Below are 53,590 nucleotides of genomic sequence, written 5' to 3'. Positions count from 1 at the left end.
AGAATACCATCTGGCAATAAAAAACTGATAAGGGTTTGTTCGGCTTGGTTCAAGGGAATCGTAACTGTTGTAAACTACAAAAGAAACAAATTATTTCATTCCCCCCAACTTTTCCGCTTGATCCATTTTAGCATGAAATTTGGAATAAAAGAAGAGGATGGTGAAATGGCTAAACAAAAAAGAGGATAGTTTCCCATCCTCTTTTTTCTGTGCACTTGTAGGGATTCGAACCCCAAACCTTCTCATCCGTAGTGAGATGCTCTATCCAGTTGAGCTACAAATGCAATTCCGTAATTGTTAACGGACTGCAAAGGTAATGCTTGAAAATTAAATTTGCAATTTTTTCTTTTAATTATTTATGCAGATAATTTAAACAAATTTTAATTATTTGAAAAACAATTCATTTACTGCTATTTAATTCACTTCCGCTACAGGCTTATACCACACAGATCTTAGCCACAAGGCTGGTTTCGCCCATATCGGGTTTAATTGGCAGGTACTATGCGCACACTAAAGTTCCCTAAACCGGATTGAAGTGGTAATACTTTTTATTAAGTTTTTACCAAACTTCGTAAGTTTTAAAGAACTTACGAAGTTTAAGCATTCTGCACAGGCCTTGAATTTTGGCTACTCTCTCTAGGGAGAGTAGCCAAAGACAAAGAGGATCTATCCTGCAACTACTTTATTAATCGCTGCAAAATCTGGCAAATTACCGGCATCTTCCAGTACCTCGGCATAAACGATCTTGCCTCGTTCGTCAATTACAAAAGCCGATCTTTTGGCCACACCTTTTAGCCCAAGTACAAAATCTGCATACAAAGCACCATAGGCTGCCGCTGTTTCTTTATTGAAATCAGACAACAATGGAAACTGATAAGCCTGTTCCTCTTTAAACTTTGCTAAAGCAAACGGAGAATCGACCGAAATTCCTAAAATTTGCGCATTCAAACCATCGTAATAACCGAAATTATCTCTCATGGTGCAAAGCTGCGTAGTACAAACACCAGTAAACGCCAAGGGAAAAAAGTGAAGCACCACTTTCTTTCCTGCAAAATCGCTCAAAGAAACTTCCTTAAGCTCTGAATTATTTAATTTAAAATCTGGAGCTTGATCTCCTACTTGTAATGACATATTATAATTGTTAAATGTTTAACTGTTTAATTTGGTTAATCGGTTAATTGCAGGCAAGTTCGCAAGACCGATCCATATACGCTTTATCTTTGTTCTTTATTCTTTGCTCCTTTATCCTTACCCTAGTTGCCGCCTAACCACTTCCAATCCCTCTTCAAAACTATGTGGTTCGTAATTTAACTCGGTCATCGCTTTGTCTAAAATAAATCCTGTTTTTTTGGGACGCTTGGCCTCTTGGCCTAAACTGTCCGAGCTGACCTCCTTAATAAGGTTTTTATCTAGATTCCAAAAATCGGCTACCCGTTTTACCAATCCTACAACATTCATCATATCTCGACCAGATATATGATAAATCCCCTCTGCTTCTTGTTCAACGGCCAATAAGCAAGCCTCGGCCAAATCTTCTGCAAGCGTGGGCATTCGCCATTGATCATTTACCACATGAATTGGTTTCCCATTTTCCAAGGCATTTTTTGCCCAAAGCACAATATTGCTTCGGCCCATATCTTTCAAAATGCCATACACCAATATCGTTCTCAATATAGACCACTTACCTTTCATCTGTTGCGTTAACCATTCTCCCTGTAGCTTGCTTTCTCCATAAAAACTTACAGGGCTGGGCACATCTTCTTCCCTGTATGGACCGTTCAAGCCATCAAACACAAAATCAGTAGATATATATATAAAATGTATCTGCATTTTTTCGCAGAGCGATACCAGCTGCGCAGTAGCCTCTACATTTAGTTTCAAACAGGCTTCGCGCTCCTGATGACAGATATCTACATTGGTCATGGCAGCGGTATGAATAATAGCATTAGGTTTATATTTTAGCAACAATGCTTCTACCCTATGCCCATCAGTAATATCCATCTCTTCGTAAACATAGCCTGTATGCTCTGGGAACCTATTCACGCCCCTATTTGTAGCTATCAAATGAATGCTTTTTCCTGCTATAATTTTCTCGGTAATTTTTTGACCTAAAAGACCGTTGCTGCCTGTAACCAAAACTGTTTTCATCGAGACTAAATTAGCATTTAATAAACTGTTGAAAAACATTTTATTTATATGTAAAAATTACATGAAAATATTATAACTTTGCAAACCGAAAAGCAGGCGTACAAAACCGCCTTTAACATTTTGATTTTTATAATTTTACCAAATACAAAATATGCCTAATATTGGAAAAATAGCGCAAATTATAGGACCGGTAGTCGATGTAAGCTTTGTTAACGATGCCACTTTACCTAAAATTTTCTCTGCTCTGGAGATTACCAAAGAAAATGGTCAAAAAATCGTTCTTGAGGTTCAACAACACCTAGGCGAAGATCGTGTACGTGCAATTTCAATGGACTCTACTGATGGTTTAGTTCGCGGAATGGATGTGGTGGATACTGGCGCAGCGATTAAAATGCCTGTTGGCGACCAAATTAAAGGTCGTTTATTTAACGTAGTTGGCGAAGCGATTGACGGGATCAATACTGTTGACAAAACTGATGGTCGCCCGATCCATGCTAATCCTCCTAAATTTGAAGATTTATCTACAGAAACCGAAGTACTTTTTACAGGTATTAAAGTGATCGACTTATTAGAGCCTTATGCAAAAGGTGGTAAAATTGGATTATTTGGTGGTGCTGGTGTAGGTAAAACTGTATTAATTATGGAGCTGGTAAACAACATCGCTAAAGCATATGCTGGTTTATCAGTATTTGCCGGTGTTGGAGAGCGTACTCGTGAGGGTAATGATTTACTTCGTGAGTTTATCGAATCTGGTGTAATCAACTATGGTGATGAATTCTTGCACTCTATGGAAAAAGGTGGATGGGATTTGAACGCGGTTGATACAGAAAAATTAAAAGAATCAAAAGCAACATTGGTTTTCGGTCAAATGAACGAGCCTCCAGGTGCACGTGCTCGTGTAGCCCTGTCTGGATTAACCGTTGCAGAATATTTCCGTGATGGTGATGGTGAAGGCGCTGGAAAAGACATCCTTTTCTTCGTAGATAACATCTTCCGTTTTACTCAGGCAGGTTCCGAGGTATCGGCTTTATTAGGTCGTATGCCATCTGCAGTAGGTTACCAACCAACATTGGCAACTGAGATGGGTTTAATGCAAGAGCGTATTACTTCAACCAAACGTGGTTCAATTACTTCAGTACAGGCCGTTTACGTACCTGCGGATGATTTAACTGACCCGGCTCCGGCAACAACTTTTGCCCACTTGGATGCTACTACTGTACTTTCCCGTAAAATTGCTGAGTTAGGGATCTATCCTGCGGTGGACCCATTGGATTCTACTTCACGCATCCTTTCTCCTGCTGTTTTAGGCGATGAGCACTATAACACCGCTCAACGTGTGAAAGAAACTTTACAACGTTATAAAGAATTACAAGATATCATCGCGATCTTAGGAATGGACGAATTATCTGAGGAAGATAAATTGGTCGTATCTAGAGCTCGTCGTGTTCAACGTTTCTTATCTCAACCTTTCCACGTAGCCGAGCAGTTTACAGGCTTAAAAGGTGTACTAGTTGACATTAAAGATACCATCAAAGGATTTAACATGATCATGGATGGTGAAGTTGACGAATATCCTGAAGCTGCATTTAACTTGGTTGGTAGCATTGAAGATGCCATTGAAAAAGGTAAAAAATTATTAGCAGAGGCTAATAATTAGGATATAGTAGTTAGTGCTTAGTTTATAGATTACCGTCTTTAGCCTAAGTACTACCTCATTAATTTATTTAGTGAATTGGTTCTAACTACTAATTACTAAATACTAACTACTAGAGAGAAATGAAATTAGAAATATTAACTCCAGACAAGAAAGTTTTTGAAGGCGAAGTAACTGCAGTTACAGTTCCTGGCACTTCAGGCTCTTTTCAAATTTTGAAAGATCATGCGCCTATCATCTCTACCTTAGAAGATGGGCCTGTTGTGGTAAAAGAAGTTACAAACACCGAGAACATATTCAATATCAAAGGTGGCGTTGTTGAAGTACTGGATAATAAAATTATTGTTTTGGCAGAGGCCGTTGTAGCTTAAGTCAAAATTACAGTTTACTCAAAGCCCTGAACTTTCGTTCAGGGCTTTTTTTGTTTTGCAATATCTTACCTACATTTTGAGCAAAATGTCGATCGCCCAAGAAGTTGATTATGATTATAGCAGCCACGTTATATTATCAGATTAACTTACCATAAGTCAACAATAAGTTAAAGCTTTCTATCTAACTTTATTTATGATCATTTAAAAGTTGAACGAAATGAAAGAAGAATACCTTAACCTACCACTTGTCAAAAACCAAGAAAAACAACGTTTCCAATTAGAAATAGATGGCCATATTGCCTTTATTGATTATGAAGAAGAAGACAAGATCACCAAACTCATTCATACAGAAAGTCCAGCAGCTTTAGCAGGAAAAGGTGCAGCAACAGCACTTATTGAAAAAACATTGAATTACCTGGAAGAAAATTCCTATTCCCTTGTACCATTATGCCCATTGGTATTTGCCTACATTAAAAGGCATACTGAATGGAAAAGATTAGTTCCATCTAAATACCTAAAATTTTTTAATAGGCAAGACTAACCAAATCATTATAACCGTATGTGTCTATCTAAATTCACTTAAATTTCTGGTATTTTTTTGATCCTCCATCTTTCATCTTTTTATGACATTTCTCACTTTCACGCCGAAATTCTCCTAAATACAATGCAAGCATAATATCTGTACCGAATACCGTTTTCATATTCGGTATACAATTATCACATATTTACACCTTAATAACCCAAATTAACAATATTTTATTCTTTAAAAAAAGAACAAAACAAAATATTATACTTAATTGAATAATTTCATTTTACCTATTGCTATTTTTTGAACCAAATACTAAATTGGTATTTATAAAAACCATCGAAATAATCATACCTAAAGTAACATGAAAGTGAACACACTAAATAGCAATGTCAACCTCTTTGGTTTTACCGAAGTACTGCTGCTTAATGTGCTATTTCTAAAGCAATGCAAGGGTTCGTTATAACGATATTGATGTAAAATCAAAAAAAGCGTCCCTTTCTTCAAAAAATGGGACGCTTTTTTTAAAACAAAACAAACCATTATGATTATAGAGATCATAATAGCTTCATCACAATTGAAGAAAAAGTAAATACAGATGAAAATGAATTATTACAATTCGAACACGGTAATTTATCTAAATGGCCAATTTGTAAAAGCCAGTGAAGCAAAGACCGATTTATATGGTCAATCTTTACACTATGGCTTTGCTGCATTTGAAGGCATTAGGGCTTACAAAACCCACAATGCTACCCGAATTTTCAAGGCCAGAGAACACTATGAAAGGTTAAAACGTTCATGCGAATTAACTGGCATTCCATTTAATTGGAATATCGAGGACCTAATTAGACAAACTTACAAGCTGCTCGAACTGAATAATTTTAAAGATGCCTATATAAGACCATTGGTATTTAGCGAACCGCAAATGACACTGGTAGCACCTGAAAAAGTATCCATTATGCTCTGCGCCTGGGAATGGGCAGCTTATTTAGGAGACCGCCAATTAAAAGTAAGCATTTCCCCCTTTGAACGCCCAAATCCAAAGTCGACTTTCATCGAGGCAAAAATTAGTGGAAATTATGTCAACTCTATATTGGCGACTACCGATGCCAAAAACAGGGGATTTGATGAGGCTTTATTGTTAGATATGCAAGGTAACGTAGCAGAAGCACCTGGGGCCAACTTTTTCATTGAAAAAAATGGCAAGTTATATACGCCGGCAAAAGGTAATATTCTTTCGGGCATTACCAGGGCCACCCTTATCGAACTTTGTAATGTACTTGACATTGAGGTCATTGAAAAAAAAATAAGTGTATCCTTTTTGAAAGAAGCCGATAGTGCATTTTTTTGTGGAACAGCAGTAGAAGTTGCTGGTATACACACCATTGATGACGTGGTATTTAGGCAGAGATGGAGAGATAGCATTGGCGCTACCCTACAAAGAGCATATAAAAACCTGGTATTAGAAAAAGTAAACTATGAAGTGATCATTTAATTTTTCTTCTTGATAATTTGTTAGTATGTTTGGCTGGAAAGAACAAAACATGCGTTTGAACACAGTCATTATTAACAACATTATCCTAATTCCTCATCAGGGGGATGGCAATCGTTGTATATAGTGAAAAGATACTATAGCGAAACCGCCTCCCAAAAAGAGGCGGTTTTTTTTTGATTTGAACAGAACAAACAACAATAATAAATGGAATTAAACAAATACAGTAAGACTTTTACGCAAGACCCAACCCAACCAGCAGCACAAGCCATGCTTTATGGAATTGGCCTAACCGATGCCGATATGGAGAAAGCCCAGGTAGGTATTGCCAGCATGGGCTATGATGGTAATACCTGCAACATGCACTTGAACGATTTAGCCCAAGTCGTAAAAAAAGGCGTCTGGAATAATGGTTTAGTCGGTCTTACTTTTAATACCATTGGTGTAAGTGATGGTATGAGCAATGGAACGGAAGGGATGCGCTACTCTTTGGTTAGCCGTGATGTGATTGCAGACAGTATTGAAACCATTTGTGGTGGACAATATTATGATGGTGTAATTTCCATCCCTGGCTGTGATAAAAATATGCCGGGTGCTATTATGGCAATGGCCCGTTTAGACCGCCCATCTATTATGGTTTACGGTGGCACTATTGCACCTGGTCATTATAAAGGCGAAGAATTGAACATCGTTTCTGCTTTTGAGGCCCTAGGTCAAAAAATATCTGGTAATTTATCTGATGAAGATTATCAGGGGATCATCAAACATACTTGCCCAGGTGCTGGAGCTTGTGGTGGTATGTATACCGCAAACACCATGGCTTCGGCAATTGAAGCTTTGGGAATGAGCCTACCTTACTCGTCATCAAATCCTGCTATCAGCGAAGAAAAGAAAAATGAATGCTTAGACGCTGGTAAGTATATCCGTATCCTTTTAGAAAAAGACATTAAGCCTTCAGATATTATGACCCGTAAGGCTTTTGAAAATGCTATTCGTACCATCATTGTTTTAGGCGGAAGTACAAATGCAGTACTGCATTTCATCGCCATTGGAAAGGCTGTAGGTGTAGAAATTACGCAAGACGACTTCCAACGCATGAGTGATATTACACCTGTATTGGCAGACTTTAAGCCAAGCGGTAAATTCTTAATGCAAGACCTACATCAATTTGGCGGTACACCTGCAGTGATGAAATACTTATTAAATGAAGGTATTTTACATGGAGATTGTTTAACGGTAACCGGACAAACTGTTGCTGAAAACTTAAAGGACGTAAAATCTATCATTGATTATAACCAACCCATCATACAAAAGCTAGACAACCCAATTAAAGCTACCGGGCACTTACAGATTTTGTACGGAAACTTAGCAGAAAAAGGTTCGGTGGCGAAAATCTCTGGTAAAGAAGGCGAAAAGTTCGAAGGACCAGCAAGAGTTTTTGATGGTGAACAAGATTTAGTGGCTGGAATTGCTTCTGGAAGAATCAAGAAAGGAGATGTGGTGGTCATTAAAAACGAAGGTCCAGTTGGAGCGCCAGGCATGCCCGAAATGCTGAAACCAACATCCCTAATTGTTGGTGCTGGCTTAGGCAAGAGTGTTGCTTTAATTACTGATGGTCGTTTTTCTGGAGGCACCCATGGTTTCGTAGTAGGACACATTACTCCAGAAGCTTATAAAGGAGGAACCATTGGTTTAGTGGAAGATGACGATCTTATCGTAATCGATGCTGCAAACAATACCATCAACCTTATGGTCAGTAACGAGGTCATCACAGAACGTAGAGCGAAATGGCAACAGCCTAAACTGAAAGTCAGCAAGGGCGTATTGTATAAATATGCAAAAACCGTATCCGATGCTTCTGAAGGTTGTGTAACCGACGAAATGTAACAATTAACCTAAACTGAAAACTTCCATTCATAAATATTAAGAAACTATGGAAACCTTACAAGATATAGAGACCAAAAAGGCAACGACAACCTCCCCTACTTTTAAAGGTTCGGGCTCACAAATGTTGTTGAATGCACTTATTGAAGAAGGTGTAAGCACTATTTTTGGCTACCCAGGTGGTGCAATTATGCCCATCTATGATGCCCTTTATGATTATGCTGACAAACTAGAGCACATTTTGGTACGCCACGAACAAGGTGGGATCCATGCTGCTCAAGGTTATGCGAGAACCAGCGGAAAAGTAGGTGTGGCATTTGCCACCAGCGGCCCGGGGGCAACCAACTTGGTAACCGGTCTGGCTGATGCTCAAATAGACAGTACGCCTTTAGTTTGTATCACCGGACAAGTATTTGCACACCTTTTAGGTACAGATGCTTTCCAAGAAACTGATGTGATTAATATTACTACCCCAGTTACCAAATGGAATTACCAGATTACCGATGCAAAAGAAATTCCTGAGGTATTGGCAAAAGCTTTTTATATAGCTAAAAGTGGCAGACCAGGTCCTGTATTGATCGACATTACCAAAAATGCGCAGTTGCAAATCGAAGAATTTGAAGCTTATGTAAAATGTAATCATATCCGCAGCTATAGACCTAAACCAAAAGTAAGGATTGAGTTTATCGAAGAAGCGGCTAAACTGATTAACAGCGCCCAAAAACCATTTGTATTATTTGGTCAAGGCGTGATTTTAGGCAATGCGGAAAAAGAATTTAAAGCATTTATCGAAAAAACAGGTATCCCTGCCGCCTGGACCATCATGGGCGAAGGCGCTATTCCAACCGACCACCCTTTAAATGTTGGAATGTTGGGCATGCATGGCAATTATGGTCCAAACGTATTAACTAACGAAGCAGATGTGATTATTGCTATTGGTATGCGTTTCGATGACCGTGTAACCGGGCGTTTAGACAAGTATGCCAAACAGGCTAAGATTGTTCATTTAGATATAGACCCCGCCGAGATTGATAAAAATGTTAAAGCTGAAGTTGGTGTTTGGGGCGACTGCAAAGAGACCTTGCCCATCTTAACCAACTTGGCAAAAGAAAATAAACACGAAACATGGTTAGCTCAATTTAGAGATTACAACCAACAAGAGATAGACCAAGTCATTACACCAGAATTATACCCTTCTGGTGAAGAAATGACCATGGGAGAAGTACTAAGAAACATCAACGAAATTTGTGGCGGAGAAGCGATTATTGTAACCGATGTTGGTCAGCACCAAATGGTAGCTTGCCGCTATGCCAAGTTTAATAATACCCGCAGCAATATCACTTCAGGTGGCTTAGGCACCATGGGCTTTGGTTTGCCTGCAGCTATTGGTGCTAAATATGGTGCACCAAATAAAACGGTAATTGCCATTATTGGCGACGGCGGTTTCCAAATGACTCCACAAGAGTTGGGTACCATTATGCAATTTGGTGCTGCAGTTAAGATCCTAATTTTGAACAATCGTTTCCTAGGCATGGTTCGTCAGTGGCAACAGTTGTTCCATGACAAACGCTACTCTTTTGTGAACATCACCAGCCCTGATTTTGTGGCCTTAGCTAAAGCATATTACATAGCTGCTGATAAAGTTGACGAACGTGCAAACTTGAGAAAAGCCTTAGAAACCATGATTAACCACGAAGGCTCTTACCTATTGGAAGTAATGGTGGGCAGAGAGAACAATGTTTTTCCAATGGTTCCGCAAGGAATGAGCGTAAGTGAAATTAGATTGAAATAATTAGAGCAAAGAATAAGGACAAAAGAACAAAGACGAAAGTCTTTCATCTTTATTCCTTGTTCCTTAATCCACAAAGACAATGAGTAACGACACCATAAAATATATCCCTGGGGATGCAAACTACGAAGGCAAGCAGGACTTCACCATCACTGTTTACGCCGAAGACAGAGTTGGTTTGTTGAACCGTATTTCGATTATATTTTCAAAAAGGAAAATCAATATCGACAGTTTAAATACCTCTCCGTCAGAGATTGCAGGCATACATCGCTTTACCATTTTAATTAACGAAAGTTATGAAGTGGTAAGGAAATTAGCTCGTCAGATAGAAAAACAAGTTGAGGTGCTAAAAGTGTACTTCAATACAGACAGCGAAGTAATTTGGCAAGAGCTGGCCCTTTACAAGGTTTCTACCGAAGAGATTACAGAAAAAGTAACGGTAGAGCGTTTGTTGAGACAGTACGGAGCTACTGCTGTAGTGATTAGAAAAGATTATACGGTTTTCTCGGTAACTGGTCATAAAGAAGAAACCGATGCTTTAGTAAAAGCACTTGAGCCTTACGAATTGATCGAGTTTGTTAGAAGCGCTAGAGTGGCCATTATTAAAGATAGCGCTGGTTTCCACGAAAAACTGAAAGAGTTTGAAGCTGAAGAACCAGGAGAAGAACGTGTAGAAAACGAGTTCTTAGATAAGGGCGATAAGATTTTTACGATGTAAAGTCGGAGGTCAGAAGACGGAAGTCCGAAGATAAACAGTCTTAAACTTCGGTCATCAGACATCGGTCTTCTGACTTTTGTTGGCTAAACCCGATTGAAACGAATGCCAATTTTTCATCGGCAGAAGCGAAAAGCGGGACAAGAATAACCTTGCCTGCGGCAGGCAGGCGAAGAGCATAGGAAATTGCTTTTCAAGAAAAAAATAAAAAATTAGAAATATCAATCATGTGGCTGCTAAAGAAGTAAACCACATAAAAATTAACCAATAAAAACAATGGCAAATTATTTTAACACATTACCACTTAGAGAAAAACTGAACCAATTAGGCGTATGCGATTTCATGGAAAACGATGAGTTTTTAGATGGTGTAAATGCACTTAAGGGCAAAAAACTGGTAATTGTAGGTTGTGGTGCTCAAGGCTTAAACCAGGGTTTAAATCTTAGAGACAGTGGTTTGGATGTATCTTACACTTTACGTAAGGAAGCTATCGAGCAAAAAAGAGACAGTTGGAAAAATGCTACCGACAACAATTTTAAAGTGGGTACTTACGAAGAGTTAATTCCTACTGCTGATGTAGTCATTAACCTTACACCTGATAAGCAACATACTTCGGTGGTTAATGCGGTAATGCCTTTAATGAAACAAGGTGCTACTTTGCTTTATTCGCACGGTTTTAATATTGTGGAAGAAGGCATGCAGATCCGTAAGGACATTACTGTAATTATGGTGGCCCCTAAATGTCCAGGTTCTGAAGTTAGGGCTGAATATTTAAGAGGTTTTGGTGTACCTACTTTAATTGTGGTTCACCCAGAAAATGACCCTGAAGGTAAAGGTTTGGCACAAGCTAAGGCTTACTGCGTGGGTACTGGCGGCCATAGGGCTGGTGTGTTGAAATCATCTTTCGTGGCTGAGGTTAAGTCTGACTTAATGGGCGAGCAAACGATTTTATGTGGTTTATTACAAACTGGTTCTATCCTATCTTTCGATAAAATGATTGAAAAAGGAATTGAAGCTGGTTATGCTTCTAAATTGGTACAATATGGCGTTGAGGTAATTACAGAAGCTTTGAAACACGGTGGTGTAAGTGGTATGATGGACCGTTTAAGCAATGTGGCCAAAGTAAAAGCCTTCAAAATTTCTGAGGAGCTGAAAGACATTATGCGTCCATTGTTCCAAAAACACCAAGACGATATCATGAGTGGTGAATTTAGCAGTACCATGATGGCTGACTGGGCTAACGGCGATGCGAACTTATTGAAATGGAGAGCTGAAACTGGTGAAACGGCTTTCGAGAAAACGCCTGCCGGCGAGGTGAAAATTGGTGAGCAAGAATATTTCGACAACTATACTTTAATGGTGGCTTTCGTTAGGGCTGGCGTTGAATTGGCTTTCGAAACCATGGTAGAAGCGGGTATTAAACCAGAATCGGCATACTACGAATCGTTGCACGAAACGCCACTAATTGCCAATACCATTGCTCGTAAGAAATTATTTGAAATGAACCGTGTAATTTCTGATACTGCGGAATATGGCTGTTACCTATTTGATCAAGCTTGTAAGCCTTTATTAACTGATTTCATGAAAACGGTGGATACTGATTTAGTAGGTAAAAATTTTAATGAAGGTAAAGATGGTTCGGTAGATAATGCCGAATTGGTAGCCATTAACGAGATTTTACGTGATCATCAAGTTGAGGTAGTAGGCAGAAGACTGCGCAAAGCAATGACTGCTATGAAGTCAATTAAAACCGCATAATCCCTAAAGCCTCCCGAATAATTGGGATAGGCACTAAAGGAAAATTTAAGGAACAACATCAAACCTTGTAGGCTTTAAAAACCTGCAAGGTTTACAAAAAAGAATGTCATTCCGAGCCTGTCGAAGGAATTCTTTTCTAATTTTATAGGAAAGTCTTCGACTATTTGTTCCAATTTATCGGAAAGCTCAGACTGACAAACTAACTAAAAATAACTTATAAAAAGATGGCGAAAACATTAGTAGAAAAAATATGGGATGCACATGTGGTAAAGCGTGAAGAAGGCTTCCCTGATATTTTGTACATTGATACGCATTTAATTCATGAGGTGACCTCTCCTCAGGCATTTGATGGTTTAAGGAAACGTGGCTTGAAACTTTTCCGTCCGCAGCAAACTGTGGCTACGGCAGATCATAACGTACCTACGCTTAATCAGCATTTGCCGATTAAGGAAGAACTTTCAAGATATCAGGTGGATATGTTAACCAAGAACTGTGCAGAATTTGGTGTTGAATTATATGGTTTAGGGCATCGTTACCAAGGTATTGTGCACGTTATTGGCCCAGAGTTGGGTATCACCCTACCAGGAAAGACAATGGTTTGTGGCGATAGTCACACTTCAACGCATGGCGCTTTCGGTGCTATTGCTTTTGGTATCGGTACTTCTCAGGTGGAACAGGTTTTTGCAACGCAATGTTTACAACAATCGAAACCTAAAACCATGAAAATTGAGGTAAATGGCGAGCTAGGTAAGGGCATTAGCGCAAAAGATATCATTCTTTACATCATCGCTAAAATTTCTGCGGCTGGTGGTACTGGTTATTTTGTAGAATTTGCGGGTTCTGCTATCCGTTCTTTAAGTATGGAAGCTCGTATGACCGTTTGCAATATGAGTATAGAAATGGGTGCTCGTGGTGGCTTAATCGCACCTGACGAAACTACTTTCGAATATATTAAAGGTCGTGAATTTGCGCCAAAAGGTGAGAAATGGGAGGAGGCGTTAACTTACTGGAAAACTTTATACAGCGATGCTGATGCTACTTTTGATAGTATTTTAACTTTCAATGCGGCAGATATTGCACCGATGATTACTTACGGAACTAATCCAGGTATGGGGATTGGTATTGATGATAAAATTCCTTCTACTTCAGCGCAACCTACAAGCGAGCAACTATCTTATCAAAAAGCATTGGACTATATGGGCTTTGATGATGATGCTTCGCTAATTGGCAAACCCATAGATTATGTATTTATTGGCAGCTGTACCAATTCTCGTATCGAGGATTTACGTGAAGTGGCTTCTTTTGTAAAAGGAAAGCAGAAAGCTGCTGATGTGGAAGTTTGGATTGTTCCAGGCTCAAAACAGGTAGAAGCGCAAGCCGTGGCAGAAGGTTTGGATAAAATTTTCGAAAGTGCGGGTTTCCAATTACGTGAACCAGGCTGCTCGGCCTGTTTGGGCATGAACGAAGATAAAATTCCGGCAGGTAAATATTGTGTGTCTACTTCTAATAGAAATTTTGAAGGACGCCAAGGACCAAATGCCAGAACCTTATTAGTAAGTCCATTAACCGCAGCAGCAGCAGCAGTTACAGGTAAAATTACCGATGTAAGGGAATTGTTGGAAGCTTAGGATTTTTTGGAACAAAGAACAAGGAGTAAAGAATAAAGACATTTACACTGGTTTCTAAAAAACCAACGAACGAAATAACTAACCAACAAAAAAATGATTTTAGAAGTTGCCATATTAAATGTAATTCCAAATCTGACAGCAGAGTTTGAAACTGCCTTTGCTAAGGCTGAACAAATTATTGCCAGTATGGATGGTTACGTTTCTCATCAACTTCAGAAGTGTATGGAAGAGCCTGCCAAATACATCTTATTGGTTAATTGGACAGATTTAGAAGCACACACCATAGGTTTTAGAAGTTCTGCAGCATATCAGGAATGGAAAGCTTTACTGCATCATTTTTATGAACCATTTCCTACGGTAGAACATTTTATAGAGGTAAAAAGATAATTGGTTTAAAGAGTAAGGAAAAAAGAGCAAGGAACAAGGACTTTCTATTTCCAAAAAACAAAAAAACGAAACAACTAAAAACCTAGCCATATGCCAGAAATATATTGGGACAGTAAGCTTTATAATGAACAACATCGCTTCGTATCAGATTATGGTGCCGATGTTTTGCAATGGTTGGCGCCACAAGCAGGTGAATCTATTTTAGATGTAGGTTGCGGCACTGGTGATTTAGCAGCTAAAATACAAGAAACTGGAGCAATCGTTTTAGGGGTAGATGCCTCGGCAGATATGGTGGAATTGGCCAAGCAAAATTATCCGAACATCCAATTTGAACAAAAAGATGCAACCCTATTGGATTATAACCGTGAGTTTGATGCTGTTTTTAGTAATGCCACCTTTCACTGGATAGAAAACCAAAGAGGATTGTTAAAAGGCATTTACAAAAGCTTGAAACACGGTGGTCGCTTAGTTGCTGAATTTGGAGGCAAAGGAAACATCAAGTCTATTGTTGATGCGATAGAAAATGCTGCTAAACAGCTGTATCTGGAGCATAGGGTAATTTCCAATTTTTGGTTTTTCCCATCTATTGGTCATTATGCCGCTTTGCTAGAATCTACAGGTTTCGAAACGGAGCAAATATGGCTGTTTGAAAGACCTACTAAATTGATTGGCGAAGATGGCATGCTAAACTGGATTAATCAATTTGCACAACATGCCTTTATAGGCCTAAATGAAGAAGAAGCCAACGCAGTAACCAATTTGGCTATCGAAATTTTAAAACCAAACTATTTTAAAGATAGTGAGTGGACTGCAGATTATAAAAGATTAAGGATAAAAGCGATTAAAAAGTAATAAGTTTTGGGTTATAAGTTGTGAGACCAAACAACAAACAAACCAAAAAACTAATCAACTAAGTAACTAGTAAATGAAAAAATTCGAAACATTAAGCTCATCGGTAGTGCCTTTGCCAATTGAGAATATAGATACTGACCAGATAATTCCAGCTAGGTTTTTAAAAGCCACTACTCGTGAGGGCTTTGGCGAAAACCTTTTCCGTGACTGGCGTTATGATAGCAATAACCAACCGAAACAAGATTTCGTATTGAACAATCCTACTTACAGCGGCAAGGTTTTGGTTGCTGGTAAAAACTTTGGTTGTGGCAGTAGTCGTGAGCACGCCGCTTGGGCAATACAAGATGCAGGTTTTGACGTGGTCATTAGCAGCTTCTTTGCCGATATTTTTAAAGGTAATGCCTTAAACAATGGCTTATTACCTATTCAAGTTAGCGATGCTTTTTTAGCCGAAATCTTTAAAGAAGTGGAAAAAAATACGGACACTAAGCTAACTGTAGACTTAGAAGCGCAAACTGTTACTATAGATGCTACGGACAGTCAAGAAAGTTTTGAGATTAATCCCTACAAAAAATCTTGCTTAATTAATGGTTATGACGATATCGATTTCGTTCGCAGTCAAATTGAATTAATTGAGGCATTTGAAGAGAACAAAGTTTTTAAATTTTATTAATACGCATTTCGTCATTGCGATAGTTTACTCCGATTTTTTATCGGAGAAGAATGACGAAGCAATCTTACAACGATTAACAAAAGCCTTAAGATTGCGTTTCTCGCAATGACGGTAAAAAATAAAACAATGAGTAATCCAATAGTTCAAATATCTAACTTCAGTCTAAAATACGGTAATAAAACTGTGTTAACAGACTTGGATTGGACTATCTCTGAAGGAGAAAACTGGTTGTTAACTGGTGCTAGTGGTAGTGGAAAAACAGCTTTACTTAAAGCCATTGCTGGCTTAGAAAAAAGTACAGATGACATTGTCGTCGTCTTTAATAAGGCAGGCGTGGCTAAACCCGTCTGCCAATATATTGCCCAATGGTATCAATTTAAAAATGTAGAAGGAATTGCCAATTTCTATTACCAGCAACGCTACAATGTACAACAAGTAAAAGATACCTTTACCGTCAATGCCGAATTGGTGCATTATGGTAAAGAACATAACCTCTCCATAACAAAAGTAGAACCCATCTTAAATGCATTGGGTTTTGCTGCCCTCCGAAATGCCCAATTGATAGAATTATCAAGCGGCGAACACAAAAAGCTACAATTGGTAAAGGCCTTATGGCTAAAACCGCAATTACTACTGCTAGACCAACCTTATACGGGTTTAGATAGCCAATCTCGTCAAAACCTTAATAACTTATTAGATGAACTAACCAACGATGGCATACAAATCATCTTGGTGAGTAATGAAGCAGAAATTCCAGCTTGTATCAATAGGTTTGGAGAAATAGTTAATGGTCAATTGATAGAACATTTTACGTTTTGTACCAGAAGTACTATCGTTATTGAAGAGCGCGCTATTCCCGAGTTTCTGCATGAAGCGCCGCCTTCAAGTAGTGCAACTTTAATCAAAATGGTTGATATCAATATCAACTATGGCGAAAAGCAAGTGCTTAAAAATGTAAGCTGGGAAATTAAAGCAGGCGAAAAATGGTTATTGCAGGGGCATAATGGCTCTGGCAAATCAACTTTGCTGAGCTTAATTAATGGCGACCACCCACAGGCTTACGCCAACGAGATTTACCTTTTTGGTAATAAACGTGGTTCAGGAGAAAGCATTTGGGATATCAAACAGCACATTGGTTTAATCTCACCAGAGTTGCATTGGTATTTCGATTTCAACGCAACGGTTTGGCAAAGCATCGCCTCTGGCTTTTTCGATAGCATTGGCCTATACAAAGAAATTGGATGGCACAAACGCAGTCAGGTGGATGAGCTAATCGAATATTTCGGATTAATGGCCAACAAAAACGATTTGCTTAGCCAACTACCCTTAGGAAAACAACGTTTGGTTTTGTTGGCTAGAACCGTAATTAAAAACCCAGAGTTGTTGGTATTGGACGAACCCTGTCAAGGTTTGGACGCCCACCAGACCTTACAATTTAACACCTTAATTGATGGCTTGTGTAACACCAACAGAACGCTGATTTACGTGTCGCACAATGACGATCAATTACCTAAAAACTTAAGCCACCAGTTGTTACTGAGCAAGGGAGAAGTGATACAAAACCTTATTTATAAACAAAAAAAAGAATTAGAAAGCGTGATTTAAAACTCCGGAATCAGATAGGCCCTAAAGATTGCTTCGTGCCTCGCAGTGACGTAGCTATTATCGTCTTTGCGAGGAGGAACAACGAAGCAATCTCATCTGAATTGAAAGTAATTATCACATGAAAAAGAAACGTACACAATGAAAAAGCATATATTAGTAATATCTGGAGATGGCATTGGCCAAGAAGTAACCCAATGGGGGAAAGCTACCCTAGATCAAATTGCAAAAAATTACGGTCACGAATTTATTTTTGACGAGGCCTTGATGGGACATGCAGCTATTGAAGTTACCGGTAATCCCCTGCCTGATGAAACACTAGAAAAAGCGCAAAAAAGTGATGCCATTTTATTCGGCGCCATTGGTCATGCCATGTACGACAATGACCCTTCGCTGAAAGTTAGACCAGAACAAGGTTTGCTAAAAATTAGAAAAGAGCTAGGTTTATATGCTAACCTGCGCCCTATTCTGTTGTTCGATGAATTACTAGAAGCCTCAAGCATTAAATCCCACATTTTAAAAGGCACTGACATTTTATTCTTCAGAGAATTGACCGGCGACGTTTACTTCGGTGAGAAATCTCGCTCAGAAGATAGAAATACGGCTTCAGATCTGATGATTTACCACAAATATGAAGTGGAGCGTATTGCACATAAAGCCTTCCAGGCAGCACAACAACGCAGTAAAAAATTATGTTCGGTAGATAAAGCTAACGTTTTGGAAAGTTCTCGCTTGTGGCGTGAAACCGTTCAGGAAATTGCAAAACAATATCCAGAGGTAACCACTACACATATGTTTATCGATAACGCGGCAATGCAATTAATCAAAGACCCCAAACAGTTTGATGTCGTATTAACAGCTAACCTTTTTGGCGATATCCTTACCGATGAGGCTTCTCAAATCGCTGGTTCAATGGGGATGTTAGCTTCTGCTTCAGTTGGCGACGGTGTTGGTTTCTATGAGCCAATTCACGGCTCGGCACACGATATTGCAGGAAAAAACTTAGCAAACCCACTCGCCTCTATCCTATCGGCAGCGCTGATGCTCGAAATTAGTTTCGGACTAAAGGAAGAAGCAAAAACATTGGTAAACGCAGTTGACCAAGCTTTGAAAGAAGGTTTCAGAACCAAAGATATTGCCGACCAAAATACCGAAGCGACTAAGGTATTAGGCACCCAAGAAATGGGGAATAAAGTTCTTGGTTTGATAAACGTAAAAAATTAAAATTAAAAAAGTTAGAACCTTAGAGTAAAATAGTAAACAGGCTTTTGCCTTTTGAATTTTTACTTTTTAATTCAAATATTATGTTACACGATCCAAATAGAGTACACATTTTTGACACCACCTTGCGTGACGGCGAGCAGGTGCCGGGCTGTCAATTAAGCACCCCGCAAAAGATTGAAATCGCAAAATCGTTGGAGCTACTAGGTGTAGATATCATAGAAGCAGGTTTTCCTGTTTCTAGCCCCGGTGATTTCAATAGTGTCATCGAATTATCGAAGGCGGTTAACAACCCTATCATTTGTGCATTAACCAGGGCTAATAAAAACGATATTGATGTGGCTGCCGATGCTTTGCGTTATGCCAAAAGACCCCGTATCCACACGGGTATTGGAGCCTCTGATATGCATATTAAAACCAAATTCAATAGCACAAGGGAAGAGATTTTGGAACGGGCAATCGAAGCGGTAAAATATGCCAAAAGATATGTGGAGGATGTTGAGTTTTATGCGGAAGATGCTGGCCGTGCAGATATAGAATATTTAGCTAAGATGATTGAGGCCGTAATTGCGGCTGGTGCCACCGTAGTCAATATTCCAGATACCAACGGTTATTGCTTACCAGACCAATATGGTTCTAAAATCCTTTACTTAAAGGAAAACGTAAAAAACATTGATAAAGCAATTATCTCTTGTCACTGCCACAATGATCTAGGTTTAGCCACGGCTAATTCAATTGCTGGTTTACAAAATGGTGCCCGACAGGTAGAGTGTACCATTAACGGTATTGGCGAACGTGCCGGAAATACTTCGATGGAAGAAGTAGTCATGATTTTGAAAACCCACAAAACTTTGGGACTTCAGACCAACATTAACACACAAGGTTTCTATGAAATTAGCCATCAAGTACGCAATTTAATGAACATGCCAGTACAACCTAACAAAGCTATTGTGGGTGCCAATGCATTTGCGCACAGTTCGGGCATACATCAGGATGGTTTCTTGAAAAACCGAGAAAACTACGAAATCATTAGACCTGAAGATGTAGGCTTCCCTGATGCTACGATTGTATTAACAGCTAGAAGTGGCAGACATGCATTGAAACATCACTTAGATAGATTAGGGCATACTTTAGATAAAGAACAACTAGCCATTGCCTATACGGCATTTTTAGATTTAGCCGATAAAAAACAGGGCATTGAGGATAACGACTTAAATGAGTTGGTTGCCGTGCATTTGGCAACGAAGTTGAATTAAGGAGACTGCTTCGCATAGCTCGCAGTGACGCTACAATTGTCGTCATTGCGAGAAGGAACGACAGCTTGTCCCTGCAATTTGGGAAAGCAATCTTAAAGCGAGGTGAGGTAAACCCGTATAGAGAAATTGGTTTAGGTCAACTAAACCTAATGGTAGTGAACAGGTTTTGTTTGTAGGCTTTGTCATCCAGAGCGCAACGAAGGATCTATCTGCAAACAATGAAAAGATAGATTCCTCGTTCTTCGGAATGACAGCACAAGGTTAAAATCAAAAAGCCTGCAACGAATAGCCTCGAAGTAAATTTGGGGCATGCACGACTATCGAAACCAATGGAAAGCTAAAATTGCTTTTCAAAAAATAAAATTTAAAAGCCCTCTTGGGTTTAGAAAATGGAAACAACAACAGAACATACTTTCGACTTCGAACAAGCATTTGCCACCTTACAAGGGGTGGTAAAAAGAACTCCACTGGAGTATAACGCAGGACTTTCGTTAAAGTACAATGCCCATATTTATTTGAAGCGAGAAGATTTACAAATTGTACGTTCTTATAAGCTACGCGGTGCTTACAATAAAATTAGTGGCTTAAATGCCGATCAATTAAAGAACGGCGTGGTATGCGCCAGTGCGGGCAACCATGCACAAGGTGTAGCCTATTCGTGCAAGAAATTGGGTATTAAAGGTGTCATCTTTATGCCCGAAATTACGCCAAGACAAAAAATCACACAGGTGAACATGTTTGGCGACGACCATATAGAAGTTGTTTTAGTGGGCGATACCTTTGATGATTGCTTAAAAGAAGCCTTGGCCTATTGCGAGGAAAAATCAGCTACTTTTATTCCTCCTTTTGATGATGAAAAAGTAATTGAAGGACAAGCTACGGTAATGATGGAGATTTATCAGGATTTACCTGATTTAGACGCTATCGTGGTTCCTATTGGCGGAGGCGGTTTGGCATCTGGTGTTACTGCTTATCTGCAAACGGTTAAACCTAGCGTTAAAGTTTTTGGTGTTGAGCCTTTAGGTGCGCCATCGTTAAGTGAAGCCTTAAAACATGGAGGGCCTGTAACGGTAGAAAACATTGAGCGCTTTGTAGATGGCGCCGCAGTGAAAAGAATGGGTTGGATTACTTACAAATATTGCAGCGACTTATTGAGTTCTACTTATCTAATTCCAGAGGGGCAAATTTGCACTACCATTTTAAAATTGTACAACGAAGATGCCATCGTAGTTGAACCTGCTGGAGCTTTATCTGTAGCTGCTTTGGAACAGGTAAAAGACCAAATTGTAGGTAAAACGGTAGTCTGTGTAGTGAGTGGTGGTAACAACGACATCGAGCGTATGCAGGAAATCAAAGAGAAATCCTTACTCTTTGAAGGATTGAAACATTATTTCATTGTACGTTTTCCACAACGACCAGGCGCATTGAAATTGTTCGTGAATGAAGTTTTAGGACCACATGATGATATTACCCGTTTTGAATTTATCAAAAAGACCAATCGTGAAAATGGACCGGCGTTAGTAGGGATCGAACTAGCGAAAAAAGAAGATTACGCTGGTATTTTACAACGTTTGAAAGAATTCAAGTTTGACGTCATTGAATTGAACCAAGACGCCACTTTGTTTGAGTATTTGGTTTAACTCTTTCCCGTCATTGCAAAGTACGAAGCAATCTTACTACTTTTACTTGATAAAACTATCGCATTAAGATTGCTTCGCAAAGCTAGCAATGACGACATGCATATGTTAGCTAGGAGGCAATCATTGTCTCCTATTTTTATTTTACACCTCCAAAAAAGTAGGCATTTTCATTGATTACATATAGTTCTGAACAAAATTTCATTTTTATTTTTTAATAAAAACAAATATAAAAATAGGCAGAAACAATCAAAAACAATGTTTTGGCGTTTTTGTTTGCTACATTTTTTATGATTTAATAAATATTCCATGTTTTTGGCAATAGTTTTGTGATACGCATAACAACACAAAAATTTAACTTGAATTATGGGATCAATTCAAAGGTTAGTCGAATAACCCCATAAACCTTAAAAACAAACACACAAAATGAAAAAGTTAGCCTTACTCCTACTTTGCTTTACCACACTAGGTATGGTATCCTGCAAGAAAGACACTTACATTACTGAAACGCAAAACAAAACAATTTTTGTTGATGTGCTACCAAGTGATTGGATTTTAGACAATTCTAGAAATACCTATTATGTTCAATTAGAAAAAATTGCCAAACTTCCAGAAATTAATGCAAGCCATATCAATAATGACGGCACTTTAGTTTATGTTTCTTACCCTAACAATAATGGTAATTTCACAGATTATTCTGCCCTTCCGTTTGTTTATAACCTGTCTTCATATAGCTTTACAGTCTATAATGGTGGACTTGAGGTTTATATACAAAATTCCGATACCCAAAATATAGATCCTATTAAACCAACTACAAAAGTACGTTTTAAATTAGTACTCGTTTATTCTAAGAACGTAACTTAGATTAGGTATCAAAACTCCAAGAAACGACCAATGTTCACCTGAACGTGGTCGTTTTTTTTATGCTCATCGCTGTTCAACTGCAACGCCCTGATCAGTACCCCATTTCTTTCCAACAAAAGTTCATCGTAAAAACCTTTATAGTAGATATCTTTTACCTCGAACCGCCTACTGCCCCAATTATTTTTAATCTCGGCCCATTCTGGATAAAAAACAACATGATCGCCAACAGTTTTAATACCCAATAGCTCGGCCTCTTTCTTGTTCAAAATAACAGCATTGCCCAACATCTTGGCAGTATAAATATGTTTTGGATGCTCATAGACTATTTTAGGTCGGTCGTGCTGTAGCAATTCCCCATCTTTTAAGATTACCAACCTATCGGCCATAAAAAGCCCATCCGTAGCATCGTGAGAAACCATAATGATCGTGAGCCCGGTTTCTTTGGCCAATCGTTTGATGTCTGCACGTAATTGGTTTTTTAAGATCGCATCTACCTGGCTAAAAGGTTCATCCAACAACAGCACCTGGATATTGCTTACCAAAGCCCTAGCTATGGCTACACGTTGCTGCTCCCCTCCACTCAGTTCAATGATCTTTTTATCTTTGAGTGCGGTAATATGCAACTGTTCCATCACTTCCATAGTTTTCTGTTGCTTTAAGGCCACATTGGTATTAGAAAGCATAGAAGCAATATTATCATATACCTTGGCATAAATATTCAACGAAAAATCTTGGGTCACCATTCGCATTGCTGGATGCCCCGGTATCAATTGCTCATCTGGTCCCTTTACCCTTTTTTCATTGAACATCACTTCTCCCGCGTCTACCTTCAATAAGCCATAAATAGATTTTAACAAGGTCGATTTACCGCTACCACTTTCGCCTATAATGGCCACGATCTCTCCCTTAGCGATATTGAAACTGATGTTGTTTATGCCAGATAACTGTTCGGCCTGATGTTGTTTAGTTAGGTTTTTAACGCTAATCATTTGCTCATTCACATGGGTAAAGATAGAGATAATGACGTTCGGAAAAAAGAGAAATTATGGAAGCCATTTTAGGTCGAAAAATCCATATAGGCGATTCATTTCCCCAAACAGCCTACATGCCTCTAAAAATACCTATAAATAGGTATTTTTTTATCAGGTAATGCCACCTAATTTTAAGGTATTGCATAAACTAAACATCCTTCGACCTTTCAATCAATCTTAAAAATACAACTTGGTACAGAAAGCATTAACAGTCAATAGATATAGTTAAACAAAGATCCATTTGCTCATGAAAAAACTACTCATTCCCATTCTACTTATAGGTTGTAGCATTATAAGTTATGCCCAAAATACAGCGCTTACTAAAGAAGAAGCGGTAAACTATCTAAATAAAAAAGTTAAAGAAGCAATTGGACACTATATTACAGTAGATTTTGGAGGTACAGCAGGCAAAAAGACCCTCTACTTTTGGAGTTCTTCTGTAAGCCTCTCAGGCGATAAAATAACCTTTTCTAGAGAGAGGGCTAACTATAAAGAAAAACAATATGCCCAAAAAACATGGGTAAGCGGTCATGGTTATCAATATTTTTATCCATGTGATTATCTTACCATAGTTGACCAGTTAACTTTCAATCCTGCACACATTTTAAAAATAGAAAGTTACAATGGAGATGTAGCAGGTGAGCCTGTTGGCAGTGCTAAAATTACCTTAAAATCCAATACTGGTATTTTTCAACGGACAGCTGGTAGCGTAACCTCAAAGTTCACTGATCCCAATTCTGATTTCTATGGTCGGTGCGTGGACTTTAAAGAGCAATCAGACTCACAATCAACAAACACCATATATATTTCTTACCTAAAAGCAGATGATACTAATTTCAACAAAATAAAGAAGGCATTGGAATATCTACGCGACCTATTAAAAGCAGAAGATGATCCATTTGGCCCATAAAAATCAGGCAATGAAGACCTTTACTATTGGACTGTTGATCATGGTACTCTTTCAAATCAGATCCTATTCACAAACCGTGGGGATTTCCTATGTTAGATCAATTGAAGCAAAGTCCCTTACCCATGATCAAAACAAGACAAAAATCTTTCAAATCAGATCTGAAATCCCTGAGTTGGAAAGGTTATGGAGATTAAAAATCCAAAAAGTAAAAGATGAAATTTCCGCCCTGATCAAAGAACGAGATGCCTTAATTGCCGACATGAAAGTTGGGGCCAGATGCAGTCAATGTAATGGTTGGAAGTCTGATTTTGAAAAAAAGGGCGAAAACTTTGAAAAACATTTGGGCGATGTTAAAGGCTACGCCATTCCAGCCACCACTTCCGAATTAGAAACTACACGAAAACAGTTTGCAGAAAAAATTGCCATAAAAAAGGTGCAGCTCCAAAATCTTGAGAAAGGAGATGAGGCCATGCTTAGAAAACTGAAAGAGATTGAAGAACTGGAAAAAGCAAATGTAAAAATCTGTAGAGACATGACCGAGCTTAGTAAAGGTTATGAAGAAAGCGTTTTGGCAGATGGCAAAAGTAAACATGACCTTTGGACAAAAGACTTATTACACTATGCAACAAATATTCTCATTGCTGATGATAAGATCACCATCTTTAAAGATCAGGTAATTCGCTATGAAAAAGAGTTTCAAAAGGAAGGTGAAAAAGTAAGAGAATTGGTTAAAAAAGAGAACCAACTCGCTGTTGATCAAAAAAATAATGCAATAGCCACTAATGAGCAACAGATCAACACTATTACCGAAACTAAAAATAAGTACATTGCCACCAATGACATAGAACTGAAAAAACTTCATCAATTAAAGGTTGAGATTGAACGAGAGCTGAGCAAAAGTCTGCCCGATAGTACTAAATCCATTCAAACCTCAAATCAGAAACAGGTAATAGAGAAAATAGCTGTGCTAGAAAAGAGCAATAAAGATTATACGTTGGAAGCAGAAAGTAAAATAGTTGCCTTAAAAAACATCATACTAAAACTTAAGGGGGATATTTTTCAGCTGAATACTAACCTTCCAAAAGTGCAGGAACTGGCGATTTTGAAAATTAAACCATCCTTTGATCAAAAAAAATCAGCTGCCAGAGAATCTGAAAATGCAGCAGTGCTCACACTGGCTAGTGCAAAAAAGCTATATCTTGAAAAGGCTAATGAATACAAGAGAAAAAATGATGCCTTTACCAGTGAAATCACGACCGAAAGCAATCGCATGTTAATAGCTGGTCAAAAAATAAATTGTCCCATTTGGAATCAGGTTAGAGGAATGGTCGTTACGAACTGGAACCAGGTTTTCCCTTGCGTAAATAACTTAACCACAATGGCCAAACCCTATTCCACAAATGTGTTCAATGCTTATTGTTCTGGAAAATCCTTAGCTAGCTATATGTCGATCTATAAAAGCTTTTTAATGGGATTAGGCCAAGAAGATAGGGAAGCCATAAAGGCAAATAGCAACGCGGCTTGGTATGAACAGCTAACCATGTAACAATTAATCACGAAATAAAATATTTTCAGCATTCGCTTCAACAATTATCATACTGGTTTACAAATGTATACATATACACAAAAAATCCTGTCTCGGTAAACGAGGCAGGATCAGATTTAATTTGTGTGTGTAATATATTAGCGGGTCAGTTTTCTTTAGTTTCCTCTTTGCTTAATTTAGTCCAAAGGTTAAACCAAATGACATATTTTTTAGGCCTTTCTGCGCATCGGTATCGAACATATCATTTGCATAATATTTAGCAAATAAACCTAAACCTCCATAGCCAATTCTAACTGTACCTCCGTAGCGAAAAGGAGCAAAATGATAATCATCTTTTATTTTTACCTTGCCATTTTCATCACTGATCTGTTTTACCTTACCGCCTAGTAAAAATCCTACTTCCGGTCCTACCACAAACCTAAAACGTTTACCCTTATCATTTTCTTTTGTTCTCAACTCAAAGTTTAGAGGAAAGTGGACATAGCTACTGGAAAAACGGTTCTTGCTAAAGATAACACCGGTTGTTTCATAATCTAAGATAGGTGCATCTTTTTTTATGGTAATATCCCTATCTAAGCGAATATGTGTCCAATCGAAACCTCCTGCCAGATAAATCTTAAAGTGGTTGTTAAATCTGTATCCAAACTGCAATACATCAAAAGAAACGGTACTGGTTTTCCAAGGTTTGTAGTCTAAGAAGTTGTTAGCTGACGATAATGAGAAACTACCATTATCAATTAATTTAGCAAAACCAATATCTAAACGAGTAAAGGTAATACCTCCCACAAAGCGACCTTTACTTTGGTCTACCTTACCTGTACTATCTTTTTTCTCGCCAATAGTGATACCTACGCCATAGTTAATCTCAAATTTTTTGCGTTTAACACTATCTTCTTGAGCTTTTATGCTCGTTGCTGCCAGAAAAGTAAGCCCGCTTACCCATACTGCTCTTAAAATTAGATGTTTCATTTGTGTGTTTGTTTAATGTGATCAGTTGGAAGGTTGAAAAGTTATAATGTTATCCTATCAACCCTCAAATCCAAAAATCCTGCTCCTATTTATTTTTCTTGTTCAGTTTTACAAAACCAATGTTCAATCCTATTATTGAGGAGTTATCATCATCGTCTGTATCAAATTTAATTAGCTTCTTTTCTCGTTTATCTACCTTCTCTACTACAAAATTGATCAAGTCGCCCATGTTTCGTATGCCTTTTTTGTTGTTATTTAGCTCTTCTATGGCCTCTACTCCAATCTCATCGGTATTATTATTTTGAGGATTGGCAGCTATCATCTTAGTAGTATTCTCCTCTGGTACAGCAACGATCGGGTTAATTTCCAAAGGTCTTACTTCGCTTTTCTTAATAGGTAGATGTTCTTCTTTAACATTTGGTTGCACGACCACCTGAATATTTTTTTCATCCTCTACAAATAAGGCTGATTTTACTTTAGCCGTTTCTACTTTGGTTGCCTTACGGTCAGATGCCTCAAGTGCCAATACCTTCGAAGACGTAGTTTTCATTTCGCTTACTACCGGTAAAATTTCTTGGGCAGACTGAGCAGTAAGTGCCTTAGCTACCTCTTGTTCAGGAGCATGTAAATACAGCTTTTCTGTTCTTTGAGTAAACAACATTACCGAGGCAATTACTGCAACACTTGCAGCCGCCATCCAAAAGATAGGCAATGAACGTCTACGTTTTGGCTCCAGTTGTTGTTCTATACTGGACCATAAGTTTGTAGAAGGTTCAACTTCTGCATCTATGAATTTGTCTCTAAACAAATTATCAAAATCTTTATCCTGCATGTGTGGCATAATTAAAGCCCTCCATTTTTAAAATTTCTTGTTGCAATATTGCTCTTGCCCTTGATAACTGAGACTTGCTCGCCCCCTCTGTAATCCCTAAGGTTTCAGCAATTTCCTTGTGGGAATAGCCCTCAATTACGTACATATTAAATACCATTCTATAGCCATCTGCCAGTTTCTGAATAACCTTCATGAGGTCCTGCATTCCTAAACTGCTAAAATCAAATCCATTCGAAGGTTGTTCATAAGCATCCTCAATAGGTACAACACTTAGCATGCGCAAATTTTTACGATAGCTTTCTATGGCCGTATTCACCATAATTCTACGGATCCAACCTTCGAAAGAACCCTCTCCTCTATATTCCTTCACTTTTTGAAAAATCTTAACATACCCCATCTGCAATACATCTTCAGCTTCCATCCTATCTTTCGCATAACGCATACAAACGGCCAACATTTTCGATGCGGTTTGCCTATACAACATTTCCTGCATCTGCCTATTTCCAGCTTTACAGCCTTCCATCAATTCATCTATAGTATAAGTTTTCGACACCTTCATTGTTTGTTTGTATAGGGTAGATGGGTAATTATTCGAAAAGGTTGCAAGACATTAAAATATTTTTTCATAAAAAAATCATTTGGCCATAAACCCATATATTTATCTAGTTCGAAACAAAAAAGTCCGAACATATTTATTCGAACTTTATTAGCTTTAAACCACAACACTTAAAATTTTACCACTAACTTAGGCTTGTGCCGTTGGACCACCAAAGCCCATCGGGAAACCTGAAACTTCATCCTGAGTTTTGATGCGTCCGTTTACCGCTTCAAATTTTTCTATATTATCTTGCATGGCATGCATTAAACGTTTGGCATGTTCAGGGGTCAGGATAATACGCGATTTCACCTTTGCTTTGGGTACACCCGGCATTACCCTAATAAAATCTAATACAAATTCTGTATTTGAATGCGTAATGATGGCTAAATTAGAAAAAATTCCTTCAGCAATTTCTTCTGCCAATTCTATATTTAATTGATTTTCGTTTTGTTGTTCTTCCATATAGCAAAGCTAATTTTTTAATATCATACATTCAAAATAAAAAACCTCCAAGAAATTAATCTTGGAGGTTTAAGTTTCTGTTAGAAACGTTATGCTTATTAAGCTTCTATTTCTTCTTGTTTAGAAGCTAACAATTTATCGTACTCTTCTTGAGAACCTACAATGATGCGCTCGTAGCCACGTACACCAGTACCTGAAGGAATCAGGTGACCAACAATTACGTTTTCTTTCAAGCCCAACATTTTGTCTTTCTTACCTGCAATAGCAGCCTCGTTCAATACTTTTGTAGTTTCTTGGAACGATGCAGCTGAGATAAATGACTTAGTACCCAATGAAGCACGAGTGATTCCTTGCAACACTGAACTTGCAGTAGCTGGATGTGCATCCCTAACTTCAATCTGCTTCAAATCCTGACGTTTCAATTGAGAATTCTCATCTCTTAACTTACGTAGAGAAATAATCTGGCCAGGTTTAACTGTATTTGAGTCTCCAGCTTCAATGACTACTTTCTTATCGTAAATTTCATCGTTCTCAATCATAAAGTCCCAACGATCTACAGAATCATTCTCTAAGAAACGGGTATCTCCCGGATCTTCGATATGTACTTTCTGCATCATTTGGTGTACAATTACCTCAAAGTGCTTATCATTGATTTTCACCCCTTGTAAGCGGTAAACCTCTTGGATACCATTTACTAAGTATTCTTGTACAGCCGCAGGTCCTTTAATAGCTAGGATATCAGCAGGAGAAATCGATCCATCAGATAATGGCATACCGGCCTTCACAAAGTCATTATCCTGTACCAGGATATGTTTTGACAATGGAACCAGATATTTTTTAACTTCTCCATCTCTTGACTCGATAGTGATTTCACGGTTACCACGTTTAATACCACCCAAAGTTACCACACCATCAATCTCGGTTACTACTGCTGGATTAGAAGGATTACGTGCTTCGAATAGCTCTGTTACACGAGGTAGACCACCCGTAATATCTCGGGTTTTACCAGTAGCACGAGGAATTTTTACCAATACCTCTCCTGTTTGTACAGCATCTCCGTCATCAACGGCAATGTGTGCACCTACCGGGATATTGTAAGTTCTGATCACTTCGCCTTTTTTATCTAATACCTTAATTGAAGGATTTTTAGTTTTATCACGAGTGTCAATAATTACTTTCTCACGGTGACCAGTTTGCTCATCAGATTCTTCACGGAAAGTTACCCCTTCAACAATAGCGTCGAATTCAATTTTACCGCCAAATTCTGAGATGATCACCGCGTTATATGGATCCCATGAACAGATCTTATCGCCTTTGCTTACTTTATCACCCTCTTTAACATATAAGAACGCACCATAAGGAATATTGTTCGTAACGATGACCTTGTTCGTTCCTGGCTCAACAATTTTAAACTCACCTGAACGACCTAATACGATATCGATGATACCATCATCGGTAGTCGTTTGTACGGTACGTAAGTTTTCAAATTCAACCACCCCATCAAACTTAGCATTGATTTGAGATTCGTTGGCGATGTTAGATGCCGTACCACCCACGTGGAAAGTACGAAGTGTTAACTGTGTACCCGGCTCACCGATTGACTGTGCAGCAATTACCCCTACAGCCTCACCTCTTTGAACACGCTTACCAGAAGCCAAGTTACGTCCATAGCATAAAGCACAAACACCTCGTTTGTTCTCACAAGTTAATACCGAACGGATTTCGATACCTTCTAGCGGAGATTCTTCGATTGCTTTTGCAATATCCTCTTCAATATCCTGACCTGCACCTACCAATAAATCTCCAGTTAATGGATGAAATACATCATGTAGCGAGGTACGACCTAAAATACGCTCGTACAATGGCTCAACAATGTCTTCGTTATCTTTCAATGCTGTAGTGTACATACCTCTTAAAGTACCACAATCTACATCATTAACAATCATATCTTGCGCTACGTCATGCAAACGACGAGTTAAGTAACCCGCATCTGCAGTTTTTAACGCCGTATCCGCCAAACCTTTACGGGCACCGTGGGTAGAGATAAAGTACTCTAATACCGATAAACCTTCTTTAAAGTTCGACAAGATTGGGTTCTCGATAATCTCACCACCAGAACCAGATTTTTGAGGTTTAGCCATTAAGCCCCTCATACCTGCCAACTGACGAATTTGCTCCTTAGAACCACGGGCTCCAGAGTCAAGCATCATGTAAACAGAGTTGAAACCTTGGTTATCTGATGATAACTGGTTCATTACAAACGTAGTTAAACGGTTGTTGATACGAGTCCAGATATCGATAATTTGGTTGTAACGCTCGTTGTTGGTAATGAAACCCATGTTATAGTTGTTTCTTACCTCTTCAACTTCGTTAGCAGCTTGTTCTAGCAAAGTATGTTTCTCTACCGGAATATTAACATCCTGTAAGTTAAATGATAAACCACCTTGGAAAGCCATTTTGAAACCAAGCTCTTTGATATCATCCAAGAACCTAGCTGAACGTGCCATACCAGTCATTTTTACCACTTCACCAATGATATCTCTTAAAGATTTTTTGGTTAACAGTTCGTTGATGTAACCGACCTCTTCAGGTACCATTTGGTTAAATAATACCCTACCTACAGTAGTTTCGATCAATTTGTTAACAATAGTACCATCAGCTTCCTTTACATTAGCTTTTACCTTGATAAAAGCATGTAGGTCTACTTGTTTCTCATTATAGGCAATGATCACTTCCTCTGCTGAGTAGAAACTCATACCTTGACCTTTTACCACTCTATTCTCATCAGTCTTACGGCCTTTAGTAATATAATAAAGACCCAAAACCATATCCTGAGAAGGTACCGTAATTGGCGTACCATTGGCAGGGTTCAAGATGTTGTGTGCAGCTAACATCAATACTTGGGCTTCCAAAATTGCAGCATTACCTAATGGTAAGTGGACTGCCATCTGGTCACCGTCAAAATCGGCGTTGAATGCGGTACACACTAATGGGTGTAACTGAATGGCTTTACCTTCTACCAATTTAGGTTGGAAGGCCTGAATACCTAAACGGTGCAATGTAGGCGCACGGTTAAGCAATACAGGGTGTCCTTTCAATACGTTTTCTAGAATGTCCCAAACCAATGGGTCTTTTCTATCAACGATTTTTTTAGCTGATTTCACCGTTTTTACTACACCTCTTTCAATCATCTTACGAATGATGAACGGTTTGTAAAGCTCTGCAGCCATATCTTTTGGTAAACCGCACTCGTGTAATTTAAGGTTTGGACCTACAACAATTACCGAACGGGCCGAATAATCAACACGTTTACCTAATAAGTTTTGACGGAAACGACCTTGTTTACCTTTCAAGATATCTGAAAGTGATTTCAAGGCACGGTTACCCTCAGTTTTAACAGCGTTTACCTTACGTGAGTTATCGAATAACGAATCTACAGCTTCCTGCAACATACGTTTTTCGTTACGCAAAATAACCTCCGGTGCTTTAATCTCAATCAAACGTTTTAAACGATTGTTACGGATAATCACACGACGATATAAATCATTTAAATCTGAAGTAGCAAAACGACCACCTTCCAATGGAACCAATGGACGCAGCTCTGGCGGAATAACCGGAACGATCTTGATGATCATCCACTCTGGATTATTTTCGATATTTGCCCTTGAACCACGGAAAGCTTCTACCACTTGAAGACGTTTTAACGCTTCGTTTTTACGTTGTTGAGAAGTTTCGTTAGCTGCTTGGTGACGTAGATTATAAGATAAACTATCTAAATCAATGCGTTTCAATAAATCCTCTAAAGCCTCTGCGCCCATTTTAGCCACAAATTTATTAGGATCCTTATCATCAAGATATTGATTTTCTTTAGGTAACTTATCTAAGATATCTAGATATTCTTCTTCAGTTAAGAAATCCATAAACTGGATTCCCTGCTCTGCCATTAAACCAGCCTGAATAACTACATAACGTTCGTAATAGATAATCAGATCTAATTTTTTGGTAGGTAAACCTAAAAGATACCCGATTTTGTTAGGTAAAGAACGGAAATACCAGATATGCGCCACAGGAACCACCAAGTTGATGTGTCCCATACGCTCTCTACGTACTTTCTTCTCCGTTACCTCCACACCACAACGGTCACAAACAATACCTTTATAACGGATACGTTTATATTTACCGCAATGACATTCGTAATCTTTAACCGGACCAAAAATACGCTCGCAGAACAAACCGTCACGTTCAGGTTTGTAGGTACGATAGTTGATCGTTTCCGGTTTTAACACCTCACCACTTGAACGCTCCAAGATATTCTCAGGCGATGCCAAACTAATGGTAATCGAGGTGAAATTGCTTTTTAATTTATTATCCTTTTTGTAAGACATACTAATGTGTTTAAATGTTGGAAGGTTTAAAAAGTTGGAATGTGTTGGGCTAACCCTTCAACATTCCAACCTTACAACTTTTCAACGTTAGTCTAACGTAATATCTAAACCTAAACCGCGTAGCTCATGTACCAATACATTGAACGATTCTGGTACACCTGGAGTGGGTAGGTTTTCGCCTTTAACAATGGCTTCGTAAGTTTTGGCCCTTCCAATAACATCATCCGACTTCACTGTCAAGATTTCTTGAAGGATATTAGCTGCACCAAATGCCTCTAATGCCCAAACCTCCATCTCACCAAAACGCTGACCACCAAACTGGGCTTTACCACCCAAAGGTTGTTGCGTAATCAATGAGTATGGTCCGATAGAACGGGCGTGCATCTTATCATCAACCATGTGCCCCAGTTTAAGCATATAGATAATACCTACTGTAGTCGGCTGATCAAATTTCTCGCCAGTTAAACCATTATTTAAGTAAGTTCTACCAGAAGCTGGCAAACCTGCTTTAGCAATCCAATCTTCAACTTCATCACTCTTAGCACCGTCAAAAATTGGCGTAGCAAATTTAACGCCTAATTCTTTACCAGCCCAAGCCAACACAGTTTCGTAGATCTGGCCCAAGTTCATACGTGAAGGTACACCCAGTGGGTTCAACACAATATCAACAGGTGTTCCGTCGTCTAAGAAAGGCATATCTTCATCACGTACAATACGGGCAACAATACCTTTGTTACCGTGACGACCCGCCATCTTATCACCCACTTTTAGTTTACGTTTTTTAGCGACGTAAACCTTTGCCATTTGAACAATTCCGGAAGGAAGCTCATCACCTACACTGATCGCAAATTTATCACGTTTGTAAGCACCTAGTTCTTCATTTACACGAATACCATAATTGTGCAACAACATTTTGATTTGGTCATTCTTATCCTCATCAGTGGTCCATTTATATGGATTGATGTGAGCATATTCCAAATCGGCCAATATCTTTTGGGTAAACTTAGCGCCTTTAGCAATTAACAGTTCTTTGTAAACATTAAATACCCCTTGAGAGGTTTTACCATTTACAATTTGGAACAATTTATCAACTAACTCGTTTTTAAGGTTCTCAACGGCGATATTATATTTTTTATCTAACTTCTCAATAGCCGATTTTTCTTCAGCTTTCGTCGTCTTTTTAGCTCTAGAGAATAACTTGGTATCGATTACCACACCCTTAATTGATGGTGGAGTTTTCAATGAAGCATCTTTTACATCGCCCGCTTTGTCACCAAAGATAGCACGTAGTAATTTCTCTTCTGGTGAAGGATCAGACTCTCCTTTTGGTGTAATTTTACCAATAAGGATATCACCTTCTTTAACCTCGGCACCAATACGGATGATACCGTTTTCATCCAAGTCTTTAGTAGCCTCTTCAGAAACGTTAGGGATATCTGGTGTTAACTCCTCTTCCCCACGTTTGGTATCACGTACTTCTAATTCAAACTCTTCGATGTGTAAAGAGGTAAAAATATCTTCTCTAACAATACGCTCGTTAATTACAATCGCATCCTCAAAGTTATATCCTTGCCAAGGCATGAAAGCAACTTTCAAGTTTCTTCCTAATGCCAGCTCACCATCTTGGGTTGCATATCCCTCGCACAATACCTGACCTTTTACTACTTTCTGACCTTTCTTAACGATTGGTTTCAAGTTGATACAAGTATTCTGGTTGGTTTTTTTGAATTTGGTCAACCTATATTTCCTGCTATCACCTTCAAAAGAAACTAAACGATCATCATCGTTTCTTTCATATTTGATGATAATTTCATTAGAGTCAACGTATTCTACTACACCGTTTCCTTCTGCATTGATCAAGGTTCTAGAGTCACGTGCTACACGACCTTCCAAACCTGTACCTACAATTGGCGCTTCAGGGCGTAACAATGGTACGGCCTGACGCTGCATGTTCGATCCCATCAATGCCCTGTTCGCATCATCGTGTTCCAAGAAAGGAATTAATGAAGCCGCTATAGAGGTGATCTGGTTAGGTGCAATATCCATTAAGTCTAATTTCTCAGGCTCGATAATTGGAAAGTCACCTTCGTAACGGGCCTTAACACGTGGTGTGCTAAAGTTTCCTTTATCATCGTATTGAGCATTAGCCTGTGCAATGGTCTTACCATCTTCATCTTCGGCAGATAGATAAATTACATCTTCATCAACTGCTACAACACCATCAACCACTTTTTTATATGGAGTTTCGATGAAACCCAAACTGTTGATCTTAGCGTGTACACACAGTGAAGAGATCAAACCAATGTTTGGTCCCTCAGGCGTTTCGATAGTACACAAACGCCCGTAGTGCGTATAGTGAACGTCACGAACCTCGAAACCAGCACGCTCACGAGAAAGACCACCAGGACCTAAAGCTGAAAGACGACGCTTGTGCGTGATCTCTGCCAAAGGATTGGTTTGGTCCATGAACTGTGATAGTTGGTTGGTACCAAAGAATGAGTTGATAACCGACGATAAAGTACGGGCATTGATCAAATCGGTTGGAGTGAATACCTCGTTATCGCGAATGTTCATACGCTCACGAATAGTTCTGGCCATACGGGCCAAACCTACACCGAATTGTGCGTATAATTGTTCACCCACGGTACGTACACGACGATTAGACAAGTGATCGATATCATCCACCTCTTCTTTAGAGTTGATCAACTTGATCAAATATTTAACGATCGCAATGATATCAGCTTTGGTTAATACCTTCACATCATCAGGCGTATCCATTTTTAACTTACGGTTGATACGGTACCTACCCACATCACCTAAGTCGTAACGTTTATCTGAAAAGAACAAACGCTCAATGATACCCCTTGCTGTTTCCTCATCAGGTGGTTCTGCGTTACGCAAAGCACGATAAATGTTTTCTACAGCCTCTTTTTCAGAGTTTGAAGTATCCTTTTGTAAAGTATTGTATATAATGGTATAATCAGCTTGAGATGCACCATCATCTTTAGATAAGATAATCGTTTTCACACCTGCATCAATGATCATATCGATATGGTCGTCTTCAAGAACGGTATCCCTATCTAAGATAACTTCGTTACGATCTATAGAAACCACTTCACCTGTATCCTCATCTACAAAATCTTCAACCCATTTTCTTAAAACTCTTGCAGCCAGTTTACGTCCGATATATTTCTTTAAACCAGACTTGCTCACTTTTACTTCATCAGCAAGGTCAAATAGTTCTAAGATATCTTTATCAGAATCGTACCCAATGGCACGCAATAACGTAGTTACCGGGAATTTCTTTTTACGATCGATGTAAGCGTACATGACGTTATTAACGTCTGTAGCAAATTCGATCCAAGAACCTTTAAACGGAATTACACGTGCAGAGTACAATTTGGTACCATTAGTGTGACGGCTTTGGCCGAAGAACACCCCTGGAGACCTGTGCAACTGAGAAACAATTACACGTTCTGCACCGTTAATTACAAATGTACCTTTAGGGGTCATATAAGGAATGGTCCCTAAGTATACATCCTGTATAATGGTTTCAAAATCTTCGTGCTCAGCATCGTTACAGGAAAGCTTCAATTTAGCTTTCAACGGAACGCTGTAAGTTAGCCCACGGTCAATACATTCAGGAATGTCATAACGAGGTGGGTCAATAAAATAATCTAAAAATTCTAAAACAAAGATGTTTCTAGAATCAGTGATTGGGAAATTTTCAGCGAACACTTTAAACAAACCTTCGGTATGACGGTTGTCTGAAGTAGTTTCAATTTGAAAAAATTCTCTAAATGATTGCAACTGCACATCCAGAAAATCTGGATAATCGATAATGTGCTTACTACGTGCAAAATTTACTCTTTGGTCGACTTTATTTGCCAAGGGACTAAATTTAATTTAGTTTAAGAATAAACTATTTTTTGGTTTTTAAAAAGGGGCATTTCATCCACCAAACAAAATGAAACGTTTATAAACGGGAATAGACTCCGACTTAAGAGTCGGAGTCTTTTCCTTTGAGATTCGCTTAAATTAAGTGATTACTTAATTTCAACTACAGCTCCAGCTTCTTCTAATTGTTTTTTCAAAGCTTCTGCTTCGTCTTTAGCAACACCAGCTTTTAATTCTTTAGGTGCACCGTCAACTAAGTCTTTAGCTTCTTTCAAACCTAAACCAGTTAGGTCTTTTACCAATTTAACAACTGCTAATTTCTGACCACCAGCTTCTTTCAAGATTACATCAAAAGATGTTTTCTCTTCAGCAGCAGGAGCATCACCACCAGCAGCAGGAGCAGCAACAGCTACAGCTGCAGCAGCAGGCTCAATACCATACTCGTCTTTTAAGATTTGAGCTAATTCGTTTACTTCTTTAACTGTTAAGTTTACTAATTGCTCAGCAAACGCTTTTAAATCTGCCATTTTATTAAGATTTTAAAAATTTACGTAAAAATAATTTTGTTTAATTGCGAACTTAAGGTGTTCGTTAACCTCTTTCTTGTAGTGTTTTAACAATACCTGCAAGTTTACCTCCGCTTGACTGCAAAGCTGAAACCACATTTTTAGCTGGTGATTGTAATAGACCAATAATTTCGCCAATAAGTTCTTCTCTTGATTTAAGACTAACTAGTGAATCTAAATGGTTATCACCAACAAATATTGCAGTGTCAATATAAGCTGCTTTCAATTGAGGCTTATCTTCACCTTTTCCTTTTCTTAGACTTTTGATCAGCTTAGCTGGACCATTACCTACTTTAGAAAATAATAAGGCAGACTGACCTTTTAATGCTGTAAATATCTCAGAAGAATCACCTTCCAATCCATCAATCGCAATTTTGATTAATGTATTTTTGGCAACTTTCATTTCGATACCGCTCTCGAAACATTTGCGACGGATGTTATTTACTTTCTCAACAGATAAGCCCGAGGTATCAGCAATATAAAAATTGCCATACTCCTGCATTTTCTCTTGAAGAGCTAAAACTACTTCTTGTTTTTCTTCTCTGTTCATAATTAGATCCCCGCTACTGATTTAGTTTCAATTGCAATTCCAGGACTCATTGTTGAAGAAACATGAATGCTCTTAAAATAAGTTCCTTTTGCAGCAGAAGGTTTTAGTTTTGAAATTACCTGAAGTACTTCCAAAGCATTTTCATATATTTTCTCTGCTGAGAATGATACTTTTCCTATTGAAGCATGGATGATACCCGTTTTGTCAACTTTAAAATCGATCTTACCGCCTTTTACATCAGTTACAGCTTTACCAACTTCGTTGGTTACTGTACCCGACTTAGGGTTTGGCATAAGGTTACGTGGGCCTAAAACACGGCCTAGCTTACCTACTTTTGCCATACACGCAGGCGTAGTGATAATAATGTCAACATCTGTCCAACCACCTTCAATTTTAGCTACATATTCGTCTAAACCTACGAAATCTGCTCCAGCTGCTTTAGCCTCTTCTTCCTTGTCAGGAGTACAAAGCACCAAAACGCGAACAGTTTTACCGGTACCGTGAGGTAAAGTAGCAATACCACGAACCATTTGATTGGCTTTACGTGGATCTACACCTAAACTCACATCAATATCAACTGATGCATCGAATTTAACTGTAGTGATCTCTTTTACCAAAGCAGCCGCATCCTTTAAAGAATACGATTTACCGGCTTCTAGTTTAGCGTGTGCTATTTTTTGATTTTTTGTTAACTTAGCCACTTTTGTAAACTGTTTTTTGTTAATTAATTTGTCCAAGGTGCATCACCACTAACGGTGATTCCCATACTGCGTGCTGTACCTGCTACCATTTTCATAGCAGATTCGATAGTGAAAGCATTTAAATCAGTCATCTTATCTTCAGCAATTGACTTAACCTGATCCCAAGTCACCGATCCAACTTTTTTACGGTTGGGCTCAGCAGAACCACTCTGTAATTTAGTAGCTTCTAATAACTGAATAGCTACCGGAGGGGTTTTGATGATAAATTCGAAAGACTTGTCGACATATACAGTAATTACAACGGGTAATACTTTACCTGGCTTATCTTGGGTACGAGCATTGAACTGCTTGCAAAATTCCATAATATTAACACCTTTAGCACCTAATGCAGGTCCTACCGGTGGTGATGGATTTGCCGCTCCGCCTTTGATTTGTAATTTAACAAGTGCACCGACTTCTTTTGCCATTTTCTAATTTGTTAATTGTAATACTCAATGTTAAATATTGGAAGCATGTAACATTTAAGATCCTTTTGAATGCTATATAAGCAAAAAGGACTGCAAAGATATAAATTATCTTGCAGTCCTCCAATATTTTTATCGAAAAATAAAATTATTCTTTTTCTACTTGCATATAGTTAAGCTCAAGTGGGGTTTTACGTCCAAAAATCTTAACCATAACTTTCAGTTTTTTCTTCTCTTCGTTAACCTCTTCTATGATACCGGTAAATCCGTTGAATGGTCCATCCATTACTTTTACGTTCTCCCCTACATAGTAAGCAATATTCATGGTCTCACTTTGCTGGCTCATCTCGTCTACCTTACCTAGTATACGGTTAACTTCTGCTTGGCGCATGGGAATTGGATTACCTGCTTTATCGCCTAAAAATCCAATTACACTATTGATACCTTTTATAATATGCTCCAACTCACCATCTAGGCTTGCTTCGATCAATACATAGCCAGGATAATAGTTACGCTCTTTTGCAATTTTCTTTCCATCTTTCATTTGGTAGTATTTTTCCGTTGGGATCAATACTTGAGGAACTAGATGAGAAAAACCTAAACGGCTAATTTCAGAATCGATATACTGTTTTACCTTCTTCTCTTTACCACTTACCGCCCTAACCACATACCATTTTAGCTGATCGTTCATCTAATAATCTAATTTGAAAGTGAATTGTAAAAAGTTTCTAGGATATAGTTAGATCCTTTATCCATTGCCAACACAACTAAAGCAATAATAGCTGATGCTACCAAAACCAATACTGCAGAATTTTGCAACTCTCCCCAAGTAGGCCAAGTTACCTTCTGGGTCATTTCTTCGTATGATTCTTTAATAAATTGAACTACCTTAGCCATATTTAAATAATTTTAAATGAAAAAACCTTGAATGATTGAATGGGTAAATTTACTCATTTAAACATTTCATATTCAATCATTTTATTTGCACGGGAACAAGGATTCGAACCCTGATCAAAGGTTTTGGAGACCTCTATTCTACCATTGAACTATTCCCGTAGACACAATTAGCTAATCAGCGAACTTGCTAATTAGCTAATTGTTTATTTTTATTGATACTATGCAAGGATTTCAGTTACCTGACCAGCACCTACTGTTCTACCACCTTCACGGATAGCGAAACGTAGACCTTTTTCCATTGCGATAGCGTTGATCAACTTTACAGTGATGGTAACGTTATCACCTGGCATTACCATTTCAGTTCCTTCAGCAAGTGAAATTTCACCAGTTACGTCTGTAGTACGGAAATAGAATTGAGGACGATATTTGTTGAAGAATGGCGTGTGACGACCACCTTCTGCCTTTGATAACACATAGATCTCAGCTTTGAAATCTGTGTGAGGAGTTACCGAACCTGGTTTACAGATTACCATACCACGACGGATATCAGTTTTCTCAATACCACGTAATAATAAACCTACGTTATCACCTGCTTCACCATAATCAAGAATCTTACGGAACATCTCAACACCAGTTACTGTAGATTTTAAGTTCTCAGCACCCATACCTAGGATCTCAACTGGATCTCCAGAGTTGATTACACCACGCTCAATACGACCAGTTGCTACAGTACCACGACCAGTGATCGAGAATACATCTTCAACAGGCATTAAGAATGGAAGATCAGTCAAACGTGGAGGAATTGGAATGTAGCTATCAACAGCTGCCATTAATTCCATGATTTTTGCTACCCATTTAGGATCGCCGTTCAAACCACCAAGAGCTGAACCTTGAATTACAGGAATATCATCACCTGGGAATTCATAGAATGATAATAATTCACGAATTTCCATTTCAACTAGCTCTAACAACTCAGGGTCATCAACCATGTCAACTTTGTTCATGAACACTACTAACGAAGGTACACCTACTTGACGAGCCAATAAGATGTGCTCACGAGTTTGAGGCATTGGACCATCTGTAGCAGCTACCACAATAATAGCACCATCCATTTGTGCAGCACCAGTAACCATGTTTTTCACATAATCCGCGTGACCTGGACAGTCTACGTGAGCATAGTGACGGTTAGCAGTTGAATACTCAACGTGAGCAGTATTGATTGTGATACCTCTTTCTTTTTCCTCTGGAGCAGAGTCAATTGAATCGAATGAACGTGCCTCAGATAAACCTGCATCAGCTAATACTTTAGTGATAGCTGCTGTTAAGGTTGTTTTACCGTGGTCAACGTGACCGATAGTACCGATGTTTAAGTGCGGCTTACTGCGGTCAAACTTTTCTTTTGCCATTTTTTATACTTATTAGTAGGTTAAATTTTTTATTTAATTTATTGTTTTGATACAATTTTCAATACAAAAAACCTTGTTCACTCCGTATATTCAACAGATTTAACAAAGTATCTCATTTTTGAGCCAAAGATGGGACTTGAACCCACGACCTCTTCCTTACCAAGGAAGTGCTCTACCGCTGAGCTACTTCGGCTTTTTTACTTTTTAGCTCATTAGTTCATTTGTCAATTTGTTCATTAGTTAACAATGAACCAGTGAACCAATTCAATAATGAACTTTCACGAGCGGAAGACGAGGTTCGAACTCGCGACCTATAGCTTGGAAGGCTATCGCTCTACCAACTGAGCTACTTCCGCTTTTCGACTGAAGACTTTTGATTTGCGAATTACGATTGAAATTACTCAACCCAAAATCGTCGATCTAAAATCTAAAATCAATTTGGTGGGGAGAGAAGGATTCGAACCTTCGAAGTCTTGCGACAACAGAGTTACAGTCTGTCCCATTTGGCCACTCTGGTATCTCCCCCTCTTTTTATTTACGATTTATCAATTTTCGAATTACGATTGAAATCATTCAACCTAATATCGTCAATCTACGATCTCAAGTAAAAAGAGCCTCCTATCGGAATCGAACCAATGACCTACTGATTACAAGTCAGTTGCTCTACCAGCTGAGCTAAGGAGGCTTAAATCATTTCCAATTAAGTTTAATCGGAAAATTTTAAATATTTTTTAGTCTTTCACAGAACAACCATTTCTTTTTGGAGCAACTCCCTTTCCGAAATGGAATGCAAATCTACACAAATAATTCTTTGATAAAAATTTATTTTAAAAAAAATTTAGCGGGTGGTGGCCCGCTAAATTTATACTATTCTCATATCAAAAATATCATATTAATAATCAAGCAGTTCGTCTGCACTCAACACCTCTTTATGTTCGCTTAATTTTGTTCTTGTTTTTGTTTTATGTTTAGAAATTTGTCTTCTTAATGATTCAATGGCCAAATCGGTAGCCTCTTCAAAAGACTTACATTGTTCTTTGGCAAACATGGTACCTCCTGGTACCATTAATTTTATTTCAGAGATTTTATTTTCTTCACTCTCTACATTCTCCAACCTCAGATATACCTCTCCGCCTATAATTTGATCGAAAAACTGATCCAACTTATCAACTTTTTTTTGAATAAACTCCAGTAACTTCTTGTCTGCATTGAAATGGATAGACTGTACTCTAATTTTCATTTTTCCTCCTTTTTTACGCCTTTGGATGGGCTTGTTTATAAATGGACTTTAATCTTTCTATAGAATTGTGGGTATAAACCTGCGTTGCCGCTAGGCTAGCATGCCCAAGTAGTTCCTTTATTGCATTTAAATCTGCCCCCCTGTTCAACAAACTGCTGGCAAATGAATGCCTAAGCACATGTGGGCTTTTCTTTTCCTGTGTGGACACCAATTTCAGGCAATCGTTTACAATCCGATAAATCAAATTTGGATATGCCTTGCCTCCATTATTAGTAACGATTAGAAATGGGCTTTTGTTGTCAAAATTTTGCAAAGTTTTTAAAGCGGTGAAATCTTTCAGTTGTGCCAACAGCATCCCATGTAATGGAATAATCCTTTCTTTGTTTCTTTTCCCCAATACCTTTATCGTTCCTTCATAATAATCTACATCAGTTTCCTTCAAGGCTATGAGTTCGGCCAAACGCATACCTGTGCCAAATAAAATCTCGATCACCATCCTGGCCCTCTGGCCAACAAAAGAATCGCCAAAGCTATCTTCATCATCTAACAGCCTATCCATTTTCACCTCTTCTATAAAAACAGGAAGTCGTGCAGGTACTTTAGGCGATTTAACCAATTGAGTAGGATTTTTAGTGACTATACTTTCGCGAAGAAGAAACTTATAAAAACTGCGCAGTGCAGATAATTTACGACCCGTTGCATTTTCGGACAGTCCATGATCCAATTGTTTAACCATAAAACTACGGATGTGTGCCGAATCGGCTTCCTCCATAGCTAGCTCGAAATCTTCTTTAAGAAAAGCTTCAAATTGTAGCAGATCTGTTTCATAGGATTTCAGGGTATGCAGCGAGTAACGTCTTTCATACTGAAGATATTTAATAAAATCGCTAACAAGCATCGGCCGGTAGATTTGGTTCGAAAGTCAATATACAAAAAAATCTGATTCCAATATTTTTTTATAAAAAAATGCCCCCAAAATTTGGGGGCATCTTATATATTTATATTATCATATCAAGTTGGCTTAAATAGCTCCTTCTTGATTTAAGTTCTGAATGTAGATTGCTTTCTTAACTTCAGTACGACGAGTTACGGATTTCTTCTCGTAAGCTTGACGGCTACGTAGTTCTCTCAAAACACCAGTTTTCTCAAACTTCTTCTTGAAACGTTTAAGCGCCTTATCTAATGATTCGCCGTCTTTAATATTTATTATAATCATAACGTTGAAATACCTCCTCTCGTTGTTTTTAAATCCCTTGTTTTACTAGGGGATGCAAATGTAGGTAAAATATTGAAATAAAGAAAGTTCTTTATAAAAAAATAAGCCTGCTACATTTTGCTCTGAAAGAGAAACCTTACTTTTTACAATAACATATAAAACTGTTTTCTTTTATTAAATGTTAAGTAATATAAAAACGTATCATGACCACAGGAAAAAAAATAGCCATTGCAGTATCAGTTATTGTAGTGGTAGTTTTAGCGGCTATTACCTATTATAGGTATTATTTTGTGTTTGGCGAAGGGGTTAAGGCCGGCGACCTAAACTACATTGTAAAAAAAGGCTATCTTTTCAAAACCTATGAAGGCAAGCTCATACAATCGGGCATCAGATCTAGGCAAACAGGAACTGTACAATCCAACGAATTTGAGTTCTCGGTTTCAGACGAAGCAGTGGCACAAAAAATGATGGCCAATAGTGGTAAAACTTTTGAATTACATTATAAAGAATATAAAGGCTCATTGCCTTGGCGGGGATTTAGCGTATATGTGGTTGACAGTGTTGTAAGCATGCGTGACCCACTCCCATAAATGCCTTGTTCAACAGATGGCAATTACTGTCTTTCCTAACAGTGGGCGTTGGGAGAATTAATATTCTCCCAACGCCCACTTAAATTAGACCTTATATCGTTTGTAAGATTAGTTAATGGTATTGAGATAATTGTCTATATCGCTTGCCGTGGCAGGAGAAACCGGCACATTTAAGTGTAGGTCTGCACTTACCGTAAAATTCACATGTCCAAAATAGATTACATCGTTCATGTCAGTTGATAAAATTACCAGCTTTCCTTTCAGGCCAATTGGCATAGAATTGAGATAGGACTGGTGTTTATTGATGGCCAGTACAAAGGGTAAACCCGCTACACTTTTAATATCATCGAACACCATATAGGCCCTTTGATCTTTTATACTTGGGTTCATGCCCACATATACTGGACTTGCAGTAATGGTTGTTTTTGGGTTGGGATTACTATAAAAGTAATCACAGTTGATCCAACCAAAGTTTGGCAGGGAAAACTGATAAAAATCTGTACTTGTGGCCACTCTTGCTTTTTGGTCCAATACCCATGTGCTATCTGAAACCGTAGTACCACTAAACACAAACAAGTTCATTGGGTCGGTATTAAAAGTTGTTGGTACTTTTACATTCACATTTACCGCCGGATTTAATTTTAGTAACTGCCCATTTTGGCTAGCTAAAATCTGAAACTCTCCTCCTGAAATCAATAATTGACCATTAGACTGGGTGACCTTTCCCGAAAGGAGGATATCTCTTTTACTTAAAATCTCCGTTAAGCTTATGATTACATTTCCTGTAACCACGTTGCCTGCAGCATCCAGAAATGCATTGGCAGGGAAATCAAATTTCATACCCTTTGCGCCCGTTATACTAAATGCTGTTGTTGCTGTTCCATTAAATTTTTGGGTAGGTACCGTAAATTTAGCTTTAAACTCGGCCAAGGTAAGTTTCGAGCTATCTGTTCCTTTATCCTTTTTACAGGCAAATAAAAAGGTGATCAATAGTACTGCTATTAAAGTTAAATTTTTCATCGTTCAAAGTTTTTAGTTTTCGCTTACTCTATTAAGGCTTTTCAGCTTTCGCCATGCTTTATATGAGTATATCAATGAACTTGATTTTTTGTTACCCCCTACTGCTACTTTTTTTTATTCAAATAACAAACCAATCTACCATACAACTGATAAACAAACAATTACAACAAAATCAATAGACTAAATTTTGCTTATATAGATATAAACAATCAAAGAAATAGGACGACGTAACCAGCAAGGGCCCTTTACAGGAAGAGATTATAAAATAATGTACAATTCACAGAAAATTAACATGTACGACCTAGATTTGCAGTGTTAAATATTTGGTTAGTATTTATCATACAGTTTAGGTTAGTTGATAGTAGAAAGCCTCGATGGATGTCGAGGCTTTCTACTTTTAAAAAAAGGTTATAAAGCTGCATTACAAGCAATTGCCTGACCACATTAAAAATTCTTTCCAATTTTCTCCAATATCTCTGCTGGTATTTTTTCGGTATCAACCACCAAGAAACCATCCAAACAGTCTGAGAATTTTGGATCAATATTGAAACAGATAATCTTTGCATTCAGATTCATATATTGACGTAATAATACTGGTATCTTGATATGGGTGCTTTCAATATCGGCAATTAAGCTATCTAGGTCTTTTAGACTTTCACTATTCTCTATAAGCAAATCGGTATCTATTGGAGAAAGGTCTGCTTTAAATTTGTTCCTGGGCTTAACGTAATGTGCCAGTTCATAATCGAAATGATTCTTGGTGATAAAATCGACAATGAGCGACTTGCTAAATTTGGAAAAGCTATTACTTATACTTACCGGACCAAACATATAACGATATTGGGGATTGAGGATCAGGTATTTTAGGATTCCTTTCCAGAGCAGAAAAAGGGGTAAAGGTTTTTGCTGATACTCTTTTCTAATCCAGGAGCGCCCCAGTTCGATACCCTGCCTCAAGATAGGATAGAAAGGTTCTTTGATCTTGAAAAGTTCAGAAATATAGAAACCTCTCTTGCCCATCGTATCCAAAATCTCATCGCCCTTACCTATGCGATAGGCACCTACTATCAATTCTGCTTCTTTATCCCAAATAAACAGGTGGTTATAATAGATATCATAATTATCAAGGTCTATTTTTTTGTTTGTCCCTTCGCCTACTTCTCTGAAGGTGATTTCCCTTAACCGCCCTATTTCCCTCAAAATATGAGGTATACTTGAGGTAGGCACAATATACACCTCGTAATTTTTCTCTTCCCAAACCCTAAAATCAGTAAGACCAGCAACCTCTTTTACAATTAGTCCCTTATCTGTTTCCTCTACAATGTGGGCAGGTTTTTTCTTGATCTTAAATAGGTTGATCGGGTTGAAAAGCTTCTTTTCTTGTTCCAAGCTGGTACCCAGAGCGTAGGTCCTTGCCCTTAAAAAGTCTAAAAGCTTGTTCGTATCTTTATTATAGGAAATATCTTCAATCTTAATCGGTTTACCAATCCTTACCTTAATCTTCAAGCCTTGTTTGTTCAAGAACTCGGAAGGAAGTTTTGCCGTTCTTAATGTTGGATGTATAAAGCTCAAAATATTGAACAACACCCCATTGTTACCATGAAAGTAGATCGGCACCACTGGTAATTTGGCCTTAGCCACCAATTTGCCTACTACTGGATGCCACAGTCTATCGGTAATTTCCTGACTTTCCAAATTAAAGGTAGACACCTCTCCGGCGGGGAAAATACCTATTGGTGTACCGCTTTGCAATAAATCAAAGGTAACTTTAAGTCCACTGATACTAGAGGAATGCTGTACATTTTCAAAAGGGTTAACTGCAACAAAAAATTCGCTTAGGTTAGGTATTTTCTTAAGAATGAAATTCACCATCACTTTGGCCTCTGGTCTCACCATACATAAAAGCTTAACCAATGCCAGCCCTTCAACTCCCCCATATGGATGATTAGCTATTGCTATGAAACCTCCTGTTTTGGGTATATTTTTTAAGTCATCTTCATCAAAATCAATCGAAACACCAATGGTCTCCAAAATCTTATCTACAAACTCTAACCCTTCAAAATGCTGGTTCATAGAAAATACCTTATTAATGTCATTTAGCTTCATTACCTCCATCAGTAAAGCTGCTAATCCCGGTACGCCCAACTTATCAATCTTTGTAGCCTGCGCAAATTCCTTGGTCGTAATAATTTTCATTTAGAAACAATAAGGTTAGTTTATAAAGCAATTTCAAAAATAAGATTTATATTTATAGTAAATAACCTATTTGTATGAAAAATTGGTTAATGAGTATTTTTTCCTTTTCCAAAAGAGAATATAATGGACTGCTTTTTCTCTTGTTCATTACATTGGCCGTATCAATTTTTCCTTACCTGTACGAACACTTCTATGATAACGATCAACCTCCCAACGAAGCAGAAAAAATAGCGTTACAACAATTGGTTTTGGCAGATAGATATGATCGAAAATCAAAACAGGATGTCCGAAATGAGATCGAAAATTCATCTACCCCAAAGGCGACCAGCTATTTTCCATTCGACCCGAACTTGATTGATGAAAAACAATGGCAACAACTGGGGCTTTCCTATAGGCAGGCTTTATCCATTGTCAATTATGTAAAAAAGGGAGGGAAATTTCGTCAACCTACCGACTTAAAGAAAATGTATACCCTATCGGAAAGAAAATATGAAGAACTGTTACCCTACGTTACCATTAACCAACCCGAAAAAACCGAGAAAAAGCCATTTGCATTTCCCCAGAAAGAACGGGTTATCGTAGAAATTAATCTGGCAGACAGTATACAACTTTATCAAATAAGGGGTATTGGTCCAGCATTTGCCCGCCGTATTATCAAATACAGGGAACGTTTAGGTGGGTTTACCCATAAAGAACAACTCTTTCAGGTTTATGGAATAGATTCTGCCAAGTTTGATGAAATTAAAGACCAAATTGCAATAGACGTTTCGGCAATAAGAAAGATCAATATAAATACAGCCGAATTTGACGATCTCAAAAACCATCCCTACCTGAAGTACAAACAATTAAACGCTATTATACAATACCGTAGGCAACATGGCCCCTACAAAGGTATTGCAGATTTAAATAAAGTACTTATCTTAACACCAGAAACCATTCAAAACATCTCTCCTTATTTGAGCTTTTAAAATGATAGAAAACAAAATCAAACAAACTGTACGTGACATCCCAAATTTCCCAAAACCTGGAATAGTTTTTAAAGATATTACACCAATATTAAAAGATGCAACCTTATGTAATGAAATTACCCGTTCCCTAGCTGGGCAGTTGGCCCATTTAGAAATAGACGTGGTAGCTGGCATTGAAAGTAGAGGTTTTTTATTTGGATTAGCTTTGGCCCAAATTTTAAATGTACCTTTTGTCCCCATCAGGAAAGCGGGCAAGCTCCCTTATAAAACGGTACAACAATCTTATTCTCTAGAATACGGAACAGCCACCCTAGAAATACATGAAGATGCTTTTCTCCCTCAACAAAATGTGTTGATACATGATGATCTTTTAGCCACAGGCGGCACAGTGGTAGCTGCATCTGAGTTGGTTCATAAACTACGGGCTAAGGTAATAGGCTATTCGTTTCTTATCCATCTCGGCTTCTTAAACGGACAACAAAGATTAACCAAATTTAGTCCCAACATTTTTTCGTTAGCTGGTTATTAATCAATATGAAAAAGATTTTTTTGGTGCCCACCTTCTAAAAAACTTATAATTTGGCGGTCAAACTTAAAGTCAAAACAAAATATCGAAATATTTTTTAGTGAAAAAATACGGTTACGATTGTTTGTTTTCTACCACTTTTAGCAAGTAAATGAACTAATAACCAAAACATTCTACTCAAAAAAGAACAAAAATACTTTGACAGTATAATATTATTTGCTTAATATTGTTCTCAACCAAATATAAATCTTACTAAACTGTTTAAATACAATGGCTAAACATAGCTCGTATTTAAGCAGTTTTTTTCTTTTAAACCAATTTATTTTATGCAGTTAGGCTTTAGTTTCACTGAAACAGAAAATCAGTCCATCATTAAAAAAATGGTAAGTGATTTTGCGGAGAAGAACATCAGAAAGAATGTAATGGACTGGGATGAAGCGCAACACTTCCCCATTGAAGTATTCAAACAGCTTGGGGAGTTGGGCTTAATGGGGGTGTTAGTGCCCGAGCTCTATGGAGGCTCTGCCTTGGGCTATCAAGAGTATGTTGACATTATTGTAGAAATTTCAAAAGTTTGCGGTTCTATCGGCTTGTCATTAGCTGCCCACAATTCATTGTGTACCGGCCATATACTTGCCTTTGCCAATGATGAACAAAAATTAAAATGGCTCCCTAAATTGGCTACTGCCGAATGGCTTGGAGCTTGGGGACTAACCGAAGCCAATACAGGTTCTGATGCCCTACGCATGCGCACTACCGCTGTTTTAGATGGAGATGACTATGTAATCAATGGCGCCAAGAACTGGATCACCCATGGCAAGTCTGGAGATGTTGCGGTAGTGATGGTACGCACAGGGGAATCTGGCAGTTCCAAAGGCATATCTGCCATAGTGGTAGAACGAGGTACTCCAGGCTTTCATGCTGGCAAGAAAGAGAACAAGCTGGGCATGCGTGCTTCTGAAACTACAGAAATGATCTTTGACAATTGCCGAGTGCCCAAAAAGAACTTATTAGGTGTGGAAGGCGAAGGCTTTAAGCAGGCCATGAAAGTTTTAGACGGGGGAAGAATCTCCATCGCTGCACTTTCATTAGGTATTGCCAAAGGTGCCTATTTGGCTGCCCTGGCCTATTCAAAAGAAAGGCAACAGTTTGGGCAATCCATTTCGAGCTTTCAAGCTATAAGTTTCAAACTGGCTGATATGGCTACCCAAATTGAAGCAGCAGAATTATTGATCCGTCAGGCTGCCGATTTAAAAAACAGACATGAACCTGTCAGCAAACAATCTGCCATGGCCAAATATTATGCTTCTGAAGTGGCGGTAACCTGTGCTACTGAAGCCGTACAGATTTTTGGCGGATATGGCTATACCAAAGATTTTCCGGTAGAAAAATTTTATCGGGACAGCAAACTTTGTACCATTGGCGAAGGAACTTCCGAAATCCAAAAGATTGTCATTGCCAGAGAAATCTTAAAATAACCTTTACCATATCATTTTCCATGTTAAGCTATGGTGAAAGCCTTTATATTTAACAATGGCTTAACATGGATTGCCATATGTTTTAAATTTCCCTAATAATTCAGTGGCTTCTTCTTTAAAAAAAGATTAACTATATGTAAATTTATAGTTAAGCAAATGTTAAGTCATTGAAAGTGATCTCGAAATATAGCCTTATTGTTTTATTGACATTTTCGTTCAATATATCTGCCCCAATAAAGGCAGAGGCACAATTGTACAGCTTCGATTTTTATGATGGCACTTTCAATTTTATGGCCAATACCAACCTATTGACCAACTTCAAAGGATCTCTTGACGCATCGAACATCAAGGAATTTTATAGGCATCTTGATACATTGAGTTCGACCCCTATAATCGAATCATTGAAAGCTTATAAAGAAAAGCACCAATTAAATGACTGGCTTTATTATCAACTGATCAGAAAAACTGCCGAACAACTGAGCCCAAAAGCCAAAAATTATAACAGCTATACTCTATATAAATGGTTTTTCATGGTAAAATCAGGTTATGATGCAAAAATTGCCATTGGAAACAACCAAATTATATTTTATGTACGTTGTGAGGAAGATATTGCCGATATCCCTTTCTTTGTTATTGATCAAAAAAAGTACATGTGCCTAAACTATCACGACTATGGCAAGCTTTTCCAAAGGGAAGACACTTATTTCCCTGTAGATATCAAACCTGCTGAGGCTAAAAATGTTTTTAGCTACAAGGTTACCCGAATGCCTGATTTCACTCCAGAAAACTACGAGGAAAAAGACATCAACTTTAGGTATAAGCATAAAACCTTCCATTTTAAGCTAAAAATAAACAAGCAAGTAGATGGCATATTTACCAATTATCCAGGTGTTGATTTTGAAAGTTATTTCAACATTCCCTTAAGCAGGGAAACTTATCAATCGCTTATCCCTACGCTGAAAGAATATGTAAAGGGGATGAATACCAAAAAGGGCGTTGATTACCTCATGCGCTTTACTCGATATGCTTTTTTATATGAGAATGATGACGAAAATTTTGGAAAGGAAAAACGATTATCGCCAGAGCAAACACTGATTAACAACTTTAGTGATTGTGATGATAGAGCGGCACTTTTTTTCTATTTGGTGAAAGAAATCTATAATTTGCCTATGGTGGCCCTGCTCTACCCTACGCATATTACCATGGCTGTTGCTTTTGACAAGCCCATTGGCACAGGAATTTATTATAATGGCAAGATTTATTCTATCTGTGAACCTACGCCTCAAGAGCGGGATCTCAAAATTGGGGAACTATCCCGCAACCTTAAAAACCAACAATATGAAGTAGTATATAATTACCAGCCGAAGCACTAAACTCATGATATTGTTATTTGTTCCGCAACAAAAATTACCAGATGACAACAAGTGTTCGTATCATCATATCGGGCCATAAAATCAAAAGCCCCAAAGCTTAATTGCTTTAGGGCTTTATATCCTTTAAATTAAGGTATTATTTTACAGCACCTGGAGTGGTGTAAGGTAAGTTTTGAGGATCAAAATGAGCCCAACCTGCAGCCCAGTTCTCTGTACCAAAGGCACCTCTGTAAGTTACTTTATCAAAGAAAGCATCTGTTACTTTAGCATTTGTAAATAAAGCGCCCGATGCTGCTGGTGAACCAGCTTTATAAGTAAAATCGGGTATACCTGCAAATGTTCCAGTAGCGATATCTGAAGAGTATTTGAAAGGGGCATTGATCAATGCATCACCCCAAGAACCTGGTAAAAAAGTATTTGTTGCTCTTAAGCCTACTTCAATATCAGCTTTATTTGTTCCTTTAATATCTTGACCAGTAATTCCATAAACCAAGTTGTTCTCAAACGACAATCTTCCTGAGGTATAGTTCAAAGTTGTTGCTTTAGCTACAGAAACTTTAGTATCATCAATATAAATTCCATCAGGGAAACCTGTAAAGATTGAATTGAAAGTACTGATTGATGAATTTCTTCTAATTTGAGCAGCGTGTTGAAAGAAACCGTTAATTTTAGTACTAGCTGTTGCTAAAGGACCAATGATCGTTACGTTAGAGAAAATTGCAGAAGTTTGTGGAGTTGCTGTAGTTCCATCTGGATCGTTATCTGATTCGAAACCATTTGAACCCGATTGATCGGCGATCAAAGGATAGCGTTGAGCTACAGCAAATTGAATTTTTCCAGAGAAACCATTATCTGTATCAAAATCATCATCCCAAGTACCAGTTGCAATTAAATGTTTTGCATTTACTGTACCACCAAACCATTCAAAAGCATCATCACCAGAACGATAAACTTGAACATAGTCAATAGTAGTACCAGAACCTACAGCACCAAATGTAATACCATTAATTTCATTATCAACTGAGAAAGGAATACCCGCATATTCTACACGAACATATTTTAAAACACCCGAATTATCAGCAGCATCAGTACCTCCAAATTGAATATATTTAGCTTCTTGACCAGTAACAGTTGAAGTTAAGGGCGATATTAGCACAAATACCACTTGGACTGCTGACAAAATCTACCAATTAAAAGGTTTCGTTTATGTTACTGATGGTGCAACGTTAACCATTCAACCAGGTACTATCATTAAAGGTGATAAATCAAGCAAAGCTACTTTAATTATTACAAGAGGAGCGAAAATTAATGC

47 protein-coding genes and 6 tRNA genes are annotated in these 53,590 nt (G+C 38.2%); 25 read left to right on the top strand and 28 right to left on the bottom strand.

All coding sequences use genetic code 11. From position 1 onward, the window contains the following. A partial coding sequence (locus tag JHD79_RS22820) for a hypothetical protein (protein ID WP_233164721.1) occupies positions 1-189 on the top strand: 189 nt, incomplete at its 5' end. 21 nt (positions 190-210) lie between these two features. Here the strand turns inward: JHD79_RS22820 and JHD79_RS14830 are convergent. The 3 genes from JHD79_RS14830 to JHD79_RS14820 form a co-directional block, all read right to left on the bottom strand. Beyond that, positions 211-284: transfer RNA gene (locus tag JHD79_RS14830), tRNA-Arg, on the bottom strand. A gap of 382 nt (positions 285-666) precedes the next feature. Then, positions 667-1,131: a redoxin domain-containing protein gene (locus tag JHD79_RS14825; protein WP_199120080.1), complete on the bottom strand. Its 465-nt coding sequence runs from the start codon at positions 1,129-1,131 to the stop codon at positions 667-669. Between the two features lie 117 nt (positions 1,132-1,248). Further along, positions 1,249-2,148, bottom strand: coding sequence for an SDR family oxidoreductase (locus JHD79_RS14820; RefSeq protein WP_199120079.1), 900 nt, complete (start codon positions 2,146-2,148; stop codon positions 1,249-1,251). Positions 2,149-2,299: 151 nt separating this feature from the next. On the opposite strand from JHD79_RS14820, the gene atpD reads away from it, so the two are divergent. The 17 genes from atpD to JHD79_RS14735 all read left to right on the top strand — a co-directional run bounded on the left by atpD (position 2,300) and on the right by JHD79_RS14735 (position 22,457). Then, positions 2,300-3,805, top strand: a complete 1,506-nt coding sequence (atpD, locus tag JHD79_RS14815) for a F0F1 ATP synthase subunit beta (protein WP_199120078.1) — start codon at positions 2,300-2,302, stop codon at positions 3,803-3,805. Between the two features lie 119 nt (positions 3,806-3,924). Further along, entirely contained in the window at positions 3,925-4,173 is a 249-nt protein-coding gene (atpC, locus tag JHD79_RS14810) for an ATP synthase F1 subunit epsilon (RefSeq protein WP_199120077.1), read from the top strand. Between the two features lie 217 nt (positions 4,174-4,390). Next, positions 4,391-4,714 carry a GNAT family N-acetyltransferase gene (locus JHD79_RS14805; RefSeq protein ID WP_199120076.1) on the top strand — a complete coding sequence of 108 codons (324 nt, stop codon included), beginning with the start codon at positions 4,391-4,393 and terminating at the stop codon, positions 4,712-4,714. A 589-nt stretch (positions 4,715-5,303) separates the two neighbouring features. Further along, entirely contained in the window at positions 5,304-6,194 is an 891-nt protein-coding gene (locus JHD79_RS14800) for a branched-chain amino acid transaminase (protein WP_199120075.1), read from the top strand. A 204-nt stretch (positions 6,195-6,398) separates the two neighbouring features. Next, positions 6,399-8,078 carry a dihydroxy-acid dehydratase gene (gene ilvD, locus JHD79_RS14795; RefSeq protein ID WP_199120074.1) on the top strand — a complete coding sequence of 560 codons (1,680 nt, stop codon included), beginning with the start codon at positions 6,399-6,401 and terminating at the stop codon, positions 8,076-8,078. Between the two features lie 46 nt (positions 8,079-8,124). Beyond that, entirely contained in the window at positions 8,125-9,867 is a 1,743-nt protein-coding gene (ilvB, locus tag JHD79_RS14790) for a biosynthetic-type acetolactate synthase large subunit (RefSeq protein WP_199120073.1), read from the top strand. 79 nt (positions 9,868-9,946) lie between these two features. Beyond that, positions 9,947-10,582, top strand: coding sequence for an acetolactate synthase small subunit (gene ilvN, locus JHD79_RS14785; RefSeq protein WP_113661880.1), 636 nt, complete (start codon positions 9,947-9,949; stop codon positions 10,580-10,582). A 273-nt stretch (positions 10,583-10,855) separates the two neighbouring features. Then, positions 10,856-12,337, top strand: a complete 1,482-nt coding sequence (gene ilvC / locus JHD79_RS14780) for a ketol-acid reductoisomerase (RefSeq protein WP_199120072.1) — start codon at positions 10,856-10,858, stop codon at positions 12,335-12,337. Positions 12,338-12,561: 224 nt separating this feature from the next. Next, the gene (gene leuC, locus JHD79_RS14775) at positions 12,562-13,965 is read left to right on the top strand and encodes a 3-isopropylmalate dehydratase large subunit (RefSeq protein ID WP_199120071.1); all 1,404 of its coding nucleotides are present in this window, start codon (positions 12,562-12,564) and stop codon (positions 13,963-13,965) included. A gap of 93 nt (positions 13,966-14,058) precedes the next feature. Continuing rightward, positions 14,059-14,352 carry an antibiotic biosynthesis monooxygenase gene (locus JHD79_RS14770; RefSeq protein WP_199120070.1) on the top strand — a complete coding sequence of 98 codons (294 nt, stop codon included), beginning with the start codon at positions 14,059-14,061 and terminating at the stop codon, positions 14,350-14,352. A gap of 90 nt (positions 14,353-14,442) precedes the next feature. Next, the gene (locus tag JHD79_RS14765) at positions 14,443-15,204 is read left to right on the top strand and encodes a class I SAM-dependent methyltransferase (RefSeq protein ID WP_199120069.1); all 762 of its coding nucleotides are present in this window, start codon (positions 14,443-14,445) and stop codon (positions 15,202-15,204) included. A gap of 73 nt (positions 15,205-15,277) precedes the next feature. Further along, a complete protein-coding gene (gene leuD, locus JHD79_RS14760) occupies positions 15,278-15,877 on the top strand; it encodes a 3-isopropylmalate dehydratase small subunit (RefSeq protein ID WP_199120068.1) in 600 nt (199 codons plus the stop codon). A 126-nt stretch (positions 15,878-16,003) separates the two neighbouring features. Next, a complete protein-coding gene (locus JHD79_RS14755; RefSeq protein WP_199120067.1) occupies positions 16,004-17,482 on the top strand; it encodes an ATP-binding cassette domain-containing protein in 1,479 nt (492 codons plus the stop codon). Between the two features lie 138 nt (positions 17,483-17,620). After that, entirely contained in the window at positions 17,621-18,703 is a 1,083-nt protein-coding gene (leuB, locus tag JHD79_RS14750) for a 3-isopropylmalate dehydrogenase (protein ID WP_199120066.1), read from the top strand. An 80-nt stretch (positions 18,704-18,783) separates the two neighbouring features. Further along, positions 18,784-19,956, top strand: a complete 1,173-nt coding sequence (locus JHD79_RS14745) for a 2-isopropylmalate synthase (protein WP_199120065.1) — start codon at positions 18,784-18,786, stop codon at positions 19,954-19,956. Between the two features lie 389 nt (positions 19,957-20,345). Further along, positions 20,346-21,596 carry a threonine ammonia-lyase IlvA gene (gene ilvA, locus JHD79_RS14740; RefSeq protein ID WP_199120064.1) on the top strand — a complete coding sequence of 417 codons (1,251 nt, stop codon included), beginning with the start codon at positions 20,346-20,348 and terminating at the stop codon, positions 21,594-21,596. Between the two features lie 423 nt (positions 21,597-22,019). Beyond that, complete coding sequence (locus JHD79_RS14735) at positions 22,020-22,457, top strand: hypothetical protein (RefSeq protein WP_199120063.1); 438 nt, start codon at positions 22,020-22,022, stop codon at positions 22,455-22,457. An 8-nt stretch (positions 22,458-22,465) separates the two neighbouring features. Here JHD79_RS14735 and JHD79_RS14730 read toward each other — a convergent pair whose 3' ends face one another. Continuing rightward, the gene (locus tag JHD79_RS14730; protein ID WP_199120062.1) at positions 22,466-23,458 is read right to left on the bottom strand and encodes an ABC transporter ATP-binding protein; all 993 of its coding nucleotides are present in this window, start codon (positions 23,456-23,458) and stop codon (positions 22,466-22,468) included. A 277-nt stretch (positions 23,459-23,735) separates the two neighbouring features. Between JHD79_RS14730 and JHD79_RS14725 the strand changes: the two genes are divergently transcribed. Both JHD79_RS14725 and JHD79_RS14720 read left to right on the top strand, forming a co-directional pair. Next, positions 23,736-24,398, top strand: a complete 663-nt coding sequence (locus tag JHD79_RS14725; protein WP_199120061.1) for a hypothetical protein — start codon at positions 23,736-23,738, stop codon at positions 24,396-24,398. Between the two features lie 10 nt (positions 24,399-24,408). Beyond that, the gene (locus tag JHD79_RS14720; RefSeq protein ID WP_199120060.1) at positions 24,409-25,944 is read left to right on the top strand and encodes a hypothetical protein; all 1,536 of its coding nucleotides are present in this window, start codon (positions 24,409-24,411) and stop codon (positions 25,942-25,944) included. A gap of 171 nt (positions 25,945-26,115) precedes the next feature. Here JHD79_RS14720 and JHD79_RS14715 read toward each other — a convergent pair whose 3' ends face one another. The 21 genes from JHD79_RS14715 to rpsU all read right to left on the bottom strand — a co-directional run bounded on the left by JHD79_RS14715 (position 26,116) and on the right by rpsU (position 44,127). After that, positions 26,116-26,913 carry an outer membrane beta-barrel protein gene (locus JHD79_RS14715; RefSeq protein WP_199120059.1) on the bottom strand — a complete coding sequence of 266 codons (798 nt, stop codon included), beginning with the start codon at positions 26,911-26,913 and terminating at the stop codon, positions 26,116-26,118. A gap of 85 nt (positions 26,914-26,998) precedes the next feature. After that, complete coding sequence (locus JHD79_RS14710) at positions 26,999-27,745, bottom strand: hypothetical protein (RefSeq protein ID WP_199120058.1); 747 nt, start codon at positions 27,743-27,745, stop codon at positions 26,999-27,001. Then, positions 27,735-28,304, bottom strand: coding sequence for an RNA polymerase sigma factor (locus JHD79_RS14705; protein WP_199120057.1), 570 nt, complete (start codon positions 28,302-28,304; stop codon positions 27,735-27,737). The genes JHD79_RS14710 and JHD79_RS14705 overlap by 11 nt, the downstream gene beginning before the upstream one ends. A 186-nt stretch (positions 28,305-28,490) precedes the next feature. Then, positions 28,491-28,805, bottom strand: a complete 315-nt coding sequence (locus JHD79_RS14700; RefSeq protein WP_199120056.1) for a DUF3467 domain-containing protein — start codon at positions 28,803-28,805, stop codon at positions 28,491-28,493. 98 nt (positions 28,806-28,903) lie between these two features. Beyond that, positions 28,904-33,190 (bottom strand): DNA-directed RNA polymerase subunit beta', encoded by a 4,287-nt coding sequence (gene rpoC, locus JHD79_RS14695; RefSeq protein ID WP_199120055.1) that lies wholly within the window; start codon positions 33,188-33,190, stop codon positions 28,904-28,906. A gap of 87 nt (positions 33,191-33,277) precedes the next feature. Then, a complete protein-coding gene (gene rpoB, locus JHD79_RS14690) occupies positions 33,278-37,081 on the bottom strand; it encodes a DNA-directed RNA polymerase subunit beta (protein ID WP_199120054.1) in 3,804 nt (1,267 codons plus the stop codon). A gap of 155 nt (positions 37,082-37,236) precedes the next feature. Next, the gene (gene rplL / locus JHD79_RS14685) at positions 37,237-37,614 is read right to left on the bottom strand and encodes a 50S ribosomal protein L7/L12 (RefSeq protein WP_199120053.1); all 378 of its coding nucleotides are present in this window, start codon (positions 37,612-37,614) and stop codon (positions 37,237-37,239) included. A gap of 64 nt (positions 37,615-37,678) precedes the next feature. Next, entirely contained in the window at positions 37,679-38,203 is a 525-nt protein-coding gene (gene rplJ, locus JHD79_RS14680; RefSeq protein ID WP_199120052.1) for a 50S ribosomal protein L10, read from the bottom strand. Positions 38,204-38,205: 2 nt separating this feature from the next. Then, positions 38,206-38,904: a 50S ribosomal protein L1 gene (rplA, locus tag JHD79_RS14675; RefSeq protein WP_199120082.1), complete on the bottom strand. Its 699-nt coding sequence runs from the start codon at positions 38,902-38,904 to the stop codon at positions 38,206-38,208. Positions 38,905-38,927: 23 nt separating this feature from the next. Next, positions 38,928-39,371, bottom strand: a complete 444-nt coding sequence (rplK, locus tag JHD79_RS14670; RefSeq protein WP_113652284.1) for a 50S ribosomal protein L11 — start codon at positions 39,369-39,371, stop codon at positions 38,928-38,930. A 145-nt stretch (positions 39,372-39,516) separates the two neighbouring features. Continuing rightward, a complete protein-coding gene (gene nusG, locus JHD79_RS14665; protein WP_199120051.1) occupies positions 39,517-40,059 on the bottom strand; it encodes a transcription termination/antitermination protein NusG in 543 nt (180 codons plus the stop codon). Between the two features lie 8 nt (positions 40,060-40,067). Beyond that, positions 40,068-40,265, bottom strand: a complete 198-nt coding sequence (gene secE, locus JHD79_RS14660) for a preprotein translocase subunit SecE (protein WP_199120050.1) — start codon at positions 40,263-40,265, stop codon at positions 40,068-40,070. Between the two features lie 88 nt (positions 40,266-40,353). After that, positions 40,354-40,424 (bottom strand) — tRNA-Trp (locus tag JHD79_RS14655). A gap of 59 nt (positions 40,425-40,483) precedes the next feature. After that, positions 40,484-41,671, bottom strand: a complete 1,188-nt coding sequence (gene tuf, locus JHD79_RS14650; RefSeq protein ID WP_199120049.1) for an elongation factor Tu — start codon at positions 41,669-41,671, stop codon at positions 40,484-40,486. 121 nt (positions 41,672-41,792) lie between these two features. Beyond that, positions 41,793-41,864: transfer RNA gene (locus JHD79_RS14645), tRNA-Thr, on the bottom strand. Positions 41,865-41,954: 90 nt separating this feature from the next. Then, a tRNA-Gly gene (locus JHD79_RS14640) sits at positions 41,955-42,027 on the bottom strand. Positions 42,028-42,110: 83 nt separating this feature from the next. Beyond that, positions 42,111-42,196: transfer RNA gene (locus JHD79_RS14635), tRNA-Tyr, on the bottom strand. An 87-nt stretch (positions 42,197-42,283) separates the two neighbouring features. Continuing rightward, positions 42,284-42,356, bottom strand: a tRNA-Thr gene (locus JHD79_RS14630). Positions 42,357-42,563: 207 nt separating this feature from the next. Next, positions 42,564-42,911 carry a ribosome hibernation-promoting factor, HPF/YfiA family gene (gene hpf / locus JHD79_RS14625; protein WP_199120048.1) on the bottom strand — a complete coding sequence of 116 codons (348 nt, stop codon included), beginning with the start codon at positions 42,909-42,911 and terminating at the stop codon, positions 42,564-42,566. Positions 42,912-42,924: 13 nt separating this feature from the next. After that, entirely contained in the window at positions 42,925-43,809 is an 885-nt protein-coding gene (locus tag JHD79_RS14620; protein WP_199120047.1) for a tyrosine-type recombinase/integrase, read from the bottom strand. A 123-nt stretch (positions 43,810-43,932) separates the two neighbouring features. Beyond that, a complete protein-coding gene (gene rpsU, locus JHD79_RS14615) occupies positions 43,933-44,127 on the bottom strand; it encodes a 30S ribosomal protein S21 (protein ID WP_199120046.1) in 195 nt (64 codons plus the stop codon). Positions 44,128-44,330: 203 nt separating this feature from the next. Here rpsU and JHD79_RS14610 point away from each other — a divergent pair, with 203 nt between their 5' ends. After that, positions 44,331-44,717, top strand: coding sequence for a hypothetical protein (locus JHD79_RS14610; protein ID WP_199120045.1), 387 nt, complete (start codon positions 44,331-44,333; stop codon positions 44,715-44,717). A gap of 108 nt (positions 44,718-44,825) precedes the next feature. Here JHD79_RS14610 and JHD79_RS14605 read toward each other — a convergent pair whose 3' ends face one another. Beyond that, complete coding sequence (locus tag JHD79_RS14605) at positions 44,826-45,737, bottom strand: hypothetical protein (protein ID WP_199120044.1); 912 nt, start codon at positions 45,735-45,737, stop codon at positions 44,826-44,828. Positions 45,738-46,181: 444 nt separating this feature from the next. Beyond that, positions 46,182-47,933 (bottom strand): lysophospholipid acyltransferase family protein, encoded by a 1,752-nt coding sequence (locus JHD79_RS14600; RefSeq protein WP_199120043.1) that lies wholly within the window; start codon positions 47,931-47,933, stop codon positions 46,182-46,184. Positions 47,934-48,007: 74 nt separating this feature from the next. On the opposite strand from JHD79_RS14600, the gene JHD79_RS14595 reads away from it, so the two are divergent. The 4 genes from JHD79_RS14595 to JHD79_RS14580 all read left to right on the top strand — a co-directional run bounded on the left by JHD79_RS14595 (position 48,008) and on the right by JHD79_RS14580 (position 52,278). After that, entirely contained in the window at positions 48,008-48,901 is an 894-nt protein-coding gene (locus JHD79_RS14595) for a ComEA family DNA-binding protein (protein ID WP_199120042.1), read from the top strand. 1 nt (position 48,902) lies between these two features. Next, complete coding sequence (locus JHD79_RS14590) at positions 48,903-49,430, top strand: adenine phosphoribosyltransferase (RefSeq protein WP_199120041.1); 528 nt, start codon at positions 48,903-48,905, stop codon at positions 49,428-49,430. Between the two features lie 323 nt (positions 49,431-49,753). Further along, complete coding sequence (locus JHD79_RS14585; protein WP_199120040.1) at positions 49,754-50,905, top strand: acyl-CoA dehydrogenase family protein; 1,152 nt, start codon at positions 49,754-49,756, stop codon at positions 50,903-50,905. A 173-nt stretch (positions 50,906-51,078) separates the two neighbouring features. After that, entirely contained in the window at positions 51,079-52,278 is a 1,200-nt protein-coding gene (locus JHD79_RS14580) for a hypothetical protein (protein ID WP_370583338.1), read from the top strand. Between the two features lie 136 nt (positions 52,279-52,414). Here JHD79_RS14580 and JHD79_RS14575 read toward each other — a convergent pair whose 3' ends face one another. Continuing rightward, positions 52,415-53,443, bottom strand: a complete 1,029-nt coding sequence (locus JHD79_RS14575) for a hypothetical protein (protein WP_233164718.1) — start codon at positions 53,441-53,443, stop codon at positions 52,415-52,417. Positions 53,444-53,590 lie beyond the last annotated feature (147 nt).

The organism is Pedobacter sp. ASV28 (genome assembly GCF_016428855.1).
In the GTDB taxonomy this organism is placed as follows: Bacteria; Bacteroidota; Bacteroidia; order Sphingobacteriales; family Sphingobacteriaceae; genus Pedobacter.
The sequence above is the reverse complement of the archived record's forward strand: the minus strand, read 5'-3'. Positions and strand labels throughout refer to the sequence as shown.

Excerpts from the sequence above, each read along its gene's own strand:
- JHD79_RS14825 (WP_199120080.1), bottom strand. The coding sequence starts at position 1,131 with ATGTCATTACAAGTAGGAGATCAAGCTCCAGATTTTAAATTAAATAAT.
- JHD79_RS14820 (WP_199120079.1), bottom strand. The coding sequence starts at position 2,148 with ATGAAAACAGTTTTGGTTACAGGCAGCAACGGTCTTTTAGGTCAAAAA.
- atpD (WP_199120078.1), top strand. The coding sequence starts at position 2,300 with ATGCCTAATATTGGAAAAATAGCGCAAATTATAGGACCGGTAGTCGAT.
- atpC (WP_199120077.1), top strand. The coding sequence starts at position 3,925 with ATGAAATTAGAAATATTAACTCCAGACAAGAAAGTTTTTGAAGGCGAA.
- JHD79_RS14805 (WP_199120076.1), top strand. The coding sequence starts at position 4,391 with ATGAAAGAAGAATACCTTAACCTACCACTTGTCAAAAACCAAGAAAAA.
- JHD79_RS14800 (WP_199120075.1), top strand. The coding sequence starts at position 5,304 with ATGAATTATTACAATTCGAACACGGTAATTTATCTAAATGGCCAATTT.
- ilvD (WP_199120074.1), top strand. The coding sequence starts at position 6,399 with ATGGAATTAAACAAATACAGTAAGACTTTTACGCAAGACCCAACCCAA.
- ilvB (WP_199120073.1), top strand. The coding sequence starts at position 8,125 with ATGGAAACCTTACAAGATATAGAGACCAAAAAGGCAACGACAACCTCC.
- ilvN (WP_113661880.1), top strand. The coding sequence starts at position 9,947 with ATGAGTAACGACACCATAAAATATATCCCTGGGGATGCAAACTACGAA.
- ilvC (WP_199120072.1), top strand. The coding sequence starts at position 10,856 with ATGGCAAATTATTTTAACACATTACCACTTAGAGAAAAACTGAACCAA.
- leuC (WP_199120071.1), top strand. The coding sequence starts at position 12,562 with ATGGCGAAAACATTAGTAGAAAAAATATGGGATGCACATGTGGTAAAG.
- JHD79_RS14770 (WP_199120070.1), top strand. The coding sequence starts at position 14,059 with ATGATTTTAGAAGTTGCCATATTAAATGTAATTCCAAATCTGACAGCA.
- JHD79_RS14765 (WP_199120069.1), top strand. The coding sequence starts at position 14,443 with ATGCCAGAAATATATTGGGACAGTAAGCTTTATAATGAACAACATCGC.
- leuD (WP_199120068.1), top strand. The coding sequence starts at position 15,278 with ATGAAAAAATTCGAAACATTAAGCTCATCGGTAGTGCCTTTGCCAATT.
- JHD79_RS14755 (WP_199120067.1), top strand. The coding sequence starts at position 16,004 with ATGAGTAATCCAATAGTTCAAATATCTAACTTCAGTCTAAAATACGGT.
- leuB (WP_199120066.1), top strand. The coding sequence starts at position 17,621 with ATGAAAAAGCATATATTAGTAATATCTGGAGATGGCATTGGCCAAGAA.
- JHD79_RS14745 (WP_199120065.1), top strand. The coding sequence starts at position 18,784 with ATGTTACACGATCCAAATAGAGTACACATTTTTGACACCACCTTGCGT.
- ilvA (WP_199120064.1), top strand. The coding sequence starts at position 20,346 with ATGGAAACAACAACAGAACATACTTTCGACTTCGAACAAGCATTTGCC.
- JHD79_RS14735 (WP_199120063.1), top strand. The coding sequence starts at position 22,020 with ATGAAAAAGTTAGCCTTACTCCTACTTTGCTTTACCACACTAGGTATG.
- JHD79_RS14725 (WP_199120061.1), top strand. The coding sequence starts at position 23,736 with ATGAAAAAACTACTCATTCCCATTCTACTTATAGGTTGTAGCATTATA.
- JHD79_RS14720 (WP_199120060.1), top strand. The coding sequence starts at position 24,409 with ATGAAGACCTTTACTATTGGACTGTTGATCATGGTACTCTTTCAAATC.
- JHD79_RS14715 (WP_199120059.1), bottom strand. The coding sequence starts at position 26,913 with ATGAAACATCTAATTTTAAGAGCAGTATGGGTAAGCGGGCTTACTTTT.
- JHD79_RS14710 (WP_199120058.1), bottom strand. The coding sequence starts at position 27,745 with ATGCAGGATAAAGATTTTGATAATTTGTTTAGAGACAAATTCATAGAT.
- JHD79_RS14705 (WP_199120057.1), bottom strand. The coding sequence starts at position 28,304 with ATGAAGGTGTCGAAAACTTATACTATAGATGAATTGATGGAAGGCTGT.
- JHD79_RS14700 (WP_199120056.1), bottom strand. The coding sequence starts at position 28,805 with ATGGAAGAACAACAAAACGAAAATCAATTAAATATAGAATTGGCAGAA.
- rpoC (WP_199120055.1), bottom strand. The coding sequence starts at position 33,190 with ATGTCTTACAAAAAGGATAATAAATTAAAAAGCAATTTCACCTCGATT.
- rplL (WP_199120053.1), bottom strand. The coding sequence starts at position 37,614 with ATGGCAGATTTAAAAGCGTTTGCTGAGCAATTAGTAAACTTAACAGTT.
- rplJ (WP_199120052.1), bottom strand. The coding sequence starts at position 38,203 with ATGAACAGAGAAGAAAAACAAGAAGTAGTTTTAGCTCTTCAAGAGAAA.
- rplK (WP_113652284.1), bottom strand. The coding sequence starts at position 39,371 with ATGGCAAAAGAAGTCGGTGCACTTGTTAAATTACAAATCAAAGGCGGA.
- nusG (WP_199120051.1), bottom strand. The coding sequence starts at position 40,059 with ATGAACGATCAGCTAAAATGGTATGTGGTTAGGGCGGTAAGTGGTAAA.
- secE (WP_199120050.1), bottom strand. The coding sequence starts at position 40,265 with ATGGCTAAGGTAGTTCAATTTATTAAAGAATCATACGAAGAAATGACC.
- tuf (WP_199120049.1), bottom strand. The coding sequence starts at position 41,671 with ATGGCAAAAGAAAAGTTTGACCGCAGTAAGCCGCACTTAAACATCGGT.
- hpf (WP_199120048.1), bottom strand. The coding sequence starts at position 42,911 with ATGAAAATTAGAGTACAGTCTATCCATTTCAATGCAGACAAGAAGTTA.
- JHD79_RS14620 (WP_199120047.1), bottom strand. The coding sequence starts at position 43,809 with ATGCTTGTTAGCGATTTTATTAAATATCTTCAGTATGAAAGACGTTAC.
- rpsU (WP_199120046.1), bottom strand. The coding sequence starts at position 44,127 with ATGATTATAATAAATATTAAAGACGGCGAATCATTAGATAAGGCGCTT.
- JHD79_RS14610 (WP_199120045.1), top strand. The coding sequence starts at position 44,331 with ATGACCACAGGAAAAAAAATAGCCATTGCAGTATCAGTTATTGTAGTG.
- JHD79_RS14605 (WP_199120044.1), bottom strand. The coding sequence starts at position 45,737 with ATGAAAAATTTAACTTTAATAGCAGTACTATTGATCACCTTTTTATTT.
- JHD79_RS14600 (WP_199120043.1), bottom strand. The coding sequence starts at position 47,933 with ATGAAAATTATTACGACCAAGGAATTTGCGCAGGCTACAAAGATTGAT.
- JHD79_RS14595 (WP_199120042.1), top strand. The coding sequence starts at position 48,008 with ATGAAAAATTGGTTAATGAGTATTTTTTCCTTTTCCAAAAGAGAATAT.
- JHD79_RS14590 (WP_199120041.1), top strand. The coding sequence starts at position 48,903 with ATGATAGAAAACAAAATCAAACAAACTGTACGTGACATCCCAAATTTC.
- JHD79_RS14585 (WP_199120040.1), top strand. The coding sequence starts at position 49,754 with ATGCAGTTAGGCTTTAGTTTCACTGAAACAGAAAATCAGTCCATCATT.